General features: G+C 66.4%; 36 protein-coding genes. 34 read left to right on the forward strand and 2 right to left on the reverse strand.

What is annotated here, in order from left to right:
* Together ACERNI_RS14100 and ACERNI_RS14105 are read right to left on the reverse strand one after the other, a co-directional pair.
* On the reverse strand, nt 1-195 hold a 195-nt coding region (locus ACERNI_RS14100), incomplete at its 3' end, for a transposase (RefSeq protein ID WP_448833936.1).
* A 711-nt stretch (nt 196-906) separates the two neighbouring features.
* Nucleotides 907-10,764, reverse strand: coding sequence for a hemagglutinin repeat-containing protein (locus ACERNI_RS14105; protein ID WP_448833937.1), 9,858 nt, complete (start codon nt 10,762-10,764; stop codon nt 907-909).
* Between the two features lie 391 nt (nt 10,765-11,155).
* Between ACERNI_RS14105 and ACERNI_RS14110 the strand changes: the two genes are divergently transcribed.
* The 34 genes from ACERNI_RS14110 to trbE all read left to right on the forward strand — a co-directional run.
* Nucleotides 11,156-11,647 carry an invasion associated locus B family protein gene (locus tag ACERNI_RS14110; RefSeq protein WP_448833924.1) on the forward strand — a complete coding sequence of 164 codons (492 nt, stop codon included), beginning with the start codon at nt 11,156-11,158 and terminating at the stop codon, nt 11,645-11,647.
* Between the two features lie 143 nt (nt 11,648-11,790).
* Complete coding sequence (locus ACERNI_RS14115; RefSeq protein ID WP_448833925.1) at nt 11,791-13,761, forward strand: filamentous hemagglutinin N-terminal domain-containing protein; 1,971 nt, start codon at nt 11,791-11,793, stop codon at nt 13,759-13,761.
* 390 nt (nt 13,762-14,151) lie between these two features.
* Complete coding sequence (locus tag ACERNI_RS14120; RefSeq protein WP_448833926.1) at nt 14,152-15,114, forward strand: ArdC family protein; 963 nt, start codon at nt 14,152-14,154, stop codon at nt 15,112-15,114.
* 160 nt (nt 15,115-15,274) lie between these two features.
* Nucleotides 15,275-17,395 carry a ParB/RepB/Spo0J family partition protein gene (locus tag ACERNI_RS14125; protein ID WP_448833927.1) on the forward strand — a complete coding sequence of 707 codons (2,121 nt, stop codon included), beginning with the start codon at nt 15,275-15,277 and terminating at the stop codon, nt 17,393-17,395.
* A 131-nt stretch (nt 17,396-17,526) separates the two neighbouring features.
* Complete coding sequence (locus ACERNI_RS14130; protein ID WP_448833928.1) at nt 17,527-17,943, forward strand: hypothetical protein; 417 nt, start codon at nt 17,527-17,529, stop codon at nt 17,941-17,943.
* Complete coding sequence (locus ACERNI_RS14135) at nt 17,940-18,206, forward strand: DUF6117 family protein (protein ID WP_317892344.1); 267 nt, start codon at nt 17,940-17,942, stop codon at nt 18,204-18,206. Before ACERNI_RS14130 ends, ACERNI_RS14135 begins: the two co-directional genes overlap by 4 nt.
* Nucleotides 18,203-18,499 (forward strand): hypothetical protein, encoded by a 297-nt coding sequence (locus ACERNI_RS14140; RefSeq protein ID WP_448833929.1) that lies wholly within the window; start codon nt 18,203-18,205, stop codon nt 18,497-18,499. The genes ACERNI_RS14135 and ACERNI_RS14140 overlap by 4 nt, the downstream gene beginning before the upstream one ends.
* 159 nt (nt 18,500-18,658) lie before the next feature.
* Nucleotides 18,659-22,978: a strawberry notch-like NTP hydrolase domain-containing protein gene (locus ACERNI_RS14145; RefSeq protein WP_448833930.1), complete on the forward strand. Its 4,320-nt coding sequence runs from the start codon at nt 18,659-18,661 to the stop codon at nt 22,976-22,978.
* The gene (locus ACERNI_RS14150) at nt 22,978-24,012 is read left to right on the forward strand and encodes a DUF7146 domain-containing protein (protein WP_296624140.1); all 1,035 of its coding nucleotides are present in this window, start codon (nt 22,978-22,980) and stop codon (nt 24,010-24,012) included. Before ACERNI_RS14145 ends, ACERNI_RS14150 begins: the two co-directional genes overlap by 1 nt.
* 349 nt (nt 24,013-24,361) lie before the next feature.
* Nucleotides 24,362-25,288, forward strand: a complete 927-nt coding sequence (locus ACERNI_RS14155) for a DUF2493 domain-containing protein (protein WP_296624141.1) — start codon at nt 24,362-24,364, stop codon at nt 25,286-25,288.
* An 86-nt stretch (nt 25,289-25,374) separates the two neighbouring features.
* Nucleotides 25,375-25,629 carry a FitA-like ribbon-helix-helix domain-containing protein gene (locus ACERNI_RS14160; RefSeq protein ID WP_012110103.1) on the forward strand — a complete coding sequence of 85 codons (255 nt, stop codon included), beginning with the start codon at nt 25,375-25,377 and terminating at the stop codon, nt 25,627-25,629.
* Nucleotides 25,626-26,048: a type II toxin-antitoxin system VapC family toxin gene (locus ACERNI_RS14165; RefSeq protein ID WP_296624142.1), complete on the forward strand. Its 423-nt coding sequence runs from the start codon at nt 25,626-25,628 to the stop codon at nt 26,046-26,048. The genes ACERNI_RS14160 and ACERNI_RS14165 overlap by 4 nt, the downstream gene beginning before the upstream one ends.
* 281 nt (nt 26,049-26,329) lie before the next feature.
* The gene (locus ACERNI_RS14170) at nt 26,330-26,497 is read left to right on the forward strand and encodes a hypothetical protein (RefSeq protein WP_012110101.1); all 168 of its coding nucleotides are present in this window, start codon (nt 26,330-26,332) and stop codon (nt 26,495-26,497) included.
* Between the two features lie 134 nt (nt 26,498-26,631).
* Entirely contained in the window at nt 26,632-27,072 is a 441-nt protein-coding gene (locus ACERNI_RS14175; protein ID WP_296624143.1) for a hypothetical protein, read from the forward strand.
* Between the two features lie 571 nt (nt 27,073-27,643).
* Complete coding sequence (locus ACERNI_RS14180; protein ID WP_041535876.1) at nt 27,644-27,970, forward strand: DUF736 domain-containing protein; 327 nt, start codon at nt 27,644-27,646, stop codon at nt 27,968-27,970.
* Between the two features lie 306 nt (nt 27,971-28,276).
* Nucleotides 28,277-28,543 carry a helix-turn-helix transcriptional regulator gene (locus tag ACERNI_RS14185; RefSeq protein WP_045811379.1) on the forward strand — a complete coding sequence of 89 codons (267 nt, stop codon included), beginning with the start codon at nt 28,277-28,279 and terminating at the stop codon, nt 28,541-28,543.
* 96 nt (nt 28,544-28,639) lie between these two features.
* On the forward strand, nt 28,640-28,900 hold the full coding sequence (locus tag ACERNI_RS14190; protein ID WP_066967668.1) for a DNA -binding domain-containing protein: 261 nt from the start codon (nt 28,640-28,642) through the stop codon (nt 28,898-28,900).
* 129 nt (nt 28,901-29,029) lie between these two features.
* A complete protein-coding gene (locus ACERNI_RS14195) occupies nt 29,030-29,371 on the forward strand; it encodes a transcriptional regulator domain-containing protein (RefSeq protein WP_366514091.1) in 342 nt (113 codons plus the stop codon).
* Nucleotides 29,265-29,792: a DUF2285 domain-containing protein gene (locus ACERNI_RS14200; RefSeq protein WP_448833931.1), complete on the forward strand. Its 528-nt coding sequence runs from the start codon at nt 29,265-29,267 to the stop codon at nt 29,790-29,792. The genes ACERNI_RS14195 and ACERNI_RS14200 overlap by 107 nt, the downstream gene beginning before the upstream one ends.
* Before the next feature lie 136 nt (nt 29,793-29,928).
* Nucleotides 29,929-30,210 (forward strand): helix-turn-helix transcriptional regulator, encoded by a 282-nt coding sequence (locus ACERNI_RS14205; RefSeq protein WP_012110094.1) that lies wholly within the window; start codon nt 29,929-29,931, stop codon nt 30,208-30,210.
* An 18-nt stretch (nt 30,211-30,228) separates the two neighbouring features.
* The gene (locus ACERNI_RS14210) at nt 30,229-31,389 is read left to right on the forward strand and encodes a replication initiator protein A (protein ID WP_296624151.1); all 1,161 of its coding nucleotides are present in this window, start codon (nt 30,229-30,231) and stop codon (nt 31,387-31,389) included.
* Nucleotides 31,386-32,039 carry a ParA family partition ATPase gene (gene parA / locus ACERNI_RS14215; RefSeq protein ID WP_296624145.1) on the forward strand — a complete coding sequence of 218 codons (654 nt, stop codon included), beginning with the start codon at nt 31,386-31,388 and terminating at the stop codon, nt 32,037-32,039. Before ACERNI_RS14210 ends, parA begins: the two co-directional genes overlap by 4 nt.
* Nucleotides 32,036-32,287: a hypothetical protein gene (locus tag ACERNI_RS14220; protein WP_296624146.1), complete on the forward strand. Its 252-nt coding sequence runs from the start codon at nt 32,036-32,038 to the stop codon at nt 32,285-32,287. The genes parA and ACERNI_RS14220 overlap by 4 nt, the downstream gene beginning before the upstream one ends.
* Nucleotides 32,284-32,805 (forward strand): DUF2840 domain-containing protein, encoded by a 522-nt coding sequence (locus tag ACERNI_RS14225; protein WP_296624147.1) that lies wholly within the window; start codon nt 32,284-32,286, stop codon nt 32,803-32,805. Before ACERNI_RS14220 ends, ACERNI_RS14225 begins: the two co-directional genes overlap by 4 nt.
* A complete protein-coding gene (locus tag ACERNI_RS14230; RefSeq protein WP_448833932.1) occupies nt 32,802-33,347 on the forward strand; it encodes a S26 family signal peptidase in 546 nt (181 codons plus the stop codon). Before ACERNI_RS14225 ends, ACERNI_RS14230 begins: the two co-directional genes overlap by 4 nt.
* Before the next feature lie 68 nt (nt 33,348-33,415).
* Nucleotides 33,416-33,763, forward strand: a complete 348-nt coding sequence (locus ACERNI_RS14235; protein ID WP_041536413.1) for a DUF736 domain-containing protein — start codon at nt 33,416-33,418, stop codon at nt 33,761-33,763.
* A 3-nt stretch (nt 33,764-33,766) separates the two neighbouring features.
* The gene (locus ACERNI_RS14240) at nt 33,767-34,546 is read left to right on the forward strand and encodes a lytic transglycosylase domain-containing protein (protein ID WP_296624148.1); all 780 of its coding nucleotides are present in this window, start codon (nt 33,767-33,769) and stop codon (nt 34,544-34,546) included.
* 243 nt (nt 34,547-34,789) lie between these two features.
* A complete protein-coding gene (locus ACERNI_RS14245; RefSeq protein WP_296624149.1) occupies nt 34,790-36,529 on the forward strand; it encodes a relaxase/mobilization nuclease domain-containing protein in 1,740 nt (579 codons plus the stop codon).
* A gap of 23 nt (nt 36,530-36,552) precedes the next feature.
* Nucleotides 36,553-38,544, forward strand: a complete 1,992-nt coding sequence (locus ACERNI_RS14250) for a conjugal transfer protein TraG (protein WP_448833933.1) — start codon at nt 36,553-36,555, stop codon at nt 38,542-38,544.
* 4 nt (nt 38,545-38,548) lie between these two features.
* Nucleotides 38,549-38,998 carry a hypothetical protein gene (locus tag ACERNI_RS14255; protein ID WP_012110084.1) on the forward strand — a complete coding sequence of 150 codons (450 nt, stop codon included), beginning with the start codon at nt 38,549-38,551 and terminating at the stop codon, nt 38,996-38,998.
* A 168-nt stretch (nt 38,999-39,166) separates the two neighbouring features.
* Nucleotides 39,167-40,150, forward strand: coding sequence for a P-type conjugative transfer ATPase TrbB (trbB, locus tag ACERNI_RS14260; RefSeq protein WP_012110083.1), 984 nt, complete (start codon nt 39,167-39,169; stop codon nt 40,148-40,150).
* A complete protein-coding gene (locus tag ACERNI_RS14265; RefSeq protein WP_296626278.1) occupies nt 40,147-40,479 on the forward strand; it encodes a TrbC/VirB2 family protein in 333 nt (110 codons plus the stop codon). Before trbB ends, ACERNI_RS14265 begins: the two co-directional genes overlap by 4 nt.
* Nucleotides 40,479-40,760 (forward strand): VirB3 family type IV secretion system protein, encoded by a 282-nt coding sequence (locus tag ACERNI_RS14270; RefSeq protein WP_448833934.1) that lies wholly within the window; start codon nt 40,479-40,481, stop codon nt 40,758-40,760. The genes ACERNI_RS14265 and ACERNI_RS14270 overlap by 1 nt, the downstream gene beginning before the upstream one ends.
* A 14-nt stretch (nt 40,761-40,774) precedes the next feature.
* The coding region (trbE, locus tag ACERNI_RS14275; protein ID WP_448833935.1) for a conjugal transfer protein TrbE at nt 40,775-43,019 on the forward strand (2,245 nt) is incomplete at its 3' end.

Below are 43,019 nucleotides of genomic sequence, written 5' to 3' on the forward strand. Positions count from 1 at the left end.
GCGGTTGTAGATCGTGGTGGACGGACCGTATTCCGCCGGCACATCGCGCCAGCGGCAGCCGGTCTTCAGGACGTGCAGAATGCCGGAGATCACACGGCGATCATCCACCCGTGGCTTCCCGGCCTGCCCATGCGGGAGATGAGGTTCAATGGCGTCCCATGCCGCATCAGAGAGCCAGAACAAGCGCCCTTTCATCTCCATGCACCTCCAACAAACCAATTCGGTTGGTGAATATGGAAACAAATTCAGACAATTGTATGGGTTTCCAACCTAAGAAACGCCCATTCATAAGCTCCAAAACAGGTTCTAGGCGGCATGGCTCGCAGCCACCCTTGCCTTCTGATTTTGAACAAGCCAAGCTCTAAATTTACGCATAATACCGGATCAACAATCAATTCTCCACGATCCGGAAAAATATCCTGGATCTGGAAGTCGCAATATCCATACTGTCCCGTTCTTCTTGCATCTAAATTTACGACAATATCCGGATATATTTTTCGTAAATATTTCTTCACACACTCCCTGTTCTTTCTGCAGCTCCACCCAATTCACAAAATGACCAAATTCGCCGAGCGTATGAAAAGCACTGATTTCTTCTCATAGACAGTCTGTCAATGTTTAATCCATTCTTTCCTTAGCGGATTAACGCTCATATCGAAGTAAGTCTGGCTACCTCCTCCAACAAGCCCACGCTGAGGATCTGCCACCCCTTCAAATATCGTTGTTCCAGCTGGTACTTCCATTCGAACTATCCGAGTTGCGGTGTTCCCCCAATTTTGGTCAAGTGCGCTGTCTATTACAGACTGCAGTGGCCCTCTTGGCTCAGTTCTAGTCCAGAACCCACCCGCCGGGTAGCCATTGTCGCCTATTGCGCGATAAAGCATTGTGACCTCGGAGGTTACTACCTCATTGTAATGCCCCCCGAAATGTGTTCGCAACATCAATGGGCAGCGGCCCCCTGTTCAACGGCCCATACCACGCAAGAATATTGCCTTTTGCAGTGGCGTCGTACACGACTTCGTGATCAGCATCATGGCCGGCGACAGGCAGGACAGCGAGGGGTTTGCCGCCCTTTGGATCGGGCGGGGTATTGTCTTGATCCGCCGCATCATCCAGCGGCGGGCCACCGTTGTGGCCGACGCGGGCACGGGTTGTATCGTGGGCGTCGTTAGCCACAACTGTCGCGCCGACGGCGGAGGCGTAATAGCTGGCCAGGTTCCGGATCTCGCTGACCCGGAGATCCCGGACAGTCCCGTCTGTCTCCCGTGACGTTCCGCCCGCCAGGATGTTGGCTCCGTCTGGGCCACGGATGAACGTGATGCGCAGTTCCGTGTCATCAGCGGAAAGCACGCGCATCTCCCGCGTGCTTTCCGAACTCATGCCGGTCAGCGTGACGCGTGAACCGTCAACCGCGTCGCCAGATGCGCTGTCACTCTGGTCCGAATTGGTCGGGACCACCAGCGCCACAAACAGAACGGCGGCGCCCACCACGCCGGCGGCCCCGGCGCTTGTCGCCGTTGTAACCACGGCGGCAACTGCCTGAACGCCGATGCCGCGGGCAAGCTGGCCAAGCTGTGGCGAGAGCCCGCCGCACGCGGGGCCAATGGCGCCCGCGCTTGCATGAGCAGGGGAAGCAACCAGCCCGCGTAGATTGAAACCGTGCTGGCCGCAGGCCGCGATGGCCGGGTCATCCGGGTTGGCCATCGCCCGCCGGGCTACCTTGCGCACGGCTTCCCGTTTGTCTTTGGGGATCTCGCCACGCGCGACAAGATCATCGACCATGGCATCGGCGACGCCCTGGAGCGTCCTGTCATGGGCATCAATGCGTGTGGCGGAATCGCCGACAAGTTGCCTCACCGTCGCCGGAAGCTTCGCGAGCGCCTGTTCCGCCTGCTGCCCAAGCGCCTCCATGCCGGCGCGGATCATTGAAAGACCGCTGGCAATCTCCCGCACCGAAGAATCCGAGGCATAGAACTCCACCCCGGAGCTTTCGTCCTTCGTGATCTTCTGCGCCCGCGTCAGGTCGCGGTTGATGACGGCGATGGCCTGGTTCTGGTGGGCGGGGTCGCGGATGGTGATCTCGCCCGCGCCGATCGTGCCGCGATTTATCTGTTCGCGGTCGCGGTTGGCGATCGCGCCGGAGAGCGCGGCGCCGGTTGGCGCGCCCGCTGGGGTCATGGCCTGCGATTTGCCGCTGCGGTCCTGGCTCCAGTTCAGTCCGACGGTGGCGTTGCGCGAGGTCGCCGTATCGTGGTCGCGGATGTTGGTGACGGCGAGCGTGCCGGTGTCGAGGCTGAGATTGCCGTTCCGCGCCGCGACCACGGCGCCGTCGACGTGGGTGTGGCCCTGCGTGCGGATGCCGAGGGCCTCGCCGGCGATGATCGCCGTCTGCTCGCTGACCCAGGCCTTGTCCGAGGAGCCCTGGCCGCCGCCGATCGACAGCGAACCGGAGACCGGGGACGTTCCCGCGCCCACCGTGATGCTGCCGCCGATGCTGGCGGAGCTGCTTTTGCCCCGGCCGGTGTCCTGGCGGGAGGCGACGGTCAGGTTACGGCCGATGTCGAGGGAGATTTGTGGCGCGGCGACCACCGCGCCGGCCACCGTTGCGTCGCGCGCAGAGGCGATGACGATCTCCCCGGCGGCGTTCAGGCGGGCGTTGAGATGGCTGACGCCCTCCCCCTCCGCCTTCGACCGCGAAACGGCGGCGTTGGCGGTAACGCCGGCGGTCGCCGACCTGAGCCCGACGCTGACGCCAACGCCCGCACCAAAACTGGCGGCGCTGGAGGATTGCGACGAGCCGAAGCCGGCGGCAGCGCTCTCGATGGTCAGATCGCGGCCAGCGTTGAGAGCCAGCGTGCGGCCAGCCCCGGCCTGCGCGCCCTGCAGGCGCATGTCGGCGCCCGATTGCAGGCTGATGCCGCCGCCGGCGGCGAGCGTCGCCGGGCGCGCCGTTTCGGTATGGGCTGACTGGCTGCTGGTTGCGTGCGTCCCGCCGACGGTCAGGCTGGCGGAAACTGAGGGGTTGGTTAGCGCCATCGCCGCGTCGACGCCGCGCATCACCCCGGACGCCATGCCAATCGCCTCATAGGCGGCTGTGCCATGGCCGGAACGGAAGGTTGTGGCGGCGCTTTTCAGGTTCTCCAGCGCGCCGGTGACGTTCTGGCTGACCTCGAGTTTGGCCCCCGCGAAGGCCTGCTCGCGCTCCTCCTCCGTGCTTTCCCGCCCGATCGCGGCCAGCAGTGACAGCGCCCCGGCCGCCGTGATCATCAGGTTGCCGCCAGAGGCGATGTCGCTGGCGGTGATGGCGACATCGCGCCCGCCAATGGCCGCGACGCCGTCGCCGCCCTGGATCCGCGAAGCGACGGGGGCATCCTGCTCCCGCGACTGCCGCAGGGCGTCATAGTGGAAGCCCTGCGACGCCGAAACCCCGCCATTGCCGGCGGCGACGCCGACGCCGTAACCCGAGACCTTGCGCGTATGCTTGGCCGACGTCCGCTCCATGCCGGACGCAATCGCGATATCGCGGCCGGCATGGAGCGTCGCCTGGCCGCCGGCGGCGAGGGTGGAGCCGGTGACGGCGATGTCCTGCCCCGCGCCCACGGCAACATCGCCGCCAGCGATCAGCGCCGCGGCGACGTTGCGCGTCACAGCGGTCGTCGCCGTGGTCTGCTTCCCCTGGTAGACGTCCATCCAGCCATCGCCGAAGAACAATCCGACGCCGGACTTCTTCTTCGAGGCCGCGGTCGTGCTCACGTCCTGCCCGGAAACGATGCTGGCCGATCCGGCAGCATGGGCGACAAGGCTGGAGCCGGCCGTCAGCCCGCTCGCCGCGACGGTGAGATCGCCGCCGGAGAGCACCGTCAGGTCGCCGCCGGCCGAAACCAGCGAACTGACCTGTGTCTGCTCCGAGTGGAACATCGTGACCGTGGAGCCGGACAGCAGGCCGCTTTTGCCGGTCGCGCCGGCATGCGCGCGTTCATCCATCGCCGCAACGATGGCAACGCCGTTGCTGGCTGTGAGCCCGGCATCGCCGCCAGCGAGGACGGCGGAACCCAGAACGACGAAAGAGCCGCCGGCATGAACCGACATGTCGGCGCCGGAGGCGACGAGCGCGCCCTGGTTGAGCGTGCTCGTGACCGTGAGCGTCCGCCGGTTTTCTGCAAAGGTGAAGCTGTTGCTGACCGGCTGCGCCGTGACCAGTACATCGCCGCCGGCGCGGAGCGTCAGCAGGCCGCTGGCGCTGAGCACGCCGCCGGTGTTGGCGAGATCACCCCGCGTCGTGATCCCGAGGTCGCCGGCCATCGCCAGGCCGCCGGGTTGCAGGACGTTCTGCGCCAGCGGGCCGCCGCCAACCGTGGCGACGCGGCGCATGTTGATGAAATCGCCGGCGTCGATGACGAGAGAGCCGGTCGCCAGCAGCGCGCCGGTATTGGCGATCCGCTCGCCCGAGAGGAAGATGTCGTTGGCGCTGATCTGCCCGCCCGCGTTCTTCGTCCATTCGGCAAGCTGCCCCGGGGGCAGCAGCAATTGCGGCGCCAGCACCGGCGCGCCGTTGATCTGGCGCTCCACATACCAGAGGATTGGTTGCGTCAGCCGCGCCCTCTGCGCCTCGCCCAGAATCTGACCAAGCCGGAGATCCGGGTTGGCTTTCAGGAACGCCACGGCGCCTTCGTACAGCGCTTCCTGCTGGCGGATGGGATTGCGGTAACGCTGATCGAGGAAGCTGCGCCCGGTCTGCGCGACCAGCGCCTGCCGGATCAGTCGCCGCTCCAGCGTCGGATCGGCGAAGAAGCGGAAATCGAGCCGGTTGCGGGTATCGCCGACCTGATCGAGAATCCAGCCCGGGTTGCGTTCGGACAACGCCGGCAGCGGCGCCGCGTACATGAAAACCGCGTTGCCGATCCGCGTCGCCCCAGGTTGCCGGAAGCCGGGCGGGCTGTGAATTGGCGAAGGCGCGGGTATGGCGATATGGCTGCGCCCGGCCCTGTCCAGGGTGGAGTGCAGGGGCGTGTCGCTGCGCCGCAACGACGGGCCCGAGGCGTTTTCCATCCTGTGCGTGGGGACGCCGTCATGCGGGGCGACAACTGCCACGCCGAACGACGCGCCAGCGCCTCTCACAGCCGTGGGCTGGTCTGCAAAGGCGCTCCCGGCTCCAGCAGGGCCGGCGTAAGCCGCAAGGTCGATCGTGGCGTCCGGCAGGCGGGGCGGCGGGGTCGTCACCGTGGGATCGGTCAGGCCATTGACGATGACCCGGGCGTCGATGACAACGGCCGGCCCCGTGAGCGTCCCGGTGTTGGTGAGTTGCCCGACCCGCGAGGCATTGAGGCCAGCCCCGCCGGCCAGCAGGCCCGTGCTTTCCTTGTGCGTGCCCTCCCACCAGCCGCTGGCGAAACTGGCGCCGATGTTCTCGTCGCCTTTGACCTTGATCGTATTGTAGGTAACGCCGGTCTGGCGGCTCGCGTTGACCACCTCATCCGCCTGGAGCGCAAGCACGCCGCCGGCCTGAAGCACCGAGGCGTCGTTGTGGATGGCCCGCGCCGCCACCGCCAGATCGCCGCCAGCCTCAATGGCGGCGGCGGGTGAGGTTTCCGCGTGCTCTGTCCGGTAATCGACGTATTTCGTCGGATCGGACGCGTGCATACTGGGGGCGACGGCTGGGAGCTCGCTCTCACGCTGCGGCGTTCGGGCGTTGGCGATGCGCCCGCCGACCCGCACATCAAGCGACCCCAGCGCCTCGATAACCGAGCCCGTGTTGGTCAGATCGCCAGCGACCGCGATCGCGCCGTCGCCGCGGGTGAAAATCTGCCCCGCCGACTCCAGCGCGCCGCTGGAAGCGGCCAGCATCCGCCGGAGTTTCTGCTTCGCCCACGGATCGCCCCAAAGGCTGAAGAGATCGTCTATGGTGGGTTTGCTCACGGAGCCGACGACCAGCGATCCACCCGAAATCAGGCTGAGGTCATCGCCGGCAACGATCTCGCCAGCCACCGTTACGTCGCCGCCGAGCCGCAGCGCCAGCCGACCCGGAACGACAAGGCTTTTGCCTGCGGGAACCGTCAGCCCCTGGCCGCCCAGATCCAGCCCCAGATCGCCGCCGAAAACAAAGCTGCCCTGGTCGGCGTCGTTGACGCCAAAAAGGTCGAGTTGCGCGGTTGTGCCCTTCAGCACGGCGCTGTCACGGCCAACAATCTCCGCATGGGCGCCATTGACTAGCGGGCCGTCGAGACGCACCGACAGACGCCCCCCCGCCAGGGCGGCGCTTTGCCCCGCGCGGCCGGCGTTGGTGAGTTGCGCCGCCTGGATGACCAGCGCATCGTCGGCCCGGATCGCCCCGCTGTTCTGAACTTCCCCAGCGACGCCAACGCGGATGGCGCCGCCGCCGATGTGCCCGCCGGCGTGGTTGGCGAGCGATTGCCCGTTAGCCACGAATACGCCGGAAGCGGCGATGCGCCCGCCATTGGTCAGCGCGCCGCCAGCTTGCAAGCCGATATCAACTGCCGCGATGCTGCCGGCGTTCTGGAACTGGCCGCCGGCCTGCATGCCGAGGAAGTCACCGATCCGCATGGCGCCGGCATTCAGCAGATCGCCCGCCAGCGTCAGGTCGCCAGCCGCCGCCGTGATCTGGCCGTGCATGCGATTGTCCAGCGACGCGGCGACAATTCTCGCCACGCCGGCGGCAGCGATGTCGCCGTTGTTCACCGTCGCGCCGCCCAGCGTCATCGCCAGGTTGCGTCCAGCCAACCGCGCGCCGGCGCCGCCTTCGTAGCCGCTTGCGGCGAGCGTCAGGTCGCCCCCGAAGCGCGCCTCGCCGTTGTTGGCAAACGCCCCGCTCCCCAGCGTGAGCGCGCCGGCGCCATTGGCGAGGATGGAGCCGCTGTTGACGAGGGCCGTAGTGGAGAGATCGAAAGCTCCCAGGCTGGCGATGGCGCCGCTGTTGGCGGCGGCTCCGCCAAGGTCCAGCCGCACCGTCGCGCCGGCGATGCGCGCATCCGCTCCGCTGTTGTCGAAAGCGCCCGCCGTGATCGCCACGGCGTTTTCGGCGACGGCCTGGCCAAGGTTGACAAAGTCGCCCTGGCCGAGCCGCACGGAAAGCGTCTGGCCGCCAAGACGTGCGGCGGGCGCCGCGCCATGATAGCCGGTGGCGACAAGCGCGAGGCCCGTTTGACCAAGGATGTCGCCGCTATTGGCGACGGTTCCATCCGCCTGCAGAACCAGCGCGCCATTTTGCGCCAGCAGGCTGCCGGCGTTGGCCACCGGCCCGGCGGCAAGGATTGTCAGATCATCCACCGCGCCGAGAATGCCGGCGTTGGCGAGGTCGCCGCGCACCGTCAGGCTGGCGCTCTGGCCCGCCAGACGCGCGCCGGCGCCATTCCCGAGCGAGGTGGCCGCAACCGTCAACGGACCAGCCGCCTGCACGCTGCCGGCGTTGCCGAACCGGCCGCCGACCGTCGCCATCAGCGCGCCATCGGTCTCAAGCCGCGCGCTGGCCCCGCCTTCGTAGCCGCTTGCGGCGAGCGTCAGGTCGCCGCCGAAGCGCGCCTCGCCGTTGTTGGTGAACGCACCGCTCCCCAGCGTGAGCGCGCCGGCGCCATTGGCGAGGATGGAGCCGCTGTTGACGAGGGCCGTAGTGGCGAGATCGAAAGCTCCCAGGCTGGCGATGGCGCCGCTGTTGGCGGCGGCTCCGGTAAGGTCCAGCCGCACCATCGCGCCGGCGATGCGGGCATCCGCCCCGCTGTTGTCGAAAGCGCCCGCCGTGATCGCCACGGCGTTTTCGGCGACGGCCTGGCCAAGGTTGACAAAGTCGCCCTGGCCGAGCCGCACGGAAAGCGTCTGGCCGCCAAGACGTGCGGCGGGCGCCGCGCCATGATAGCCGGTGGCGACAAGCGCGAGGCCCGTTTGACCAAGGATGTCGCCGCTATTGGCGACGGTTCCATCCGCCTGCAGAACCAGCGCGCCATTTTGCGCCAGCAGGCTGCCGGCGTTGGCCACCGGCCCGGCGGCAAGGATTGTCAGATCATCCACCGCGCCGAGAATGCCGGCGTTGGCGAGATCGCCGCGCACCGTCAGGCTGACGCTCTGGCCGGCCAGACGCGCGCCGGCGCCATTCCCGAGCGAGGTGGCCGCAACCGTCAACGGACCAGCCGCCTGCACGCTGCCGGCATTGCCGAACCGGCCGCCGACCGTCGCCATCAGCGCGCCATCGGTCTCAAGCCGCGCGCCGGCGCCGCCTTCGTAGCCGCTTGCGGCGAGCGTCAGGTCGCCGCCGAAGCGCGCCTGGCCGTTGTTGGCGAACGCCCCGCTCCCCAGCGTGAGCGCGCCGGCGCCATTGGCGAGGATGGAGCCGCTGTTGACGAGGGCCGTAGTGGAGAGATCGAAAGCTCCCAGGCTGGCGATGGCGCCGCTGTTGGCGGCGGCTCCGGCAAGGTCCAGCTGCACCGTCGCGCCGGCGATGCGCGCATCCGCTCCGCTGTTGTCGAAAGCGCCCGCCGTAATTGCCACGGCGTTTTCGGCGACGGCTTGACCAAGGTTGACAAAGTCGCCCTGGCCGAGCCGGAGGGTCAGGTCGCTGCCCTCAAGCCGGGCTGCCGGCCCTGCGCCGTGGTAGCCGGTGGCGTCGACAAGCAACGCCTGGCGGGCCGCGATGGCTCCCTCCGAACGGACCGCTCCCTGGGCGGTGAGGCGCAACGTCCCGTCCCGGGCGATCACCCGCCCGGCATTGTTGACGGCGTGGGCCCCGGCAATTGACAGATCGCCAACCGCGCCAATCTCGCCGCTGTTGCGCAGATCTCCCGCCAGGGTCAGTGACGCGGCCGCGCCGGAGACGATCGTGGCGTCAGTGGCGTTCGCCAGGGCGCCGGCTGTCAGAATGAGCTGATCGCGGCCGAACACACGGCCGCCGTTCCCGAACGCGCCCGCAACCGCCATGTCGATGCTGGCCGCCTCCGCAAGCGCGGTAGTCTGGCCGGAAGCAAAAGCGGCGGCGCGCAGGGTCAGGCGGTCATTGGCCCGCATCTGCCCGTCACTGCTGACCGCATCCTGCGCGACGATAGCGAGGATCCGCTCAGACAGGATCTTGCCCGGGTTGCTGGCGCCGCCACGCAGGCCAATCGCGATATCGCCGCCGTAGATGGTTCCGCTGGCCGCGTTGATGAAATTGCCCGCGTTCACCGTGACTGAATTGCGGCCATGGAGGAGACCGGCGTTTTGGAGATCGCCGGACAGGTTGAACAGCAGGCTGTCCTGGACGATGGCGCCGGTTGCATCGTTGCGCAGCGTCCCGCCAATCGACAGGCGCAGGCCCGGATAGTCGAGGACCGCGCCATTGGTCAGATCGCGCGTGGCGTCGAGCGTGATGATCCCTGGCGCGACAAAGCCGACGCCCTGTTCAAGCGCGATGTCCCGGCCGGTGACGGCCACGTCGCCAGCCGACACGAGCGTTGTCGCCTCCAGCCGCACCGCGCCGACGCCAGAGAGCGCCACATGCTCGCCGCGCGCGCGAAAACCATGCGTCGTGACGGCGCCGCCTTCGAGCGCCACCCGGCCATTGGCCGCAATGGAGCCGCCGGCCTGCATGTCGCCGGATGCCACCAGGCTGACGGACTGGCCGGACGCCAGGGCGCCCCGGCTTGCCAGCGCATCGCGCGCATCGGCGACGATGGCGCCGCCGGCCCGGACCTGGGCGCCGGACGCGATGTGGATGTCGCGTCCCGCCAGGGTGATGCCGCCAGCCGCCTGATGGCCGGACGCCGCCAGGCCAAGGCGCCCGGCTGCTTCGACATGGAGATCGCCGGTTGCGGCGGAGCCCTGAATGGCGACATCGCCGGCGCTCCTGATGACGATGTCAGCGGGAAGCCGCTGCGGCTGGCCGCCGGCCGGGGCGGGCTGGGCGAGCCCGAGCGCCGCCACATCCGCGCCGAGCGCGACGCCGAGATCGACGTCCGTCGACAGGACGGAGATCGCCCCGGCGCGAATGACGCCAGCAGCCGATGACGCGATGGCTGGTCCGGCAACGGCGCCGATCCCGGCGCCATCGAGCGCCGTGGCGATATCGCCGCTCTGGTCGTAACGCATCGCTCCGGCGCGCAGACGCGCCCGGCCGTCAGCGGCCACGGGACCGTCGATCCGCAACTGCCGGCCGATCAGGTCGATGGCGGCCAGCGGCTGGCCGCCTGGGCCCGACACGCCGCCGCCCGAGATGGAAACCGCGCCGCGCCGCACGTCAAAGGCGACAGTTCCGGTCTGGTAATTGGGGATCGGCGTCCCGGTCGAGAGCGTCACCCGGCCGGCGTTGATGAAGGAGCAACTGGCGCAGCCGACCCCATTGGGATTGGCGACAATAACGTCGGCGCGCGCGCCAAACACCTCGGTCGGGCCGTTGAGGTTCGACTTTGATGAGCCGGTGACCTCATTGAGGATGACATTCGCGGGCCGCCGGCCGACCAGATTGGGGTTGGCGCTGACTGCCCCGCCGATGATCGAGGTTCCGCCAAGGCCGGAGTTGTTGAGAATCAGCCCACGGGTATCGACGTTGTAGTCGCGGAAGCGGTTGTGCGAGAGGCCGCCCTGCGACGGGGCGACAATATTGACCGCCGGAACGCCCGAACCGGACGCGGTGACGCCGGGGCGAAACTGGATGGGCGCGGTCGGATCGGCGATCACCTGCGCCTGCGCCTGCGAAACGTGCGCAAGGGAAACCAGTAGCGGCTGCACGCTCAGGGTCGTGGATAGCGTCAGGCTGAAACAGCGGGCCAGCAGCCCGGAGCGCATGGCCAAAAGAACGCCGCGCGTCCCGCAGCCCCGTGCGGATCGTCTGATGTGCATCTGGAAAACCGTCCCGTTGATGACGTCGCGGCAGCACGGGACGCCCCGGGACCACGCAAAAGCTTCAGCACGCCCGCAGGAACGGGCGCTTTCGGCCTGTACATATGAATGATGTTCTTTATATAGTCACGCTATTATTCGAAATTTCTGAAATGTATATTGCAACTGTTGCATTAGTTTCATTTAAATTCGCGTAGTTATATTATTTATTCATTCAGATTGTATGATGTCGAACAAAATCATTTGCACGCATCCCGCGCCCCGCGCGACCTTTTCACGCTGGGCTGCCGCGCGCCTCTGGCGCGGCGCCGTCACTCCGGGCGCTCTCCGTCCGCTCTTGCTGGTTGCGATGTTCGTGGTGGCCCTGCCGGGGCCGGGCGCCCAGGCCGTCGAACGCATGGGCGCGTGGGAGGTAAGTTGCGAGCCAGCGGGGGCGGAGATGAAGCCGGCCCCGTGCCGCGCGTCCCAGCGCCAGACCGTCGCCGGATCGCCACAACCCGTGTTCGCCATGACAGCGCTGATGGTCGCGGGCAGCCGCCATCCGGTCGCGATCATCTCGGTGCCGTCCGGCGGTTATCTCGCGCCGGGCATCGAGATCTCGGTTGATGGCCGCAAGCCGTTCAGGCTGCTCTATGAAACCTGCAAAGCCGGCGGCTGCCATGCCGGCTTCGCTCTTGAGGGCCAGGTGCTCGCCAGCCTGGAAAAGGGACGGCAGGCAAAGGTGCGCGTCTGGACGTCAAAAAGCACGCCCGTCGATGTCAAGGTCCCACTGGAGGGGTTCAGCAAGGCCGTCGCGGCCATCCGGGCGCCGGGAGCGCGGGGCAAATGACGGGCCAACTCAAGGGCCAACTCACTGGCATGGCGACAGTTTCGCACGCAACGCCGGCGCCCTCCTCCGCCTGGACGCGAGGCGGCGCAGGTGCGCCAGATGCGGCGGGCGCCGCGCCGGCCAGCCCCCGCCGGGGGCCTGCCATGCTCCGCCCGGAGCCCCGCCTGGTCTGGCCGGCGGCGGGATTGCTGCTGGCGCTGTCCGGCGCGCCTGCCTCCGCCCAGCCGGTCGTCCCGGACGGCGCCACCGTGACCTCGGTTACGACTTCGCCCGCCGGCCGGATTTCCGTCGGCATCGCCCCCACCGCGCCTGGCGGCGTGAGCCACAACAGCTACAGCAGCTTTTCCGTGCCCGTCGCGGGCGTCGATCTGGTCAACACCGGCGTCAACGCCAATATGATCATCAACGAGGTCACGTCGGCCCGGCGCAGCTTTCTCAATGGTCCGCTCACCGTGGAGGGACGCCAGGCCCACGTCATTATCGCCAATCCCAACGGCATCACCGTTGACGGCGGCCGCTTCATCAATATCGGCGGTCTCATTCTTTCCGGCGGGCGGGTGCGCCACGGGTCTGGCCCCAATGGGCGCGAGCTGGTGGTGAGCGCCGGCTCCGGCGACATCACCGTCGAAGGCGCGGGGCTTTCCGGTACCCTGACCTCGCTGCAACTGATCGCCGGCCGGATGAAGATCGACGGGCCGGTGACCAATGCGCACGCCAGCCCTTTCGCCGCCATCGACCTGACCGCCGGCAACGCCGAAATCGTCCTCGACCCGTCCGCGCCCGCCAACAGCACCGTGCGCGGCGTCGTCCGGGAGCGCCGCACTGGCGATGGCGCGACCAGCGAAATTCTGATCGACGTCACCCCGCGCGGCGCGCTCTCGGCCAGCCGCGTCCGGCTCGCCGCGACAGCTGCGGGCGCCGGCGTGCGGTTCGCCGGTCGCGGCATGGCGTCGATCGGCGAATTCAGCATCGACGCGGGCGGCAAGGTGACGGCGCAGGGAGCCAGGATCACGGGCGAGCGTTCGGTCAGGATCTCCGGCGCGGCGGTTGAGGTTCTCAACGCACCGGAAGCCCAAAGCCGCATCGAGACTATCCGGGGGGCGGTGAGCCTGCTGGCGCGAACCGGCGACATCGATATCGCCGGCATGATCAGCGGCGCGAACCGGGATAGCGATGACCCGCTTTCACGCGGCGCCGTCACGTTGGTCGCCGCGGGCGATATCCGGTTGTTGAGCGAGAACGCCGACCGTCTCGCCATCGCCTTCGCCGCGAATGGCGATCTGCACGCCAGCGCCGGCGGCGCCATCGTCAACCGCACCGGCCGCCTGCTCGCGAATGGCAATGTCTCCCTGCAGGCTGCGCGTCTCGAAAACCTCACGGACATGGCTGGCGGAGCCCGTGACGGCGCGATCCAGAGCGTGCGCAGGCGCGGCCGTCTCATGTGGCGGGCGCTCTGGCGCAAGCGTCGCAAGACCACGATCATCACGGCCGATTACGGCAAGCCCCGGATCGCGGGGCAGCAGGGCTACATCGCAGGCGCCTCGGTGAGCATCGATGCGGGCGAGATGGTCAATTCCGGTGAGATCAATGGCCTCGACGGCGCCGTGACGATCACCACGGACCGCCTGCACAATCTCGGCCTGTGGACCGGGACGCTCGCGGTGCGGAAGCAGTGCGGCGTCACCTGCTCGAGCAGGGGCGAGACCGATATCGGTCTCATTGGCGGCGCCATCAACGCCACGCGCGGCGTCTCGATCACCGCGCGCGACAGCCTGCTCAACGAGCGGGGCCAGATCACGGCCTGGGGCAATCTCGAGATCACCTCACGGAAAGTCACCGGCGTCGCCGGCTTCATTCCCGAGGTCGTGGCCCGGCCAGCCGGCATGGACAACGCCTTCACCGGACCACGGGCATGGCTGTCGCTGCGCCCGGCCGGGGGGCAGTTCATTGCCCCGGAGGGCTCGGTTACCATCATCTCGCCCAACCCTGTCGCCCTCAATGGCGGCGAGATCATCGCCCGCACCGGCCTGCAAGCGCCTGGTGGAATCCGGACGGAGCCGGAAAGCGGCCCCGGCAACCGCCATCCCGGCCTGCTCCAGGATTTTCTGAAGTGAACGCCGCCCGACTGTCGCGGCGCACCGCAATCGTAAGGCCTGGTCCACCGCGGCGCGATTGCCGAGATGGAGCAGCCCCTTAGCGGACACAGAAGCGCCCTCGGGCAAACCCGCCATATGCGACAGAATCTGTTCGGTCAGCCGTGTCATCGTCTTTCTCCTGTCAGGAACATACGCAGTTTTCTGACAGTTTTCAAGGAAACACATCCGGGATGGAACAGCTGGGACAAGGGGAAAGCCTTCCCCTGCGGTCGAGCCTTGGGTCTCGCCCGACCCCTTCTGCGGGGAGATCCCCGCAACGCCCCCCAAAGAGTGAGAGTGCGGACGGGTTTCCCGTGACGGGTCGAGGGCTGGAGAAGAGGTCTCCGGCGCCCGTCGCGGAGAACCGCGATGTCCAGGAAGAACCACAGCGCCCGTGCCGGCTCAGGCCGGGCGAGCCTCTATGACGACATCACCGACAAGATCATCGCTGAGCTTGAGGCGGGCCGCGCGCCCTGGGTCCAGCCATGGGGATCGGCCGCGGCCAAGGCGCCGCTCGCCATGCCCCGAAACGCTGCGACCGGACGGCACTATTCCGGCATCAACGTGCTCATCCTCTGGGGGGCGGTGATCCAGCACGGCTTCCCCGGCCAAAGTTGGCTCACCTTCCGCCAGGCGCTGTCGCTGGGCGGCAATGTCCGCAAGGGCGAGCACGGCACGACCGTCGTCTATGCCGACCGCTTCACGCCGGAGGACGAGAAGCGCCGAGCCCACGAGACCGGCGAGGACGCCGCCGCGATTCCGTTCCTCAAGCGCTTCACCGTCTTCAACGCCGCGCAATGCGACGGCCTGCCGGACAACATCGCCGCCATCGCTCCACCGCCGCCGCCTGGCCTCATCGAGCCGCGCGTCGAGGCTCTGATCGAAGCGACGGGCATCGATTTCCGCATCGGCGGCGATCGCGCCTTCTATGTGCCGGCGCACGACTATGTGCAGGTGCCGCCGCCGCAGGCCTATTTCGAGCCGATCAACTGGCACCGCACGGCCCTGCACGAACTCGGGCACGCCAGCGGCCATGCCTCCCGGCTCGGCCGCGACCTGACCGGCGGTTTCGGCACGAAGAAATACGCCTTCGAGGAGCTGGTGGCCGAGATCAACGCGGCCTTCTGCTGCGCGTCTCTCGGCATCGTACCGACCGTCCGCCATGCCGACTATATCGGCGCCTGGCTGGAGGTGCTGCGCGAGGACAATCGCGCCATCGTCCGCGCCGCCTCCCAGGCGAGCAAGGCGGCCGATTGGCTACTCGGCTTCCTGCCCGACGCCGATCTCGGCCCGGACGACATCATGGCCGGCGACGAACGGCATGCGGCATAATCGACCTGAAAACCGGAAAGGCGGGAAAGCGGGTCTCCGGCTTCACGCCTTTCCGCTTCTGCGGCGCTGCCCTTCTTAGAGTGAGAGGGCGGCGCTTCGCTTCGTGACGGGTTGGAGGTCGAGAGAGAGTCTCCCGGTCGCCCGTCGCGGAGTAACGAACATGGCGACTGCCATCCAGAAGATCACCCTGTCGTCGGCGCGCGACATCCCCTTCAACAAGCTGGTGCTGAGCCAGTCCAACGTCCGCCGCGTCAAGGCCGGCGTCTCGATCGAGGAAATGGCTGAGTCCATCGCCCGGCGCGGCCTCATCCAGAGCCTCCATGTCCGTCCCGTCCTCGACGCCGATGGCGCGGAAACCGGAATGTTCGAAGTGCCGGCCGGCGGTCGCCGCTATCGCGCACTCGAACTGCTCGTGAAGCAGAAGCGTTTGGCCAAGACGGCGACGGTGCCCTGCGTCGTCGGCGACGCCAACAGCGACATCCTCGTCGACGAAGTGTCGCTGGTCGAGAACATGGAACGCGCACCACTCCATCCGCTCGATCAGTTCCGCGCCTTTCAGGCGATGCGCGACAAGGGCATGACCGAGGAGGCCATCGCCGCCGCCTTCTTCGTCAGCGTCACCGTGGTAAAGCAGCGCCTGCGCCTCACCTCCGTCTCGCCGACCCTGCTCGAAATCTATGCCGATGACGGCATGACGCTCGAACAGCTCATGGCCTTCACCGTCAGCCCCGACCATGCCCGTCAGGAACAGGTCTGGGACGCGATCAAGGATAGCTGGCAGAAGGAGCCCTATCAGATCCGGCGGATGCTGACCGAGACCGCGGTTCGCGCCTCGGACAAGCGGGCCATTTTCGTCGGTGTCGATGCCTACGAGGCCGCAGGCGGCATCGTGCTGCGCGATCTCTTCCAATCCGACGACGGCGGTTGGCTGCAAGACCCCGTCCTGCTCGACCGCATGGTGGCGGAGAAGCTGAAAGCCACCGCCGATCAGATCGCCGAGGAAGGCTGGAAGTGGATCGAGGTCGCGGTGAGCTTCCCCTATGGCCACGACCACGGCCTGCGTGAACTCTCCGGCGTTGCGGTCGATCTGACCGACGAGGAGCGTGCGACCCGCGAAGCGCTGCGCGAGGAATATGACCGGATCGAAGCGGAATATTCCGAGGCCGACGAGTTGCCGGACGTGATCGATCAACGTCTCGGCGAGATCGAGCAGGCCCTGGAGGCCTTCGAGAACCGCCCCGTCAGCTACGATCAGGCCGACATCGCAATCGCCGGCGCCTTCGTCAGCCTCGACGCCGACGGCTCGCTGTCGATCGACCGCGGTTATGTCCGCGCCGAGGACGAGCCCCAGGCCGAGCCCGATGGCGAGGCGTCCGGGGGCGACCAGCCCCATACGCCGGCCGTCCAACGCGCGGTCATCACCATCGGCGGCAAGCCCGCCGAGCCCGAGGACGATGAGGAAGATGGCATCAAGCCGTTGCCCGAGCGTCTCGTGATCGAGTTGACCGCCCATCGCACCCTGGCGCTGCGCAACGCGCTGGCGGAACATCCGCACGTCGCCATGACCATGTTGCTGCACAAGCTTCTGAGCGACACCTTCATCCACACCAACCCGTCCGGTTGCCTCGAGGCTAATGTCCGCCACATCTTCTTCTCGGCCCAGTCCGAGGAATTGAAGGACAGCCCATCGGCGCAGGCGGTCAACGATCGCCACGAACGCTGGGGGGATCACATCCCCGCTGACGATCAGGCGCTCTGGGCCTGGCTGACCGATCTCGATGACGGCACGCGCCTGGAGCTGCTGGCGCTTTGCGTCAGCTACGGCGTCAATGCGCTGTTCGAGCGTCCGAACCCCTATTCCGGCTCGGGCGTCAGCCAGCATGGCCTCGACGTGCGTCTGGCGCAGGCCGACCGGCTCGCGCGGGCTACGGGCATGGACATGGTGGCCGCAGGCTGGAAGCCCACGGTCGGCAACTATCTCGGCCGCGTGACCAAACCCCGCATTCTCGAAGCCGTGCGTGAAGGCGCCGGAGAGCGGGCCGCGCAGCTCATCGACCACATGAAGAAGGGCGACATGGCCAAGGAAGCCGAGCGCCTTCTGGCCGACAGCGGCTGGCTGCCCGAACCGCTGCGCCTGGCGTCCATCGATGGCGATCAGCTTGAGTCCAGCGATCAGGCCGATACCGGCGAAGACACCACCTTGCCGGACTTCCTCACCGAGGACGGCGAGGACGAAGACACCGACGAGGATGAAATCCAGCACGCCGTCGCCGCCGAATAGCGCGGATCGCGCGGGGCGGCGCCGTTCGTCCCGCGCATCTCACCCCGATCTTCCACACCGCCCGGTCCCACGGCTGGCAGCCTGAACGGCTGTGCCGTGCGGGCCGGGCATTCTCGTTTCAGGAGCCTGTCATGGCCGACTATTTCACCCATTTCTCGTGCCTGCTCGATGTCGGCACGCCCGAGAACGCCGCCCGCGCGCTCGACCTCTACAACCGCCTCTCCGAGGCCGGCGCATCGGAGGAACCGCCTTCCGAGGGCTTCCTCCTCTCGATTCAGCCCGAGCATGGCGGCACGCAGCTCTGGATGCACGACGACGTCACTGGCGATCCCGAGCGTCTGATCCAGTTCGTGAAGCACTGCGCCACGGAATTCAGCCTGAGCGGCCGCTGGGGTTTCCAATATGCCAACACCTGCTCGAAGCCCCGGCTCGACGGCTTCGGCGGCGGCGCGCATGTCCTCGATCTCGCCACCGGAGAGACCGTGGACTGGATCTACACCGATGGCTGGCTCAACCAGACACTCTCCGACGAGGGAGGCCCGCTATGAGCATCCCGTCCCATGCCCAGAGCAATTTTCAGACGCTGCTGCGCGCTGCCGGTGACGGCAACCTTGCGCTCATGGAATGCCTCGATGCCGTGACCGGCGCCCCGCGTTACGTCATCTGCGCGGTGGGACGAGACGATGGTGATTTCGTCTTCACGCCCTTCGGCCACCTCGCCGACGGCAATCCCTATGACGCCTACCTGCCGCCCGACCCCGGCGATCCTGGCGGCTTCATCCATCCGGGCACGCCCGGAGAAGCGTCATGATGGACATCGATGCCATCTTCGCCGCCGATTCCGAGCGCCCGCCCGCCGAGCGATCTCTCCCCTGGCTGGAAACCAGAGACGGGATCACGGTTGTCGTGGAGCCCAAGCCCCATTGGGCCAGCGACATGCGGGTCTTCCGGGCCAAGGCTCGCGAATATTGCGCCTATGCCGATTGGACCGCGAACGGCGCGCGCGCCCGGTTCTTCGGGCACATCGACACCAGCGGCGATGACCTGATCCGCAAGGCTCGCAGGCTCGTCGCCCGCGAGATCGCCGATGGACACTGGGCCTGACCCCCTCAAAGCGCCTCTGCCGCTCGGCCGAGGCGCTTTTTTCATGTCGGCTGCGACGTGTTCGAGAGTGAGAGGGCCGCCGGGACGGGTTTGAGTCCGTGCGGTCGAGAGAGAGCACCGTCCGGGCCTGCCGTTCCCGCTCTCCCGAGGTTCCGATCCATGAACATCATGTCGCCCGTAGCCGGTCCGGCTGCGCCCGTTGCCCGCGCGTCCGCCATCATCGCCGCCGCCCATCAGCTTCTCACCCTGCTCGAACGCGGCCAGCGGATCGACAACGCCGATCTTCGCATCGCCATGGAAACGGCCTTCGAGGCTTCCGACACGAGCGGGGCCTGGGACTGGAAGACGGCCTACGAAGCCTGTGAAGGCGCGACCGTCCTGTTCCTGCGCAAATACGGACGTGCGCTTTTCCGTAAAGCCGGCACTCCGGCTGCACGGCTTTCTGCCCTGTCGAAAATCACCGGCCTTCTGCCGACGCACACCCGTCGCTCCGAGGAAGCCCAGGCGCTTCAGCAATTCTCGACGCCGGTCCCGCTCGGCCTCGCCGTTATCGCGGCCGCCGCGATCACACCGCACGACATTGTGCTGGAGCCGTCGGCAGGCACGGGTCTTCTCGCCATCCTCGCCGAGATCAGCGGCGGCTCGCTGCTCCTCAACGAACTGGCGGAAACCCGCGCCGATCTACTTGGCCAGCTCTTTCCAGCCCTTGCCGTCACGCGATGCGACGCCGCCCAGATCGACGACCACCTTCCGGCGTGCGCCGTCCCTTCCGTCATCGTGATGAACCCGCCCTTCTCGGTGATGGCGCACGTCTCCAGCCGGGTCGCCGACGCCGCTGCGCGTCATGTTGCTTCGGCCCTGGCGCGGCTTGCCGATGGTGGGCGTCTGGTGACGATCACCGGCGCGAACTTCGGGCCCGAGCAACCGGCCTGGCGCGACACTTTCATTCGGCTTCAGAAGCGTGGGCGCGTCGTCTTCACTGCGGCGATCCACGGCTCGGTCTATGCCAAGCATGGTACGAGCATCGAAACGCGGCTCACCGTCATCGACAAGCTACCGGCCGAAGACCCGGCCGCGTTCCCTGGCTCCGCCGGCGTTGCGCCCGACGTCGCCACGCTGCTCGCATGGATCGAAGCGCAGATTCCACCGCGCCTGCCGGTCGCACTGCCCGACATCGCGCCGCCCGTGTCGACCTCGGCGCCGCGCACCGTGCGGGGTTATCTCGCACGCACCGCCACTGAGCGTCCGACCGCATGCTCAACCATGGATCCGCAGGGCGTTGAACTCGCCTACGACACGATGGACTGGACGCCGCCGGAAGGCGCCCACCTCACGGACGCGATTTATGAAGAATATGGATTGCAGTCGATCCGTATTGCCAGTTCTCAGGCGCACCCCACCAAGCTCGTGCAATCGGCGGCCATGGCGAGCGTTGCACCGCCCAAGCCCGCCTATCGGCCGATGCTGCCCGCGAACATCACCGATCTCCTGTCGGACGCCCAGCTCGAAACCGTCATCTATGCCGGCGAAGCCCATTCGGACTTCCTCACCGGCTCCTGGACCGTCGATGCAACCTGCGATCTCGTGCAGGCAGCTAAGCCCGAAGCCGAAAACGCCGTGCGCTTCCGGCGCGGCTTCATGCTCGGCGACGGCACCGGGGCCGGCAAAGGCCGTCAATCTGCCGGCATCATCCTCGACAACTGGCTGCGCGGCCGCCGCAAGGCGGTCTGGATCTCCAAATCCGACAAGCTAATCGAGGACGCGCAGCGCGATTGGTCCGCGCTCGGCATGGAGCGCCTGCTGGTCACGCCGCTGTCGCGCTTCCCTCAGGGCCGGCCGATCACGCTGTCGGAAGGCGTCCTGTTTGCAACCTATGCCACGCTACGGTCCGACGACCGTGGTGAGAAGGTTTCCCGTGTCCGGCAGATCGTCGAATGGTTGGGCTCCGATTTCGATGGAGTGATCATCTTCGACGAGAGCCACGCCATGGCCAATGCCGCAGGCGGCAAGGGAGAACGCGGCGACGTTGCCGCCTCACAGCAGGGACGCGCGGGCCTTCGGCTTCAGCACGCCCTGGCCAACGCGCGCGTCGTCTACGTGTCGGCTACCGGCGCGACCACCGTCGACAATCTCGCTTATGCCCAGCGGCTCGGCCTGTGGGGCGGTGAGGATTTCCCGTTCGCCACCCGCGCCGAATTTGTCGAGGCGATCGAGGACGGCGGTGTCGCGGCCATGGAAGTGCTCGCCCGCGATCTGCGTGCGCTGGGCCTCTATACCGCCCGATCGCTCTCCTACGATGGCGTTGAATATGAGCTGATCGAGCACGCCCTGACCGACGAGCAGCGGCGCATCTACGATGCCTACGCCAGCGCCTTCGCCGTCATCCACAATCATCTCGACGCCGCGATGCAGGCGGCCAACATCACCGGCAGCCCAGATAGCGGGGGAGCCACACTGAACCGGCAGGCCAAGTCCGCCGCCCGCTCGGCCTTCGAGTCCGCCAAGCAGCGCTTCTTCGGCCATCTGCTCACGTCGATGAAAACGCCCACGCTGATCCGGTCCATCGAACGTGACCTGGATGATGGCCACGCCGCTGTCGTCCAGATCGTCTCGACCGGCGAAGCGCTGATGGAGCGCCGGCTGGCGGAAGTCCCGACAGAGGAATGGAACGATATTCGTGTCGACATCACGCCGCGGGAATATGTCCTGGACTATCTGGCCCATTCCTTTCCGGTCCAGCTCTACGAGCCGTTCACGGATGGCGAGGGCAATCTGTCCTCGCGCCCGGTCTATCGCGACGGCCACCCCGTCGAGAGCCGCGAAGCTGTCGCGCGCCGTGACGAGCTGATAGAACGTCTCGCGTCTTTACCACCCGTTCCGGGGGCGCTCGACCAGATCGTACAGCGCTTCGGCACAGATATGGTCTCCGAGGTGACGGGCCGCTCCCGGCGCATCGTCCGCAAGGGAGAACGCTTCGCCGTCGAAAACCGCGCGCCATCCGCCAACCTTGCCGAGACGGCCGCGTTCATGGACGATCTGAAACGCATTCTCGTGTTCAGCGACGCCGGCGGCACCGGCCGCAGCTATCACGCAGAACTGTCAGCAAAGAACCAGCGTCTGCGCGTGCATTATCTGCTCGAACCCGGATGGAAGGCCGACGCCGCCATCCAGGGTCTGGGCCGCACCAATCGCACCAACCAGGCGCAACCGCCGCTGTTCCGCCCGATCGCCACGAACGTCAAAGCCGAGAAACGCTTCCTGTCCACGATCGCACGTCGGCTCGATACGCTGGGCGCGATCACGCGCGGTCAGCGCCAGACCGGCGGCCAGGGTCTGTTCCGGCCCGAGGACAATCTGGAATCGAGCTACGCCCGCGATGCGCTGTGCCAACTCTACTTTCTGATCGTGCGCGGCAAGGTCGAGGGGTGCTCGCTGGGTCGCTTCGAGTCCGCGACCGGCCTGAAATTGACCCATGACAACGGCATCAAGGACGAGTTGCCGCCGATCACCACGTTCCTCAACCGCCTGCTGGCGCTGACCATCGAGCTTCAGGGCATCCTCTTCACCGCCTTCGAGCAATTACTCGACGCCAAGGTGGCCGGAGCCATCGCCAGCGGCGTTTATGATGTCGGGCTGGAAACGCTGACGGCGGAGAGTTTCGTCGTCGCGGAGCGCACGACCATCTACACCCATCCGGCAACGGGCGCACAAACGCGGCTGCTCACCATCACCGAGCGCCGCCGAAACCAACCGACCACGCTCGATACGGCGCTCGACTGGCTCGACGATCCGCATGCCCGGCTGCTCATCAACGCGCGGTCGGGACGCGCTGCTGTCCAGGTGCCGGCGCCGTCCATCATGCACGACGACGGCGAGATCGAACGTCGCGTCCGCCTGATCCGGCCGATGGAGCAGCACCACGCAAGCCTCGCCATGATGGAAGACAGCCATTGGCAGGAAGCCGCTCGCGACAGCTTTGCAGCGGTCTGGCAACGTGAAGTCGCCGAAGTGCCGGCCTATACCGATGGCGCCATCCACATGGTCAGCGGTTTGCTCCTGCCGGTGTGGAAGCGCCTGCCGAACGAGTCGACGCGCGTCTATCGGCTCCAGACCGATGATGGCGAACGCATCATCGGGCGGCGGGTTTCGCCCGCCTGGGCCATGAATGCCGCCTCGACGGGAACGGCCAACCTCAGCAGCGATGATGCCTACGCCGCTCTGGTGGATGGTCGCACCATCCTCGACCTGGCCAGCGGGCTCCAGCTTCGCCGCGCGCGCGTCATGGGCGCGAACCGGATCGAACTGTCCGGCTTCACCGACACCATGCGGGATCGCCTGCGCGCCTATGGCCTCTTCAGCGAGATCATCTCGTGGAAGCTGCGCTTCTTCGTTCCGGTCGATGCCTCTGGTCCCGCCATCATCGGCAAGCTGATCGCCACCTATCCGGTCGAGCGGATCAGCGAGCGTGAGGCAGCGTGATGGCTCGGCAGGACGCTTCTGAACTGGCACACCGTCTCGGCCGACAGGCCGAGGCGGTCTGCCGCCACTATCTCTCCAACGGCCACCGGCAGGGCAATTACTGGCAGGTTGGCAATGCTCGCAATGCCGCAGGCCGCTCCATGTTCGTGCGCCTGCGTGACACACCGAAGGGGCCGGCAGGCAAATGGACCGACGCCGCCACCGGCGAACATGGCGACCTTCTCGACATCATCCGGGAATCGCTGGGCCTCATCGACTTCGCAGACGTTGCTCAAGAGGCGCGTACCTTCCTCAGCCTGCCGCATCCCGAACCCGAGCCGGCATCACGCCGCGGACTGGCGCCAGCGCCATCGGGGTCGCCCGAGGCGGCACGCCGTCTCATCGCCATGACGCAACCGATCACCGGGACCATTGTGCAGACCTATCTGCGCAAACGCGGCATTGTGCTTTTGCACGGAACCGGAAACCTGCGCTTCCACCCCCGCTGCTACTACAAGCCCGACGATGGCCCGACCGAGACCTGGCCGGCCATGATCGCCGCCGTCACCGACCTCGCTGGCAAGATCACCGGCGCGCACCGCACCTGGCTTGCGCCTGACGGCTCCGACAAAGCCCCCATCGACACACCGCGCAAGGCGATGGGGGATCTCCTCGGCAATGCAGTCCGCATCGGTGCGCCCGGCAGCGTGATGGCGGCAGGCGAAGGTATCGAGACCATGCTGTCGCTCCGGCAGGTCCTGCCCGATATGGCGATGGCGCCGGCGCTTTCGGCAGCGCATCTGGCCGCCATCCTATTCCCGGCGACTTTGCGGCGGCTCTATATCGTCCGAGACGACGATCCGGCCGGTGACGGCGCGCGGGACATGCTGATCGAACGGGCGAACGCCGAGGGAATCGAGGCCATTCCATTGTCGCCGGCGTTCGGGGACTTCAACGAGGATCTGCGGCGGCTCGGTATCGATGCGCTTCGGGCAGGCGTTCGAGTGCAGCTCGCTCCAGACGACGTCGCACGCTTCATGAACCTGGCCGCTTAGCCGGAAAGGATTGGGGAGCGGCGTACAGCCGCCATGCCCGCAACGATGCGCCAGTGACGGCAAAAGGACCGCGCCTCGGCCTTCGAGAGGGCGATCGGCCATCAGCCGGGCCGGACAAGGCAATGGCTGCGGCCGACGATTTTCCGGCAGCGCATGTCCACCCCACGCGGCGGGCCGCGCGGGGACCCCGAACCCGCGCCTTTCCATCGCGAAACAAAATCGCCGGCCTTCGCCATCCTCCGCTGGCGCTTCGGCCCTACGCTTCGCTCCGCGTGCAGGTCCGTCCCGCCCGACGGCTTCGTCGCCATGAAGGCCGCGACGGTCGCGGTCCTTGCCGACGGAGCATCCCATGAGCGAGCACGACGACTACGAACCACACCACGAGTCATCCCCGACCGACCATCTGATCCAGGACTTGCAGCTCCACGGCTATCGCCCCTCCGAAGACGAGTTGGACCAGCGCCCGCCACCGGAAGACCACATCATCGAAGGCGCCGTCGCCGACATCTTCGACGCCCTGGTCGCCACGATCACCGACACCAGCCTCGACTTCGATCTCCCCGATCTCCTCTGGTCGACCGTCAATATGTTCCACCGCGCCGTGGACCGCATCGAACAGAAGCTCGACGACAACGAGCAGGCGCAAAGGCAGCTTCAGCGCGAACAGGATGGCTCCGAGGTGAAGTCCCTCCAGCTCGAGCACCTCATCGACATCGGCATGAACCTGATCGACCGCCGCGACGGCATGGAAACCTTCCGCGAAGCCGCCGCTGGACGCTACCTCGTCGCCACCGGCTCACCCTGGTCGCAACGCACCGGATCACGGGTCAACCATCGCAACCTCACCGCGTCGCTGATCGACAGCCGGGATTTCCTCGCCGCCAGGAGGCGCGCGGATACCGAGGTACTCGTACCCGCCGGCCCGAAGATCGCCTTCTCGGGCGGCGACACCGCCGATCACAAGCAGATCTGGGCCAAGCTCGATCAGATCCATACCAAGCACCCCGACATGGTGCTGCTGCATGGCGGCTCGCCGAAAGGCGCCGAAAAGATCGCTTCCCGCTGGGCCGACAGCCGCAAGGTGCCGCAAGTCGCCTTCAAGCCGGACTGGACGAAGCACGCCAAGGCGGCACCGTTCAAACGCAATGACCAGATGCTCGGCATCGTGCCGATCGGGGTCGTGATCTTCCCGGGCACCGGCATTCAGGACAACCTAGCCGACAAGGCGCGCAAGATGGGTATCCCGGTCTATCGGTTCGGCTCGAGCGGCGCGTAAGCGCCGCCGGGACCGGTCGCCTTGAAAAATGATAGCAATTCTTATATTATGCTATCATCGCTATCGCACTTGCAGGAGGCGCTATCATGCCCGCAGTTACGATCAGGAATCTGTCCGACGCGACACACCGCGCCCTCAAGGTGCGGGCGGCGCAGCACGGCCGCAGCGCCGAAGCGGAAATGCGCGACATCCTCGAAATGGCTGTCCGCCCCGATACGCGCCTCCGGCTCGGCACGGCGCTCGCGGAACGCAGCCGCCGCCTCGGCTTGACCAATGAGGATGTCGAGGCCCTCGACCAGGCTCGTGACAAGGCGCCCGCCAAGCCGATGAGCTTCGAATGATCCTCCTCGACACCAATGTCGTATCGGAGGCGATGAAGCCCGCTCCCGACGAGGCCGTGCGCGCATGGCTCGACGAGCAGGCAGCGGAAACGCTCTTTCTCTCCAGCGTCACCATCGCCGAGCTGATGTTCGGCATCGGCGCGCTCCCCGAAGGCAAGCGCAAGGAGCGTCTCACCGAAGCCCTGGATGGGGTGATGGAACTGTTCGCAGACCGCGTCCTCCCGTTCGATATCGATGCTGCGCGCCGCTATGCGGATCTCGCCGTCAAAGCCCGAACGGCCGGGAAAGGCTTCCCTACTCCCGACGGCTACATGGCAGCGATCGCAGCCGCCAAGGGGTTTGCCGTCGCCACGCGCGACAGCAGCGCATTCGAGGCCGCGAATGTCACGGTCATCGATCCCTGGAAGACCGGGCGCTGACATCCGGCCACCGGCAGCGCAAGTGACGCCAGCCGAGCCGGCAGCAACAGTCCACGCGGCATGCAGACAACCCGGTCTCCTGATCGGACGACTACCCCCGCTTCAAGACGCTGATCCTTGGGTTCAGCCGATGGCCTGACGCCATCAACCCTTAAAGGGTCGGACTACGCATAGCGTGCCGCCGCTCCGGCTTCGCCTGCACGGTGATTGCGGCCACCGGCCGAACTCTTCGGCCGCCTGTCAGCGGGGGATGGACCTCCGCTCAAACAGGAGCCAGGTCGATGTCCTTCCAAACCGCTCACGCCTTCGCCTTCAGCCTCGCTACCACCCTGATGGCGGCCATCGTCATCTATCGCGCCGGAGACGGCACGCTCTCCGTCACCCCGGCGTCGGAATATGATGGCGATGAAAACGCCATCGTCGGCGAAATCGACCCCTTCGCCTCATGAGGCGAACCGGGTCGCGCAGTCGGCGGATGCTTCACGCTTCTGCTCCCCCCGCAGCTCGAATTCTGCTAATCTCGCATGTGCGCCGTGGTGGTGGTGGTGGCGCGTCCGTCTGACATTTGACGAAAGACACCACCATGATCTTCATCGGTATTCTCCTCAGCATCGCCGCCATCGGTTTCCTCTGCTGGCTCCTCTTCACGCTTGCGGTGTTCGCTCTTCCGTTCTTCGCGGGCGTGACTGCCGGCACATGGGCCTACGGCACCGACGCGGGCTGGCTCGGCGCGATTGTCGTCGGCTTTGTCGCCGCCGGCCTGACCTTCGGCATCGGCCAATTCCTGCTCGCCACCGTCCGTCCGACCTGGGCACGCCTGCTCATCGCCGCAGCCTTCGTCGCCCCCGCCGTCGTCGCCGGATTCCATGCCACCCATGGCATCGTGAAACACACCATGCCATCGGAGACATGGCAGACCGTGTTCTCCGTCATCGGAGCGATCGCGGTCGGCATCGTCGCCTTCGTGCGCATCACTGGAATGGCGGCCTCCGACCCATCTGCCGGGCATGTGTCCCACGCCTAAACCCGCAGCGCCCATCGCGGCGGGATCCAGCGGCACATACCTTGCCCTCCACGCCATCTGGTCGCCCGATGGGGAAGCGGCATCGCGAAGCATCGGCTGCGCCCACCTGTCACGGAACGATGGAGCGCGTCGGGGCGGCAACGACATCGTGGCCGGCAGCCCCTCAGCGTCGAGGCGTTTCGTCAGAGCTGGCAGAATGGCGAAATGCGCAGCGCAGGCCTGTTCAAGCGAGGTCTACGCCTGTGATCGCCGGTCGGACTTCCCAGGCCAATGCGAAGGTCGCCGCCGTCTCCGCCGTCGATCCGTCCAGCACCCGCGCCAAAACGGCCTCTTCAATGGCCTGATCTGGCCGAAGGACGGCTTTGCCTCGAGCGCCTAAGCCACAACGGCTGGCCCCGACTTTCTTCCCCTGCCGGCTGCGCCGTCATTCCTCGCGAAACAACAAAGTCGTGTCTGCGCCATCCTCCGCTTTGCTGCGGTCGCAAGCGATGTGCCGTCGCTCGCCTCCGTCCGGTCGATCGCCATCGAGGCCGCAATGGCGCGGGCTCGAAACGGAAAACGGAGACTTACAATGGCGACCATCGGCACCTTCAAGAAGACCGGCTCGAACGAATTCGGCGGCGAAATCGTCACCCTCAGCGTCCAGGCCAAAGGCGTGCGCATCGTCCCCGACCTGCGCGCCAGCGGCGAGAACGCCCCCAGCCACCGGGTCCTGGTCGGCCGCGCCGAGATCGGCGCCGCCTGGTCCAAGCGCTCCAACGAGGGCCGCGACTATCTGGGCCTCAAGCTCGACGATCCGAGCTTCAACGCTCCGATCTACGCCAACCTCTTCGATGACGAGGACGGTGAAGGTTACTCGCTGATCTGGTCCCGCCCCAACGGCCGCCGCGCAGACTGAGGCGGCTTCACGAGGCCCCGGCCGAAAGGTCGGGGCCGCCTTCCTGCTCAGATCGCACCCGATCGCAGATGAGTGCCCCAAATAGTCGGGTCACACCGAAGGCGCGCCCTCCAGCTTTACTGCAAAAGCCAGCCCGCAGAACCTTCGCTTCACTGACGACAGCGCCTCGTTTGCCCGAATCAGCAAATCGGCGGCAGCGCAACACGGCCCTTCGGCAACCTCTTTGAGCTGGCAGAAACGGGATAATACGACTAAAATAGCCGTAGTTCTGGAGCGCGCGCCGGTTGCGATGGGAGGTGATCATGCATGATCACCGCCCGACAATCACGGGCCGCACGCGCGTTGCTGGGTTGGACACAGGAGACGCTCGCTGACAAGGCCCGCCTATCGCTGACCGCGCTCAAGCGCCTCGAATCCGAAAGCGGGCTCGATGTGTACGAGACGACGCGCGATCAGGCACGCAGGGCTTTGGAAGCTGCCGGCATCGTCTTCCTGTCGACCGACCGAGGGCAAGGAGTGCTTCTGGTCGATGATCGCGGAAACAAGCCGAACCGATCTACAGGCTTACGCTGACCTGTGGGCAGCCAGGTTCCCCATCATTTGCACTGCCTCCATTTCGGATCAAACATGGATAATAGACAGGCACCGCATATTCGCCGAGTCTGCACCATGACCGCACCATTCCGGGACCTTGCGCCATCGGGGCAAGATCTCACCGATTACGACAAGTCGCACGCCAAACTATACATGCGCTTGCTGGATGCGGCCGCTGACGGCGCGCATTGGGAGGAAGCCGTGCGGGTGCTGTTCGACCTTGATCCCGCCCGTGAACCCGAGCGCTGCCGACGCATCCATGACAGCCATCTCGAACGCGCCCGGTGGATGACACACACCGGCTATCGGCATCTCCTGCGACAGGCTCACCGCTGAGAGGCTTGCGAACCTGCGTGATGCCCTTTCGACATCACGCAATGCCCTCCTCCGGACTTCCAACACCCTCGTCGTGCCCCGAAAAATCACACGCTCGACTTACGCGCACCACGCGGGAGAGTTGATGCGATGAGGCCCGATACATCGAACTGGCGAGACGACCGCAGCTACGATTTCTTCGATACACTGCCGATCGAAGGTCTCGCCTGGGAGTGCCTTCGCAGATACCGCCCTTATCAGGACGATTACGCCAGTCTGGTCGATGCTGGCGCCGAGACTCAGCCGCTGCCTGACGACAGGCAGCAGCGCTGGGGGTTGCGATTTCCCCGCAAGACCAGGTCGTTCTGCCCTACAGCAACAGGTGGTGTGGTCGCCGCAGAGCGATCCCGCCGTCCTCTTTTTGACAGCACGACCGAACTTTCTGCCGTCCAGCTCAAACAGCCTCGCCGACAGCTTCGCTGCGGGCCGTGATGGCCCTGAAGGAACCTATGCCGGTCTTCCCGAGCACAACCTCCAGCTACTCTTCCTACCCGGCATATCCGCACACGACCAGCTTGCGGCGGTCGTCCCCATCGATGACGACATCCTCGATCGCATTGATGCGCTGACACGCCTCGCGCGCGCCTGGCTCCAGCGTCCGCCATTGCGCGACACGCGCATGACCGCCGAGCAGCGCCGCCGCTTTCGCCTCAAACTTCGTGCTGCCGACGGCCGCATGAACGGCGCGACCTATCGCGACATCGCCATCGCAATCTACGGCGCGGCGCGCATCGATACCGATCCTTGGAAGACCTCGCCGCTGCGGGATGCCGTGATCGCCTTCGCCGAAGCCGGATTGGCCCTCATCGATGGCGGCTATCTGCACCTGCTTCGGCATCGTCGGCGCACCTAGCCTGCGCCAACAACAGGGGTGGGGAATTTAGCCATCCCAAGTCCCCCATCCATCCCGCCGGAGGTTCTCCGCCACCGTTGTCGCTGTCAGCCGCTGATCGCCAGCGGCCCCCAGCAACCCCACGGAGGCCCGCCCCATGCGACCCGATACCGCCGCGCTCCCGCCACGCTACCTGCGGACCAAGGAAGCCGCTGAATTTCTCAGCCTGTCCGCGCGCACCCTCGAAAAACACCGCACCTACGGAACTGGTCCGGCCTATCACAAACTCGGCGGGCGCGTCGTCTATTCGGTCGACGATCTGGAGACCTGGGCCGAGCGCGGCGCCGTAACCTCGACGTCCGATCCGCGCGGCTCCGTGCTTCCCGCAAAGCGCCAGACGCTGCCGACCGGCCAGATCGCCGGCCGATACGCACGCTGATTGTGGCCGGTCTCTTTCATGGTGGTGCGTCGTCGTGACCCTTCGGAGCGTGGGCAGCTCGACCTGTTTCGCGCGCTTCCCGGCGACTTCGCGCCACGAGACGCGCAGGATCTCATGGCCCATCCCTTCTTCTCCCTCTCGAAATCGCACCGCATAGCGCCGATCGACTTTTCGGCGGGCGGTGTCTCCATCCGGGTAGAGGCCGTTCCCGATCATGGCATGGCCACGATCTGGGACGCCGACATCCTGATCTGGGCCGCCAGCCAGATCGTCGAGGCCCGCGACGCGGGCCTGCGCACCTCGCGTCTGATGGCGGCGACACCCTATGAGATCCTCACCTATGTCGGGCGCGGCACATCCAAGCGCGATTATCAGCGGCTCAAGGCCGCGCTCGACCGGCTGCAATCGACCACCATCTCGACGTCGATCCGCCAACCCGCCAAAGGCCGCCGTCACCGCTTCTCGTGGATCAACGAGTGGCAGGAGCGCACGGATCGTCAAGGACGACCGGATGGCATCGAGCTGATCGTCCCCGACTGGTTCTACAAGGCCGTCCTCGATGACGCGCTCATCCTCACCATCGATCCGGCCTATTTCGATCTCACCGGCGGCCTCGATCGCTGGCTCTACCGCATCGTGCGCAAACACGGAGGCCGTCAGCGCGGCGGCTGGCGTTTCGACCTACGCCACCTCCACCTCAAATCCGGCAGCCTGTCGCCGTTCAAGCGCTTCGCCTTCGAACTGCGCGACATCGTGCGACGCCAACCACTGCCCGGCTACCTCCTGTCGCTCGAAGTGGAAATCGGCGGGCGCACGCTGCTGGCTTTCGAGCCACTGGCCGCCTGTGGAAAACCTGTGGACGGCCTCGTGCTATCGGGAACCCGACCTATCGTGCCATCGGGAACCCGAGGCTCGTGCCATCAGGAACCCAAGCCGGCCTTAACGTCTGGAAATCGTGGGCGGATTCGCGCCCTTAACTTAGAGTCTAACCAAGAATCTAACTTTGAAGAGCGCGCGCGCGATGTGGAAAACCTCATCCGCACCGCCGCAGCGAGCCTCCGCGCCGCCGGCAAATCACCGCGCAAGGGTGCTCCAGCCGCTCAGACGGGCCGGAAAGAGAGCGAACCGGCTTCCCCCGATCAGCTTCCGCTCCTCGATCGGCCTGGAGGTGCGCGATGATCGTCGCGTTCCTCAACCAGAATGGCGGTGTCGGCAAGACGACGCTGGCGCTCAACCTCGCGGGCGAACTCGCTGGGCGCGGTCAGCGCGTCACCCTGATCGATGCGGACCCACAGGGATCGGCCCTCGACTGGTCTGAGCAGCGCAGCCATGAGGGCCTGCCGCGCCGGTTCGGCGTCGTCGGCCTGGCGCGCGACACGCTCCACCGCGAAGCGCCGGCGCTGGCCCGCGATGTCGACCACGTCGTCATCGACGGCCCGCCGCGTGTCGCAGCGCTCATGCGCTCGGCGCTGCTCGCCGCCGACCTCGTACTGATCCCGGTGCAGCCGTCGCCGCTCGACGGCTGGGCATCGGCCGAGATGCTGGCGCTGCTCCGCGAAGCCCGCGTCTATCGCCCGGAACTGGTCGCCCGCTTCGTGCTCAATCCTTGCGGTGCGCGCACCATCCTGGCCCGCGAGACAGCCGAGACCCTGGCCGATCACGATCCACCGTTGCTCGCCACCACCATCGGCCAACGTATCGCCTTCGCCGCCGCCGCGCAGACCGGCCGCCTGGTCGCCGAACTCGCCGATGCGACATCGGCCGCGCGCGAGATCGCGGCCTTCGCCGATGAACTCCTGCGTCTGCGGATCGACGGGGGCGCACAATGAACGAACGATCCCCCCGTCGCGGCTTCGCCGCACGCCCCTCCGATCCCGACCAATGGATCAAGGCTGCGGACAACGCACCACGCGCCGCTGACGTCGCTGCGTTCACCGCCAGGCTCACCATCGATGTGACGCTCGAACTGCGCGGCCGGATCAAGATCGCCGCCTTCGGGCGCGGCGTCACCGTCGCCGACATGCTGCGCGAGCTGCTCGCGCGTGAATTCCCCTCGACACCAGGAGACACCACATGACCGGCACTGCGGCTCCCCGCATGCGCGGCGGCCCTCTGCCGTCAGCGCTCCCCCATGACACCATGACCCACGTCGAACTGACGTGGGTCGAGAAGAAGATCGAATACTGGATCAGGTTCGGCCGTGAGGCGCATGAACAGATCCTCGACCGCCGCCGGCGTGTCGTCTCCTTCCGTCCGAACACCGTATTCGCGTTCGTGCGATGGGCGGCCAACGACTTCGGCACGATCATCTCGCGCATCGACATCGTACGCGCAGTCGAGCCCGGAGAGCCCTACCAGACGCTGCCTTTCGTCCGGCCGGGCGGTGAAATCCTGCTCAGGATCGACGGATGGCCAAAGGTCGAAGACGTGCTGCGCCACGTCGATGCAATTGAAGCGATCGGCATCGAGGCGGACGCCGTTTCGCCGGAACACTGGCGTCACGTCCACAACCGGATGGCGGCTGGACATCAGCCGCGCACCTATACGCTCGACCAGCATCGCGCCGTCCTCCTGCGCCGGAGGACGTGGTCGTGACGCGCGCCGGTCTCTTCATCGTCATGGCTCTCGCGACCACGGGGATCAGCTATCCGGCGCTCACCCCGTTGCCGATCAAGCTCCTGTGGAACGCATCGGCGAGCGCCCCCATCGGCTTCTACACGATCGACGTCGATGGCCCGTTCGACGTCACCGATCTCGTTGCGGTCGATGCGCCCGAGCCGCTCGCGACCTTCATGGCCGAACGCGGCTATCTTCCCAAAGGCGTCCCGCTGCTGAAGCGCATTCTCGGCGTTTCCGGGCAGACCGTTTGCCGCTCGAACCTCTCCGTCACGATCGACGGCGTCGACATGGGCGATGCGCTACCGCGTGATCGCGCCGCGCGCGACCTCCCGGTCTGGCAGGGCTGCCGCCGTATCCCGACCGGCGCAGTCTTCCTCATGAACTGGAAGGTCCGCGACAGCCTGGACGGTCGCTATTTCGGCCTGACCTCCACTGACCAGATCATCGGCCGCGCCGTCCCCCTGTGGACAGACGAGGACGGAACGGGCCGCTTCGAATGGCGCGCACCGACGCGATGAACACCTCGCCATCGGCGGGGGCGGCGCCCACCGATGGCTTTCCCAACGCCGCCGCAAAGGAAGTCATCATGCCTCAGATTGGTCAATTCACGCGCCAGGACACGGGCTTCGCCGGCAAGCTGGAGACGTTCACGCTCTTCCGCGATGTCGTCATCGTGCCGGCAGAGCCCTCCGATGCCGAGAATGCGCCGGATTACCGCGTTCACGCCAGCGACGATGGCAAAGCCGAAGCCGGTCCGGAAATCGGCGCGGGCTGGAAACGCACCGGCGAGCGCGCGGGCGAATACGTTGCCGTACTGATCGACGACCCTGCGCTGCCGCAGCCGATCCGCGCCAATCTGTTCTGCGACGATGACGCCGGGAACGCCTGGTCGCTGCACTGGTCGCGCCCGCGCGACCGCGCCGGGAAGGACTGACCGATGTCCGGTCCACGTCCAGCGATAAGCCATCGGGATGCGGGAGGGCGGCATCACGCCGTCCGGCGAATGGCCTTCCTTCTCCTTTCCGGCCTGGCCCTCGCAGCGGGCGCAACGGACGCCGCTCTTGCCCAGTCCGTGTCGGCTGCGCGCACGGTCGCTGGCGATCCACACGCCGCCTTCGTCACCGAAGCCTCGCAGCGCTTCGGCATTCCCGAACACTGGATCGTCGCCGTCAAACGCGCCGAAAGCGCCGGCGATGTGCGCGCCATATCGTCGGCCGGCGCGCTCGGGTTGATGCAGGTCATGCCCGATACCTGGGCCGCGCTTCGCGTTCGCTATGGGCTCGGGCGTGACCCCTACGACCCGCGCGACAACATCCTCGCAGGCGCTGCCTACCTGCGTGAAATGTTCGACCGCTATCGCACGATCCCCGCAATGCTCGGCGCCTACAATGCGGGGCCTGGCCGCTACGACGAATACGTCCATACCGGCCGCGCCCTGCCCGCCGAAACGCGGGCCTACATCGCGCTGCTGGCTCCGCAGCTAGGCGCACCATCGCCGTCGAGCGCGCCACCGGTTGCGCCGCCACCGCCGCCGGATTGGCGGGAAGCGCCGCTCTTCGTCGTGCGTTCCGCCGACGATCGTTCGGCGACATCGCCATCGGAAAACGCGCGGTCGAACGACAGCCGCTCCTCCGTCGCGGCGCGCACTCCCGACACCGCCGAAGACTCGAACGCCCCGATCGTGGTCGCTCGCTCTGACGGGGGGACGCCCCGATGAACTGCGGAAGTATCCTTCGCACTCTGTCGCATTCCGGCGTGACATGGAGGGCACAAGGGGGAGAGGCAGGCACAACAACCGCACGATGGCAGGATAAAAGGCCGCACATTGCGCGGCGGTCGGGCGGTTGTTTTTGCAAGAGGTTTTGGCGCGCTCCGCACATTGCCGTGCTAATCGGCAATGTGCGCCTGACGCCCAATTGCCTGTATCAGCGCGATTTTTCGCACATTGCGGCCTTGCGTCATGGCCGATGACCACGAGTTTCGTGTTCGGCCTGGGCGCATCCGGTCAACCCGTGCGCAGTCGGCTCGGCCCTTCATCGCGCAGGCGCTGGCCGCCGCGAAGAAGGCGGGCGGCGGTGTCTCGCGCTCCGGGCGCGTCGTTGCCGCCAATCGCTCGCGCTTCGGCCGAGGCCAGCGCGCCAGCATCCAAGCGAACCGCCTCATCACAGCGCGCACGCGCGGCGCTGTCATCAAGGCCCGCGTCGTGCGGCGCTCCGGCCGCACCGCGCCGCTCGGCACGCATCTCGATTATCTCCGCCGCGACGGCGTGACCCGTGATGGAGAAAAGGCCCGACTGTTCGGGCCGGGAACGGAGGAAGCTGATGGCCGCGCCTTCTCCGGGCGATGCGAAGATGATCGCCATCATTTCCGCTTCATCGTCTCACCGGACGACGCCGTGGAGATGTCGGACCTCAAGTCCTTCACCCGCGATCTTGTCGGCCAGATGGAAAGGGATCTGGACACGCGGCTCGATTGGGTTGCGGTCGATCACTGGAACACCGAGCATCCTCACGTCCATCTAATCGTGCGCGGCGTCCGCGACGACGGCCAGGACCTCGTGATCTCGCGCGACTACATCAAGGAGGGCATGCGCGATCGCGCGCGTGACCTCATCACACAAGAGCTTGGCCCGCGCACGGATCTCGATATTCGCCGCACGCTCGAACGCCAGATCGAGGCGGAGCGCTGGACGCAACTCGATCGGCAGCTTGTCCGCGACGCGGGAAAGACCGGCGTCATCGATGTCGCCCCGGAGGTCGGCCGCCAGCCCGACGCCTACGCCGTCGAGAAGGTCGGCCGCCTGCGCAAACTCGCAGCCCTCGGCCTCGCCAGTGAAGTCGGACCTGGCCAGTGGATGATCGACGATCAGGCTGAGGTGACGCTGCGCCAGCTCGGCGAACGCGGCGACATCATCAAGCGCATGCACCGCGCGCTCACCGAACGCGGTATAGACCGCGGCTCGGGCAACTACGTCCTGGCAGGGGAAAGCCTCGATGTGCCGGTCATCGGCCGTCTGGTCGAGCGCGGCCTCGATGACGAGCTGAAGGGAACGGCCTACGCCGTGGTCGACGGCGTCGATGGTCGGAGCCACCACATCCGCTTGCCGCATCTCGATGCGGCAGGCGACAGCGCGCCGGGCTCGATCGTCGAGCTGCGCACGTTCGAAGATGCTCGCGGCGAACGCCGCGTCGCACTTGCCGTCCGCTCCGATCTCGATCTCCAGCATCAGGTGAACGCCTCGGGCGCGACCTGGCTCGACCGGCAATCCATCGCCCGCGAACCCGTCGCCATGTCGGAGGGCGGCTTCGGCGCCGAGGTGCGGCACGCGATGCGACAACGGGCGGAGCATCTGGTCCACGAAGGTCTCGCCGAGCAGCAAGGCCGCCGCGTCATCTTCAGCCGCAACCTGATCGAGACGCTTCGGCGCCGTGAGGTCGACGCCGTTGCCGACCGGCTCGCGAAGGAGACAGGCCAGCCGTTCAAAGCGGCCGGCAATGGCGAATATGTCGCCGGCACCTATCGCCAGCGCATGACGCTCGCATCCGGCCGCTTCGCGATGATCGATGACGGCCTCGGCTTCCAGCTCGTGCCCTGGTCGCCGTCCCTCGAAAGCCAGCTCGGCAAACACGTCTCCGGGGTCGCCCGCGGCGACGGCGGTGTCGACTGGAGCTTCGGCCGCAAGCGGGGGCTCGGCCTCTAATCACCTAAGAAAGGACCGCAGCAATGTCCGCGACCAAAATCCTGTGGGGCCAGATCGCCGTCGTCTTCCTCATCGTGCTGCTCACCACCTGGGCGGCGACGCAATATGTCGCATGGAGCCTCGGCTTTCAGGCGCAGCTCGGCACGCCCTGGTTTTCCCTGTTCGGCCTACCGATCTACTATCCGCCAGCGTTCTTCTGGTGGTGGTATTTCTACGACGCCTACGCGCCGGAGGTCTTCGCCAAGGGCGGGATGATCTCGGCGTCGGGCGGCTTCATCGCCATAGCCGTCGCCATCGGCATGTCGGTCTGGCGCGCCCGCGAAGCAAAAAGCGCGGCGACCTACGGCTCCGCCCGCTGGGCCGGAAAGGACGAGGTGAAAGCCGCGGGCCTGCTCAGTCCCGACGGTGTCGTGCTCGGCCGCTATGATCGCGACTATCTCCGTCATGACGGCCCCGAGCATGTGCTTTGCTTCGCCCCGACCCGATCGGGCAAGGGCGTCGGCCTGGTCGTGCCGTCCCTGTTGACCTGGCCGGGCTCGGCCATCGTCCACGACATCAAAGGGGAAAACTGGCAGCTCACCGCCGGTTTCCGCGCCCGGCATGGCCGCGTTCTGCTGTTCGACCCGACCAACCCCAAATCGTCGGCCTACAATCCGCTGCTCGAGGTGCGCCGTGGCGAATGGGAAGTCCGCGACGTTCAGAACATCGCTGACATCCTGGTCGATCCCGAAGGCTCGCTCGAAAAGCGGAACCATTGGGAGAAGACCAGTCATGCCCTGCTGGTCGGCGCCATCCTGCATGTCCTCTACGCCGAAGACGACAAGACATTGGCCGGCGTCGCCGCCTTCCTGTCCGATCCGAAGCGCCCGATCGAGTCGACGCTTGCCGCGATGATGAAGACCAGCCACCTCGGCGAAGCCGGGCCGCATCCCGTCATCGCCAGCGCCGCACGCGAGCTGCTCAACAAATCGGACAACGAACGCTCGGGCGTGCTCTCCACCGCCATGTCGTTTCTCGGCCTCTACCGCGATCCTGTCGTCGCCGAGGTGACGCGGCGCTGCGACTGGCGGATCAGCGACATGGTGGGCGGCAAGCTCCCGACCACGCTCTACCTTGTCGTGCCGCCGTCCGACATCAACCGCACCAAGCCGCTGATACGCCTGATCCTCAATCAGGTCGGTCGCCGTCTCACCGAGGATCTGCAAGCAAAGGTCGGGCGGCATCGCCTGCTGCTCATGCTCGACGAGTTTCCCGCCCTCGGCCGCCTCGATTTCTTCGAGTCCGCGCTGGCTTTCATGGCGGGCTACGGCCTCAAGAGCTTTCTGATCGCGCAATCGCTGAACCAGATCGAGAAGGCTTACGGCCCGAACAATTCGATCCTCGACAACTGCCATGTGCGCGTTTCCTTTGCGACGAACGACGAAAGGACCGCGAAGCGGGTCAGCGACGCGCTCGGAACCGCGACCGAGATGAAGGCGATGAAGAATTACGCCGGGCATCGGCTCTCGCCCTGGCTCGGCCATTTGATGGTGTCGCGCTCGGAGACCGCGCGTCAGCTCCTGACACCAGGCGAAATCATGCAGCTCCCGCCGACCGACGAGATCGTCATGGTCGCCGGGACGCCGCCGATCCGGGCGAAGAAGGCGCGCTACTATGAAGATGCCCGCTTCAAGGAACGCATCATGTCACCGCCGGGGCTGGCGCGGCCTACTGAAGGTCGGCCCGACGATTGGAGCAAGCTGCCGATCCCCGCGCGCCCGGACATGACCGAAAACGCTGCGCCAACGACGAGCGGTGACAACGAAGAGGATTCCACCGAGTCCGAACGTCGGCATCAGCCCGAACTCAACCGGGTGAACCCCATCGAAAAGAAGGCGCCGATCGACAATGAGTTTGAGATCGATTTGCCTGACGACACAGAGGACGCCGCCGCGCGCAACCAGCGGCTGACCCGCGTCATGCGCGGCGTTGCCCGCCAGGTCTCGCTCGATCCCAATGACGGCATGGAGCTGTAGCACCATGACCGGACGCAAGAAGAAGGTGCCGATTTCCGTATATCTCGACCCCGACATCATGGCGACACTATCGGACTATGCAGGCCGACGCGAACAACCGCTCTCCCTGATCGCAGAGGCCGCCATCGCGTCCTTCCTGTCGCCGGACGACGCTGAGCGGCGTGAAGCCGTGGTCGCCAAACGCCTCGATCAGATCGATCGCCGTCTCAACCGCATGGAGCGCGACATCGGGATCTCCGTCGAGACCATGGCCGTATTCATCCGGTTCTGGCTCAACACGACGCCGGCGCTGCCCGAGCCCGCAGCCCAGGCAGCGCGCGCCATGGTCGGGAAGCGCTACGAGGCGTTCATCGCGGCCCTTGGACGGCGCTTGGCCCAGGGACCGAAACTTCGGCAGGAGATCGTTGAAGATGTCGGCGAGTCGCCGTCCAGCCCGACAGAGAGCGATCCATAGGCTTCGGCGCGCGTGGATCAATAGCATCGCCCAACCGCCGTTCTCCTGTATTTGCACACCACGCTACTACGACGACCGATACTTGTTGAATCAGCCTGATTCACGGCTCTTTTAATCACCCCGATCCGGGGACCCTCTTTTCCAGCCCCGTCAGGAAGCGGGGCAGGAATGACCAATATCAGCCAGAAGCCGGAGGCGTTCGCGCGCGGTGCGCGCATGCTTCGCACCGCGCTCGGCTCGACCATCACCCATTTTCTCGAAGACCCGGCCGTGGTCGAAATCATGCTGAACCCGGACGGCCGTCTCTGGGTAGATCGCCTCTCCGAAGGGCTGGCCGATACGGGTGAGACGCTGTCGCCTGCCGATGGCGAGCGCATCGTGCGGCTGGTCGCTCACCATGTCGGCGTCGAGGTGCATCCGCGCAGCCCGCGAGTCTCCGCCGAGCTTCCTGAGACGGGAGAGCGGTTCGAGGGCTTGCTGCCGCCCGTTGTCGCCGCACCGGCCTTCGCCATCCGCAAGCCCGCCGTAGCGATCTTCACGCTCGACGATTATGTGGCCGCCGGAATCATGTTCGCCGACCAGGCGGCGACGCTACGCGCAGCCGTGATGGCGCGCGCCAATATCCTTGTCGCAGGCGGCACTTCCACCGGCAAAACCACGCTGACCAATGCGCTTCTGGCCGAGGTCGCCAAGACGGCGGATCGCGTCGTCATCATCGAGGATACCCGCGAGCTTCAGTGCGCCGCGCCCAATCTTGTCGCCATGCGGACCAAGGATGGAGTGGCCACGCTCTCGGAGCTGGTTCGCTCTTCGCTACGCCTGCGCCCCGATCGCATTCCCATCGGCGAGGTGCGCGGCTCTGAAGCTCTCGATCTCCTGAAAGCATGGGGAACCGGCCACCCCGGCGGCATCGGCACGATCCACGCCGGGAGCGGCATCGGCGCGCTGCGCCGCCTTGAACAACTCATCCAGGAGGCCGTCGTCACGGTCCCGCGCGCCCTGATCGCCGAGACCATCGATCTTGTTGCCGTCCTCTCCGGCCGCGGCTCCGCGCGCCGGCTCGCCGAACTCGCCCGCGTCGATGGGCTCGGTCCGGACGGCGACTACGCCATCACCCCCGCAACCCTTGACCGCACAGGAGCGCCATCATGATCCGCACCACCATGCGCGTTCGCCGCTATGCCGCGACGGCCGCCGCCTTCATCTACATCAATCTCGTCCTTGCCCCCGCCGCCCATGCCTCCGGCTCGTCCATGCCGTGGGAAGCACCGCTCCAGAAAATTCTCGAATCCATCGAAGGGCCGGTCGCCAAGATCGTCGCCGTCATCATCATCATCGCCACCGGCCTGGCGCTGGCGTTCGGTGACACGTCCGGCGGCTTCCGGAAGCTGATCCAGATCGTCTTCGGTCTCAGCATCGCGTTTGCGGCGTCGAGCTTCTTCCTGTCGTTCTTCTCATTCGGCGGCGGGGCGCTCATCTGATGGCGGCGGTGTTCGAACAACTCGACGCGGTGCCGGGTTTCACCGTCCCGGTTCACCGGGCGCTGACCGAGCACATTCTGCTCGGCGGCGCACCGCGCGCACTCGCCATCCTGAACGGCACGCTGGCCGGAGCCGTGGGCCTTGGCCTGCGCCTCTGGCTCGTCGGTCTGCTGATCTGGGCCATTGGCCATATCGCAGCCGTATGGGCTGCAAAGCGCGATCCCCTCTTCGTCGAGGTCGGTCGCCGTCACCTGCGCATCCCCGCTCATCTGTCCGTCTGAGGAAGCGCATCGCCATGATGAATCTTGCCGAATATCGCCGCACCGCAACCCGCCTCGCTGACTATCTGCCCTGGGCCGCGCTCGTCGCCGAGGGCGTCGTGCTCAACAAGGACGGCAGCTTTCAGCGCACGGCGCGGTTCCGCGGCCCTGATCTGGACTCCGCGGTCGCCGCCGAACTGGTCGCCGTCGCCGGGCGGCTCAACAACGCATTCCGTCGTCTCGGATCGGGTTGGGCCATCTTCGTCGAGGCGCAGCGGCACGAGGCGTCGATCTATCCAGCGGACCTGTTTCCCGACGCCGCCGCAGCGCTTCTCGATGCCGAGCGCAAAGCCGATTTCGAGGAGGCCGGCGCGCATTACGTCTCCGGCTACTATCTCACCATCACCTATCTGCCGCCGGCCGAGGATGCCGCGCGCACCGAAGCCTGGCTCTATGAGGGCCGCGAACGCGCTGGCATCGATCCGAAGGAAATCCTGAACACCTTTGTCGACCGCACCGATCGCGTGCTGGCGCTGCTCGACGGCTTCATGCCGGAATGCCAGTGGCTCGATAGCAGCGAGACGCTGACCTTTCTCCATTCGACCGTCTCGACCAAACGGCACCGCGTCCGTGTGCCCGAAACGCCGGTCTATCTCGACGCGCTGCTCGCCGACGAACCGCTCACCGGCGGCCTGGAGCCGCGTCTCGGAACCGCGCATCTGCGCGTTCTCACCATTGTCGGTTTCCCGACCGCGACCACGCCCGGCATCCTCGACGATCTCAATCGGCTCGCCTTTCCCTATCGCTGGTCGACGCGCGCCATCCTGCTCGACAAGACCGACGCGACCAAGCTGCTGACCAAAATCCGCCGCCAATGGTTCGCGAAGCGCAAAAGCATCGCCGCGATCCTGAAAGAGGTGCTGACCAACGAGGCGTCCGCGTTGGTCGATACCGACGCCTCGAACAAGGCGGCGGACGCCGATCTCGCCCTCCAGGAACTCGGCGCTGACTACGCCGGCCAATCCTATGTCACCGCGACGATCGCGGTATGGGACAACGATCCCCGAGTTGCCGACGAGAAGCTTCGCCTCGCCGAGAAAGTCATCCAGGGCCGCGACTTCACGGCCATGACTGAAACGATCAATGCCGTCGATGCCTGGCTGGGCTCATTGCCGGGGCATGTTTACGCCAACGTGCGCCAGCCCCCGATTTCGACGCTGAATCTCGCCCACATGATCCCGCTCTCGGCGGTGTGGGCGGGGCCGGAACGGGACGAGCATTTGGGTAGCTCCCCCTTGCTGTTCGGCAAGACCGAAGGCTCGACCCCGTTCCGGTTTTCTCTCCATGTCGGCGATGTCGGTCACACGCTCGTCGTCGGCCCGACCGGCGCCGGCAAATCGGTGCTCCTCGCCATCATGGCCTTGCAGTTCCGGCGCTATGCCGGTGCCCAGGTCTTCGCCTTCGACTTCGGCGGTTCGATCCGCACCGCCGCGCTCGCCATGGGCGGTGATTGGCACGATCTCGGCGGCGATCTCACCGAGGGCGTGGACTCCTCGGTCTCGCTGCAACCGCTCGCGCGCATTCACGACACGCCCGAACGCGCCTGGGCGGCCGACTGGATCGTCGCCATCCTGATCCGCGAGGGCATCGCAATCACCCCCGAGGTGAAGGAGCACCTCTGGTCGGCGCTGACCTCGCTGGCGTCGGCGCCGGTCGAGGAACGCACGATCACCGGCCTCACGGTGTTGCTCCAATCGAACGACCTGAAGCAGGCTCTGCGACCGTATTGCGTGGGCGGCCCCTATGGGCGGCTACTCGACGCCGAGGCCGAACATCTCGGCTCGGCATCGGTGCAGGCGTTCGAGATCGAGGGACTGGTCGGGACTGGCGCGGCACCCGCCGTCCTCGCCTATCTCTTCCATCGCATCGGCGACCGTCTCGACGGCTCGCCGACGCTGCTCATCATCGACGAGGGCTGGCTCGCACTCGATGACGATGCCTTCTCCGGGCAATTGCGCGAATGGCTGAAGACGCTGCGCAAGAAAAACGCCAGCGTCATCTTCGCCACGCAGTCGCTGTCCGACATCGACAACAGCAACATCGCCCCGGCCATCATCGAGAGCTGCCCGACAAGGCTGCTCCTGCCGAACGAACGCGCGATCGAGCCGCAGATCACGGAGATCTATCGGCGCTTCGGTCTCAACGACCGCCAGATCGAAATCCTCGCGCGGGCCACGCCCAAGCGCGACTATTACTGCCATGTCCGACATCAGCGCCCAT

The organism is Camelimonas sp. ID_303_24 (assembly GCF_053543495.1).

Excerpts from the sequence above, each read along its gene's own strand:
- ACERNI_RS14190 (WP_066967668.1), top strand. The coding sequence starts at position 28,640 with ATGACCGCACCATTCCGGGACCTTGCGCCATCGGGGCAAGATCTCACC.
- ACERNI_RS14265 (WP_296626278.1), top strand. The coding sequence starts at position 40,147 with ATGATCCGCACCACCATGCGCGTTCGCCGCTATGCCGCGACGGCCGCC.
- ACERNI_RS14270 (WP_448833934.1), top strand. The coding sequence starts at position 40,479 with ATGGCGGCGGTGTTCGAACAACTCGACGCGGTGCCGGGTTTCACCGTC.
- ACERNI_RS14150 (WP_296624140.1), top strand. The coding sequence starts at position 22,978 with ATGGCTCGGCAGGACGCTTCTGAACTGGCACACCGTCTCGGCCGACAG.
- ACERNI_RS14170 (WP_012110101.1), top strand. The coding sequence starts at position 26,330 with ATGTCCTTCCAAACCGCTCACGCCTTCGCCTTCAGCCTCGCTACCACC.
- ACERNI_RS14210 (WP_296624151.1), top strand. The coding sequence starts at position 30,229 with ATGGTGGTGCGTCGTCGTGACCCTTCGGAGCGTGGGCAGCTCGACCTG.
- ACERNI_RS14130 (WP_448833928.1), top strand. The coding sequence starts at position 17,527 with ATGGCCGACTATTTCACCCATTTCTCGTGCCTGCTCGATGTCGGCACG.
- ACERNI_RS14140 (WP_448833929.1), top strand. The coding sequence starts at position 18,203 with ATGATGGACATCGATGCCATCTTCGCCGCCGATTCCGAGCGCCCGCCC.
- ACERNI_RS14135 (WP_317892344.1), top strand. The coding sequence starts at position 17,940 with ATGAGCATCCCGTCCCATGCCCAGAGCAATTTTCAGACGCTGCTGCGC.
- ACERNI_RS14120 (WP_448833926.1), top strand. The coding sequence starts at position 14,152 with ATGTCCAGGAAGAACCACAGCGCCCGTGCCGGCTCAGGCCGGGCGAGC.
- ACERNI_RS14240 (WP_296624148.1), top strand. The coding sequence starts at position 33,767 with ATGTCCGGTCCACGTCCAGCGATAAGCCATCGGGATGCGGGAGGGCGG.
- ACERNI_RS14125 (WP_448833927.1), top strand. The coding sequence starts at position 15,275 with ATGGCGACTGCCATCCAGAAGATCACCCTGTCGTCGGCGCGCGACATC.
- parA (WP_296624145.1), top strand. The coding sequence starts at position 31,386 with ATGATCGTCGCGTTCCTCAACCAGAATGGCGGTGTCGGCAAGACGACG.
- ACERNI_RS14180 (WP_041535876.1), top strand. The coding sequence starts at position 27,644 with ATGGCGACCATCGGCACCTTCAAGAAGACCGGCTCGAACGAATTCGGC.
- ACERNI_RS14245 (WP_296624149.1), top strand. The coding sequence starts at position 34,790 with ATGGCCGATGACCACGAGTTTCGTGTTCGGCCTGGGCGCATCCGGTCA.
- ACERNI_RS14160 (WP_012110103.1), top strand. The coding sequence starts at position 25,375 with ATGCCCGCAGTTACGATCAGGAATCTGTCCGACGCGACACACCGCGCC.
- ACERNI_RS14145 (WP_448833930.1), top strand. The coding sequence starts at position 18,659 with ATGAACATCATGTCGCCCGTAGCCGGTCCGGCTGCGCCCGTTGCCCGC.
- ACERNI_RS14195 (WP_366514091.1), top strand. The coding sequence starts at position 29,030 with ATGAGGCCCGATACATCGAACTGGCGAGACGACCGCAGCTACGATTTC.
- ACERNI_RS14115 (WP_448833925.1), top strand. The coding sequence starts at position 11,791 with ATGCTCCGCCCGGAGCCCCGCCTGGTCTGGCCGGCGGCGGGATTGCTG.
- ACERNI_RS14225 (WP_296624147.1), top strand. The coding sequence starts at position 32,284 with ATGACCGGCACTGCGGCTCCCCGCATGCGCGGCGGCCCTCTGCCGTCA.
- ACERNI_RS14250 (WP_448833933.1), top strand. The coding sequence starts at position 36,553 with ATGTCCGCGACCAAAATCCTGTGGGGCCAGATCGCCGTCGTCTTCCTC.
- ACERNI_RS14185 (WP_045811379.1), top strand. The coding sequence starts at position 28,277 with ATGATCACCGCCCGACAATCACGGGCCGCACGCGCGTTGCTGGGTTGG.
- trbB (WP_012110083.1), top strand. The coding sequence starts at position 39,167 with ATGACCAATATCAGCCAGAAGCCGGAGGCGTTCGCGCGCGGTGCGCGC.
- ACERNI_RS14205 (WP_012110094.1), top strand. The coding sequence starts at position 29,929 with ATGCGACCCGATACCGCCGCGCTCCCGCCACGCTACCTGCGGACCAAG.
- ACERNI_RS14175 (WP_296624143.1), top strand. The coding sequence starts at position 26,632 with ATGATCTTCATCGGTATTCTCCTCAGCATCGCCGCCATCGGTTTCCTC.
- ACERNI_RS14105 (WP_448833937.1), bottom strand. The coding sequence starts at position 10,764 with ATGCGCTCCGGGCTGCTGGCCCGCTGTTTCAGCCTGACGCTATCCACG.
- ACERNI_RS14220 (WP_296624146.1), top strand. The coding sequence starts at position 32,036 with ATGAACGAACGATCCCCCCGTCGCGGCTTCGCCGCACGCCCCTCCGAT.
- ACERNI_RS14255 (WP_012110084.1), top strand. The coding sequence starts at position 38,549 with ATGACCGGACGCAAGAAGAAGGTGCCGATTTCCGTATATCTCGACCCC.
- ACERNI_RS14235 (WP_041536413.1), top strand. The coding sequence starts at position 33,416 with ATGCCTCAGATTGGTCAATTCACGCGCCAGGACACGGGCTTCGCCGGC.
- ACERNI_RS14165 (WP_296624142.1), top strand. The coding sequence starts at position 25,626 with ATGATCCTCCTCGACACCAATGTCGTATCGGAGGCGATGAAGCCCGCT.
- ACERNI_RS14155 (WP_296624141.1), top strand. The coding sequence starts at position 24,362 with ATGAGCGAGCACGACGACTACGAACCACACCACGAGTCATCCCCGACC.